The following is a 54349-nucleotide window of genomic DNA, read 5'->3' on the forward strand; positions in this document are numbered from 1 at the left end:
GTGCCGCGCGGCGCCGGCACCGGCCTGTCCGGCGGCGCCATGCCGATCGCCGACGGCGTCGTGCTGTCGACCGCGCGCATGAACCAGATCGTCCGCCTCGACGCCTACTCGCGCACCGCCGTCGTGCAGCCGGGCGTGCGCAACCTGGCCATCTCGGAAGCGGCCGCGCCGCACGCGCTGTACTACGCGCCCGATCCCTCGTCGCAGATCGCCTGCACCATAGGCGGCAACGTGGCCGAAAATTCGGGCGGCGTGCATTGCCTCAAATACGGCCTGACCATCCACAACGTGCTGCGCGTGCGCATGGTGACGATAGAGGGCGAGGTGGTGGAGCTGGGCGGCGAGGCGCTCGACGCGCCGGGACTGGACCTGCTGTCGGTCTTCATCGGCTCCGAGGGCATGCTCGGCATCGTCACCGAAGTGACGGTCAGGCTGATCCCCAAGCCGGCCACGGCGCGCGTCATCATGGCCTCCTTCGACCAGGTCGGCCAGGGCTGCCACGCGGTCGCCAACCTGATCGGCGCCGGCATCATCCCGGCCGGGCTGGAGATGATGGACCGCACCTCCTCGCGCATGGTCGAGCCCTTCGTCAAGGCCGGCTACGACACCGAGGCCGCCGCCATCCTGCTGTGCGAGGCCGACGGCACGGTCGAGGAAGTGGCCGAGGAAATCGAGCGCATGACGGCCGTGTTGCAGGCCGCCGGCGCCAGCGCCATCGCGGTGTCGCAGAACGAGGCCGAGCGCCTCAAGTTCTGGTCCGGCCGCAAGAACGCCTTCCCGGCGGCGGGCCGCATCTCGCCCGATTACTACTGCATGGACGGCACCATCCCGCGCAAAAAACTGGCGCAGGTCCTGGCCGGCATCGAGCAGATGGAAACCAAATACGGCCTGCGCTGCGCCAACGTGTTCCACGCCGGCGACGGCAACCTGCATCCGCTGATCCTGTTCGACGCCAACCGGCGCGACGAGCTGGCGCGCGCCGAAGCCTTCGGCGCCGAGATCCTGGCGCTGTGCGTGGCGGTGGGCGGCACCATCACCGGCGAGCATGGCGTCGGCATCGAGAAGATCGATTCGATGTGCGTGCAGTTCGCGCCGGCCGAACTGGAAGCGTTTTTCGCCGTCAAGCGCGCCTTCGATCCGTTCTGTTTGCTGAACCCGGACAAGGCGATACCGACGCTGAACCGCTGCGCCGAATTCGGCCGGATGCGCGTCAGCGGCGGCCAGCTGCCCTTCGCCCACCTGCCGCGCTTTTGAACGGAGCACCGACCTTGCAAGCCATCATAGAACAGTTCCGCGAGCGCATACGCGCCGCCGTCGCCGACAACAGCGCCCTGCGCATCCGTGGCGGCGGCAGCAAGGACTGGTATGGCCAGCACTTGCGCGGCGAGCCGTTCGACACCCATGCCTACCACGGCATCATCGACTACGAGCCGACCGAGTTGGTCGTCACCGCGCGCTGCGGCACGCCGCTGGCCGAGGTCGAGGCGGCGCTGGCGCAGCGCGGGCAGATGCTGGCGTTCGAGCCGCCGCGCTTCGGCGCGGCCATCGGCGCCGGCTCCACCATCGGCGGCGTGGTGGCGAGCGCGCTGTCCGGGCCGCGCCGCGCCAGCGCCGGCGCGGTGCGCGACTTCGTGCTCGGCGCGGTGCTGATGGACGGCCAGGGCGAGATCAAGCGCTTCGGCGGGCAGGTGATGAAGAACGTCGCCGGCTACGATGTGTCGCGCATGCTGGCCGGTTCGCTCGGCACGCTGGGACTGATCACCGAAGTGTCGCTCAAGGTGTTGCCGCTGCCGCTGCGCGAAGCCAGCCTGCGTTTCGAGATGGATGAAATCGCGGCGCTGAAACAGCTCAACCTGTGGGCCGGCCAGCCGCTGCCGATATCGGCCAGCTGCTGGCGGGGCGGCGTGCTGTCGCTGCGGCTGTCGGGCGCCGACGCGGCGGTGCGGGCCGCGCTGCATAAACTCGGCGGCGCGCAGTTCGACGGCGCCGCCTATTGGAACGGCCTGCGCGACCAGACCGACGATTTCTTCAGCGCCGGCGACCTGTGGCGCTTGTCGCTGCCGCCGGCCGCCAGCGCCGTGATATTGAAGGGCGAGCAGATGATCGAGTGGGGCGGGGCGCAGCGCTGGCTCAAGGTCAAGGCCGGAGGCTGGGCCAACGACGGTGACGGCGCCGCCACGGCCGTCGATATCCGCCGCAGCGTCGGCGCGGCCGGCGGCCACGCGACGCTGTACCGCGGCGGCGATAAGAGCGCCGGCGTGTTCCATCCCTTGCCGCCGGCGCTGATGAAAATCCACGAGCGCATGAAGCTGGCGTTCGACCCGGCCGGCATCTTCAATCCCGGCCGCATGTACTGAAGCTGAACCTCGGGAACACCACGCCATGCAAACCAATCTCGCCGATTTCATCAAGCACACCCGCGACGGCGACGAAGCCGAGGCCATCCTGCGCGCCTGCGTCCACTGCGGTTTTTGCACCGCCACCTGTCCCACCTACCAGCTGCTGGGCGATGAACTCGATGGCCCGCGCGGCCGCATCTATCTGATCAAGCAGGTGCTGGAGGGCGCGCCCGTCACCGCCAAGACGCAGACCCATTTGGACCGCTGCCTGACCTGCCGCAATTGCGAGACCACCTGTCCGTCCGGCGTGCGCTACGGGCGCCTGCTCGATATCGGCCGCAAGGTGGTGGAGGCGCGCGTCGAGCGGCCGCTGGCCGAACGGCTGCAACGACTGATGCTGAAGGAGGCCCTGCCGCGGCGCTGGATCTTCACGTCGGCGCTGCGCGCGGGCCAGCTGCTGCGGCCCTTGCTGTCGAAACCGATGCAGGACAAGATCCCGCGCTTTCAACTGGCCGGCCGGCGTCCGGCGCGCCGGCACGCGCGCAAGATGCTGGTGCTGGAAGGCTGCGCGCAGCCGGCCATGTCGCCCAACATCAACGCGGCGACGGCGCGCGTGCTCGACGCGCTCGGCGTGCAGCTGATCGCCGCGCCCAAGGCCGGCTGCTGCGGCGCGCTGCGCCACCACCTCAACGACCAGGCGGCGGCGCTGGACGACATGCGCCGCAATATCGACGCCTGGTGGCCGCACGTGGGCACCGACAGCGCGCACGCGGTGGAGGCGATCGTGATGACGGCTTCCGGCTGCGGCGTCACCGTCAAGGATTACGGCCACCTGCTGGCCCACGATCCGGCCTACGCCGACAAGGCGCAGCGCATCGCGGCGCTGACGCGCGACCTGAGCGAAGTGATGCCGCAGTTCGAGGAGGAGCTGGCGCGCCGCATCGGCGGCAACATCGGCGGCGCGGCGGCCGGAAAAATCGGCGGCGGACTCGCAGCCGTCGCCTATCACCCGCCCTGCACCTTGCAGCACGGCCAGCAGATACGCGGCAAGGTCGAAAGCCTGCTGCGCGCCGTCGGCGTCGACGTCGCGCTGTGCGCCGACAGCCACCTGTGCTGCGGCTCGGCCGGCACCTATTCGATTTTGCAGCCGGCGCTGTCGCTGCAACTGCGCAACGACAAGCTGGCCAAACTGGAGGCGTGCGGCGCGCAGGCCATCGTGTCGGCCAACATCGGCTGCATCAGCCACCTGCAGTCGGGCACCGAGACGCCGGTCATGCACTGGATCGAATTGATAGACCGCGCGCTGAAAGACGGCGTCCCGAAAAACGCCGCCCGAAAAACGGTGTCGCCTAGCCCTGCATGAACAGGGCCAGCTGCGCGCCGGTGTAGGGCGCCGCGTCGCGCAGGTCGACGATGGGCGGCAGCAGCGCGGCGGCCTGCCACACGTGGGCGCTGTCGAACGATTCGGCCCAGTCCATGACGCCGGCCGCCGGCATCGGCCGCGCGATGCCGTAGCCCTGCGCCAGGTCGCAGCCCAGGCGCATCAGCAGCGCGCCGTGTTCCACCGTCTCGACGCCCTCGGCGATCACGCGCAGGCCGAAGGCCTTGGCCAGGCCGATGACGGCGCTGACCAGGTGCAGGTCTTCGCGCTCGACGAGCATGTTGCGCACGAAGCTCTGGTCTATCTTCAGCACGTCCGCCGGCAGCCGCTTCAAATAGGCCATCGATGAATAGCCGGTGCCGAAATCGTCGAGCGCGAAGCTGATGCCCAGCGCCTGGCAGGCCAGCATGATGGCGCGCACGTGGCCGACGTCGTTGAGCGCCGACGATTCCAAAATTTCCAGCTCCAGCATATGCGGCGGCACGTCGGGGAATTCGGCCAGGATGGCGGTCAGGCGTTCGACGAAATCGTGGCGCTGGAAATGGCGCGCCGCGATGTTCACGCTGACCACCCAGTGCGGCTCGAGCGCGCGCCATTGCAGCAGCTGGCGCAGCGCCTCGCGCAGCACCCATTCGCCGATGTCGACGATGATGTCGCTGTGTTCGACGATCGGCAGGAAGTCCATCGGCCCGACCACGCCGCGCTGCGGGTGCTGCCAGCGCAGCAACGCTTCCATGCCGATGATGCGGCCCTTGCGCATGTCCAGCTTGGGCTGGTAGTAGAGCCGCAGTTCGCCGTCGCGCAGCGCGGCGCGCACTTCGGTGCGGCGGTTGTGGTGGGTGCGCACCTGTTCGTCGAGGTCGGAGTCGAACAGGTGGTATTTATTGCGGCCCGTGATCTTGGCCTGGTACAGCGCCTGGTCGGCGTGGCGCAGCAGCTGGTCGGCGCTGACGTCGGTGCCGTTGAAGACGGCCACGCCGGCGCTGGCCGACATCGACACCGTGTGCGGCCCGCACTGGTAATCGAGCGCCAGCCGCGCCAGCACGGCGGTGACGGCGGCGCCGATGGCGTCGTGGCCGGCCAGCGCCGGCAGCAGCAGCACGAATTCGTCGCCGCCCAGGCGCGCCACGTAATGCTGGCGGCCGGCCAGTTCGTGCAGGCGGATGGCCGCTTGCTTGAGGATGTCGTTGCCCAGTTCCTGGCCCAGGGTCTGGTTGATCTGCTGGAAGTGGTCGAGGTCGAACAGGCACACGGCCAGCGGATAGCCGGCTTCCCGCGCCAGCGCGATTTCGTGCTCGAAGCGGGACGCCAGCGCGCTGCGGTTGGGCAGGCCGGTGAGGATGTCGTGATTGCTCTGCCACGACATCTGCTGCATCAGCTGGCGCGTTTCGCTGACGTCGCGGAACACCAGCACGGAACCGAGCGCCTCGCCGCCGCCGTGCTGGCCGCCGCTGTCGCGGATGGCGGCGGCCGTGTATTCGATCATGACCTTGTCGCCGCCGCGGTGGCGCAGGCTCTGGTTGCGCAGGTTGACGGCCTCGCCGCCGGCATAGATGGCCGACATGGTCTTGAGCAGCGCGTGCTGGCCGAAGTTGTTCGCCAGCGCGAACACCCGGTGCAGATCGGCGCCGCGCGCCTCGGCCTCGCTCCAGCCGGTCAGCGCCTGGGCGGCGGCGTTGATGCTGGCGATCTTGCCGGCCAGGTCGGTGGTGATGACGGCGTCGCCGATCGAGGCCAGCGTCACTTCGATCTTTTCCTTTTCGGCGCGCAGCTGGTCTTTGGCGTGGCGGGTCTGGGCCAGCTGGTCGCCCAGCCGCTGCTCGCTGGCCTGCAGGGACAGCACCAGCGACTGCACCTGCGCGGCCATGGCGTTGAAGGTCGCGGCCAGCGCGCGCTCTTCCAGCGTGCCGCCGACGCGCATGCGGGTCTGGTGTTCGCCGTGCTGGAAGCGGTCGGTGGCCTGCGCCAGCCGCCGCAGCATGCGCTGGTTGACCCGGATGATGGCGCCGAGCAGGGCGTAGATGATCAGGATGTTGAGCGCCGAAATGCGCGCCTGCTGGCGCACGGTGGCCCAGACCCGGTTCAGCGGCAGCGCCGGATCGAAGCTCAGCGTCAGCGTCGCCGCGCCGCCGACCAGCCGCGTCCTGGTCAGCGGCGCCAGCACGCTGCGGCGCTGGAACCACGGCGGACTGGCGCTGGCGGCGCGGCGCGTGCGGTTCGCTTCGAGGTGGCCGCCGGCATAATCGAGCTGGGCGCCGCTCAGGTCGGGGTCGAGCAGCAGGGCGCCGGTCAGGGTGGCGTCGAGGGCGGCGCGGTCGCGGGTCGCCAGCGATGGCGTCAGCGTGCCGGCCAGGTAGTCGGCCAGGTCTTGCGCTTCGAGCTGGTAGCGGGCGTTGGCGCCGGCCGATTCCGTGCCGATCAACAGGCCATAGCGGACCGCGACGACGGTGGCGATGATGAAGAAGACGGGAACGAATAAGCGGGTGTACATCCCCCTACGCATCCACGGCGACAATAGTTTCCCTAACAACGGCATAAACACCCGGCTGCGGGCCGGCGGAATCATTTGATGGACATTATTACCGAAAAGTCAGCGCCAGGCGCGGATTTATGAAACCGTTTTCAATCGACCCCGGCCAGGCCGCGCTCGCGGTGCCGCAGGGACGCCGGCGCGGCCGTCGCGGAGCGGCGGGTCAGTTGTGGCCGGCGGCCACGCTGCCGCCGGCGTTGCGGGCGGCGCCCAGCAAGTTGACCGGGTCGAGCGTGGTCACATTGCCGTGCTGGCGGCAGTCATGATGGCTGATACTGGTGCCGGTCAGCGGCCGTTCGTCGCTGTGGTCGCAGGACGTTTCGGCGACGGCGGCGCCATCGGCCGTCTGGGCGGCGTCGGGCGTGGTGGCGCAGCCGGCCAGCAGCGCGGTGGTGGCGCCGATGAGGGCGAAGGAAGCGCGGATACGGGAAATTTTCATCATGAGTCCATTGATTGAGTGGTGGTCGGTCCGGTGCAGACGATACGATGCCACATGAAAGCAGCTTGCTTTTATGTAATGCGCATAAAGTGTAGCACCAACAATGCGCTCAAAATTGTAACTATTAGTAATGTGTCGCGTAATTCATACTATAGCGCTCCAGCTGACAATGGCGCGCCCGGATCGGCGGCGCGGCATGCCGGCTGGCCGGCATCAACGCGCCATCGCGCCCATGGTCGAGCCGCCGCTCGTGCGCGCGCCGTCCAGCACGTCGGCACCGGTGGTGGTGACGATGTCGCCGTGGCGCTTGCAGTCGTGGTGGGAGATATTGGTGCCGGTCAGGGGCCGGTCTTCCTGCGCGCACGAGGCCGGCGCGCCGGCGGTGGCGTCGTCGTCATGCATGGCGGCGCAGCCGGCCAACAGGGCCAACGCGGCGCCCAGGATGATGGTGGTGACGGTGGTGGTAATGCGGGCAGCGGAGATGTCCATTTTTTTCCAATCGATGCGGGTTGAAGACAGATTGCGTCGCCATAGCGTGAGGCGGGCATAGGCCCGCCGCCGCTGATTTGCGCGCAAAGTGTACACGATCGCTGGTGGTGGAAATCCGGCGGACGGCCGGTTTTTTTGCGGCGAGGGCGAGCGCCGCCGCCGCGTTCGCCGCTTAATTATTCAGCAGGATGTCGGCGATGATGCCGGTGGCGACGGCGACCAGCACATAGTCGCCGCCGACCTGCACCCAGTGTTGTCCGCGGGGCGGCGCGCTCAGGCGGTGGCCGCGCCAGTCGTCGACCACGTACTGGTGGCCGCGATAGTCGGGGCCCAGCCGTTCGCCGCGATGCATGTCGTGGCGCGGGCCGGCGCCGCGCGGGCCTTCATGGTGGCCGTAGTCGGCCTGGTGATAGTCGTAGCGGTCGTTGCGGCGCTCGTCGTGACGGTCGTCGTGATGGTCGTCGCGGTGATCGTCATGACGGTCGTCGTGGTGGTCATCGTGATGCTCGGACTGGCCACGGTTGTCATGGTCGTCGCGGTGGTCGTCGTGGTTTTGCGCGTAGGCGGCGCCGCCGCCGGCCATCAGGCAGGCGGACAGCAGTGCGGAAAAAATGGTCTTGTTATTCATATCAACTCCTGAAGGGTAAAACTGCGTTGGCGGTCCGTGCAGGCAGGATGTCCGCTAACCGACCTGATCCGTTATACGCAGGCGGCGCGGGCAGTTCTGTACGCTAACAGACATAGGCGATTTTATTCGGCCAGCAATTTTTCGATATCCTGGACCAGCGCTTCCGGCTTGGTCAGCGAGGCATAGCGCTGGTAGACGGTGCCATCCTTGCGGATCAGGAACTTGGTGAAGTTCCACTTGATGGCCTCGGTGCCCAGCACGCCGGGCGCGTCGTGCTTGAGCTGCGTGAACAGCGGGTGCGCGTGCTCGCCGTTGACGTCGATCTTGGCGAACAGCGGAAAGGTGACGCCGTAATTCTTTTCGCAGAAGGCGCCGATTTCCTCGGCCTGGCCCGGTTCCTGGCCGCCGAACTGGTTGCACGGGAAGCCGAGCACGACCACGCCCTTATCCTTGAACTGCTGGTACACCGCTTCCAGGCCCTGGTATTGCGGCGTGAAACCGCACTTGCTGGCGGTGTTGACGATCAATAGCACCTGGCCGCGATACTGGCCCAGGTTGACGGGCGCGCCGGCCAGGCTGTCGGCGCTGATATCGTAAATGGAGGTCATCAGATTAATCCTAAATGTTCGGTTCCGGCCGAGAGATCCCGGGTCTTGGCGGCCTTGCCTTCGAGCTTGATGGCCAGCCGCAGGTCGTTGACGGAGTCGGCGTTGCGCAGCGCGTCTTCGTAGCTGATCAGGTCCGCTTCGTGCAGGTCGAACAGCGACTGGTCGAAGGTCTGCATGCCCAGCTCGCGCGACTTCTTCATCAGCTCCTTGATTTCGTGTACTTCGCCCTTGAAGATCATGTCGGCGATCAGCGGCGAGTTAAGCATGATTTCGATGGCGACGGCGCGCCCCTTGCTCTCCTTGAGCGGCACCAGGCGCTGCGACACCATGCCGCGCAGGTTCAGCGACAAGTCCATCAGCAGCTGCTGGCGCCGTTCCTCGGGGAAGAAGTTGATGATGCGGTCGATGGCCTGGTTGGCGCTGTTGGCGTGCAGCGTGGCCAGGCACAGGTGGCCGGTTTCGGAAAAGGCGATGGCGTGGTCCATGGTCTGGCGGTCGCGGATTTCGCCGATCTGGATCACGTCCGGCGCCTGGCGCAGCGTGTTCTTCAGCGCCACTTCCCAGTCCTCGGTGTCGACCCCCACTTCGCGCTGGGTGATGATGCAGTTCTTGTGCGGGTGGACGAATTCGACCGGGTCTTCGATGGTGATGATGTGGCCGTAGCTGTTCTCATTGCGGTAGCCGACCATGGCCGCCAGCGTGGTCGACTTGCCCGAACCGGTGGCGCCGACCAGGATCACCAGGCCGCGCTTGGACATCACGATATCCTTGAGCACCTCGGGCAGTCCCAGGTCGTCGAGCTTGGGGATTTCGCTGGTGATCATGCGCAGCACCATGCCCACCGAGCTCATTTGCACGAAGGCCGACACGCGGAAGCGTCCCAGGTCGCCGGGACTGATGGCGAAGTTGGCTTCCTTGCTCAACTCGAACGTGGCGGTCTGCTTGTCGTTCATGATGGAGCGCGCCAGGTCGGTGGTGTGGGCCGCCGTCAGCGCCTGGCTGGACACGGGCGTGAGCTTGCCGTCGATCTTGATGGCCGGCGGGAAGCCGGCCGTGATGAACAGGTCCGAGCCTTTTTTGCTGACCATCAGGCGCAGCAGGTCGAACATGAATTTGGATGCCTGGTCGCGTTCCATGGTGTGGTCTCTCATGCGCTCGTGAATTAACCGGGGAAGTTGTCCGGCGTTTTGGCGGCCGAGCGTGCGGCGGCCGACGAGATCACATTGCGGCGCACCAGGTCGGTCAGGGTCTGGTCCAGCGTCTGCATGCCCATATTGCTGCCGGTCTGGATCGCCGAATACATCTGCGCGATCTTCGCTTCGCGGATCAGGTTGCGGATGGCCGGCGTGGCCACCATGATTTCGTGCGCGGCGACGCGGCCGGAGCCGTCCTTGGTTTTCAGCAGCGTCTGCGAAATCACCGCTTGCAGCGATTCCGACAGCATGGCCCGTACCATCTCTTTTTCATCGGCCGGGAACACGTCGACGATACGGTCGATGGTCTTGGCGGCGGACGAGGTGTGCAGCGTGCCGAACACGAGGTGGCCCGTTTCGGCGGCCGACAGCGCCAGGCGTATGGTTTCGAGGTCGCGCAATTCGCCGACCAGGATCACGTCCGGATCTTCCCGCAGCGCCGAGCGCAGCGCGTTGTTGAACGACAGCGTGTGCGGTCCCACTTCGCGCTGGTTGATCAGGCATTTCTTGGAGTCGTGGACGAATTCGATCGGGTCTTCGATGGTCAGGATGTGGCCGTACTCGGTCTCGTTGACGTGGTTGACCATGGCCGCCAGCGTGGTCGACTTGCCCGAGCCGGTGGGGCCGGTGACGAGCACCAGGCCGCGCGGCTTCATGGCCAGGTCGGCGAAGATTTTCGGGCAGTTCAGTTCTTCCAGGCTCATGATCTTGGAGGGAATCGTGCGCAGCACGGCGGCCGCGCCGCGTTCCTGGTTGTAGGCGTTGACGCGGAAGCGCGCCAGGCCGGGGATGGCGAACGAGAAATCGACTTCCAGCATTTCTTCGTAAGCCTTGCGCTGGCCGTCGTTCATGATGTCATAAATCATGCCGTGCACGTCCTTGTGCTCCAGCGGCGGCAGGTTGATGCGCCGCACGTCGCCATGCACGCGTATCATCGGCGGCAGGCCGGCCGACAGGTGCAAGTCCGACGCCTTGTTCTTGACCGAGAATGCGAGTAATTCTGAAATGTCCATTTATAATCCCTGTGCCTGAAAAAAGAGGGCGCCGCTTCCGGGACCACTCACCGGCACAGCTTTAACCATTACCCCGCTCGATGATTATGTCCACAATAGACCAGAACTTGCAAGCTATCAACGCCACAATGCGTGACGCCGCCGCCGGGGCGGGCCGCGCGCCGGACGCCGTGCGGCTGCTGGCCGTGTCCAAGACCTTCGGCGCCGACGCCGTGCTGGCGGCCATGGCGGCCGGCCAGCGCGCCTTCGGCGAAAATTATGTGCAGGAGGCGGTCGACAAGATCGCCGCCGTGGCGCTGGCCGAACCGGCGACGGCGCTGGAGTGGCATTTCATCGGCCCGATACAGAGCAACAAGACCCGGCCCATCGCCGAGCATTTCGCCTGGGTCCACACGGTGGAGCGCGAAAAGATCGCGCAGCGCCTGTCGGAGCAGCGCCCGGCCGGCATGGCGCCGCTCAATATCTGCCTGCAAGTGAACATCAGCGGCGAGGCCAGTAAAAGCGGCGTGGCGCCGGCCGAGCTGGCGGCGCTGGCGCACGCGGTGGCGGCGCTGCCGAACCTGACGCTGCGCGGCCTGATGGCGATCCCGGAAGCGGTGACGCAATACGAACAGCAGCGCGCCGCGTTCGCGCAACTGCGCCTGCTGTACGAACAACTGCGCGCCGACGGACTGGCGCTGGACACGCTGTCGATGGGCATGTCGGCCGACCTGCGCGCGGCGGTGGCCGAAGGCGCCACCATCGTGCGCGTCGGCAGCGCCATTTTCGGCTCGCGCAGCTATGACCAGTAAAATGACCAACGAAAGCGCCGCATGAACACGAACGACATGAAGATAGGTTTTATCGGCGGCGGCAACATGGCCGCCGCGCTGATCGCCGGACTGGCCGGCAAGCTGACCGCCGGCGCGCATATCCACGTCGTCGATCCGAACGCGGCGGCGCTGGACCAGCTGCGCGCGCGCTACGGCGTGACCACGGCGGCGCGGGCCGACGGCGCGCTGTCGGCCTGCGGCGCGATCGTGCTGGCCGTGAAGCCGCAAGCGATGCGCGAAGTGGCGGCGCAGTTGCTGCCGCTGCTGCCGCCGTCAGGGAGTACGGCGGCGCCCCTGATCGTGTCGATCGCGGCCGGTATCCGCGCTGTCGATCTGTCGCGCTGGCTCGGCGGCTACCGGGCCATCGTGCGCTGCATGCCGAACACGCCGGCGCTGATCGGCCAGGGTATCACCGGGATGGTGGCGGCCGACGGCGTGAGCGCGGCGCAGCGCGAGGCGGCCGACGCCATCATGCGCGCCGTCGGCGCCACCGTGTGGCTGGACGACGAAGCGAAGATCGATGCGGTGACGGCGGTGTCGGGCAGCGGTCCGGCCTATGTATTTTATTTTATCGAGGCCATGCAGCAGGCCGCGACGGAGCTGGGCCTGAGCGCGGAGCAGGGCAGGCAGCTGGCGCTGGCCACCTTCGCCGGCGCCGCGCAACTGGCGGTGGAGGCGACGGAGCCGGTCGGCGTGCTGCGCGAGCGCGTCACGTCCAAGGGCGGCACCACCCACGCGGCGCTGGCCAGCATGGCGCAGGCGGGCGTGAAGGAAGCGATCGTCGACGCCGTGAAGGCGGCGGCGCGGCGCGGCCAGACGCTGGGCGATGAATTCGGCAGTGTGGACTAACGGGAGATGGCGATGCAGCGCAGGACTTTTATATTGACGACGGTGGCCGGCGCGGCCGCCATGACCATGGGCGCTTACGCGCGCGCCGAGGCATTGACGCCGCTGAAGGAAGACGATCCGCAAGCCGTCGAATTCGGCTACAAGGACGACACCGCGCGCGTCGACAATCAGCGCTTCCCCGAGCACAAGCCGGACCAGAAGTGCGCCAAATGCCAGATCTACGCCGACGGTCCGAACGACACCGGCGGCTGCCCCATCTTCGCCGGCAAGTCGGTGCGCGCCGGCGGCTGGTGTAGCGCCTTCAGCTGATTCAAATAAAACGCATCGCATCCATCGATATCGCGGCGGGCCTTATTCCATATGGCTCGCCTGCTCGTGCGCCTATTTGCGCGCGACCAGCAGGCCGACGATGACGCCCACCGCCGCGCCCAGTCCCACCGCCTGCCACGGGTGGTCCTGGACGTAGACGTTGGCCTGCCGCGCCGCGATTTTTGTCCGCGCCAGCACGCTGTCTTCCAGCTTCAGCAAATCGGTTTTGGCGGTGCGCAGCGTGTCCTCGAACTGCGCCCTGGCGTCGCCGATGCCATCGCCGCCTTCATCCTGGGCGTCGCGCAGCCAATGCTCGACGTCGCCGATCCCGGTCTTCAAATCATTCATCAGCCGTGCGCGCGCTTCTGCGCCGTCGATGCCGCCGGTCTTGCCGTTTTGCTGAATCTGGTCCATGAATCGCCTCGTCTGTCAGGTTGGAACTGCGGGACTTGCCAGTGTAGGCGCGGCCCGCGCTACGGCCTTGTGCCGTCTCAATCGATCACGCCGCTATCGAATCGCCTCAACGGAATGCGTAATCGAGCGCCACGCCCGCGAACACGGCGGCGCCCAGCCAGTTGTTGTGGCGGAAGGCGGTGAAGCAGGGCTCGCGTTCGCGCCCGCGTATCAGTGTGTAATGATACAACGCCATCGCGCCCGCCACGGCCAGCCCGGCGTAGAACCAGGCGCCCAGGCCGAGCCGGCGGCCGCACAGCAGCAGCAGCAACAGGTGCGCCGCGTAGCAGGCCATGATGATGGCGACGTCGTAGCGGCCGAAGGTGATGGCCGAGGTGCGGATGCCGATCTTGAGGTCGTCGTCGCGGTCGACCATCGCGTATTCGGTGTCGTAGGCCAGCGTCCAGAAGATGTTCGCCGCCAGCAGCACCCAGGCCAGCGCCGGCACCCGGCCCTGCACGGCGGCGTAAGCCATGGGGATGCCGAAGCCGAAGGCGATGCCGAGGTAGGCTTGCGGGATCGCGAAGAAGCGCTTGAAGTAGGGGTAGCTGGCGGCCAGGATCACGGCGACGATGGACAATTCCTTGGTCAGCGTATTGAGCGGCAGGATCAGCGCGCCGGCCAGCACCGTGAGCACGGCGGCGATCGCCAGCGCTTCCCTGCCGCTGACGCGGCCGCTGGTGATGGGGCGCTGGGCGGTGCGCTTGACGTGCTTGTCGATATCCTGGTCGGCGTAGTCGTTGACGGCGCAGCCGGCCGAGCGCATCAGCAGCGTGCCGAGCGCGAAGATGGCCAGCAGCCTCCAGTCCGGCGCGCCGTTCGAGGCCAGCCACAGCGCGTTGAGCGTGGGCCACAGCAGCAGCACGGCGCCGATGGGCTTGTCGAGCCTCACCAGGCGGAAATACAGCGTCAGCTTGCTCGGGGAGTGGGTCGTCATCGCGGAGGCAATCGCAGGGAAAGCGCGATTATCGCAAATCCGCGCGATCTGTGCGATGGCTGCGCGCCGGCGCGGCGGCGGCGCTTATTTTTCTTCGACGCAGAGCGGCGCCACGCCGGGCAGCTTGCAGTTGGCGACGACGTCGCAGATGGCGTCGATGGCGGCCTTGCGGGTGAAGCTCTTGCGCCAGACGATGACGACGCGGCGCGACGGCACCGGTTCCTCGAACGGGCGGAAGGCCAGCATGCCGTCCTTGGCGTCCATGTCCGGCACCGAGGCGCGCGGCAGCACGGTCAGGCCGATGCCGCTGGCGACCATGTGGCGTATGGTTTCCAGCGACGAGCCCTCGAAGGTGCGCTGCATGCCGTTGCCGGGCGAGGAAAAGCGCGCCATCTCGGGACACACTTCCAGCACCTGGTCGCGGAAGCAGTGGCCGTTGCCGAGCAAGAGCATGGTTTCCGACTTCAGGTCGGCCGAGGGGATGGCCTTGCGCTCGGTCCAGGCGTGCTGGCGCGGCATGGCGACGACGAAGGGTTCATCGTACAGCGCCTGCAAGGCCATGCCGTGCTCGGGCAGCGGCAGCGCCATGATGGCCGCGTCGAGCTCGCCCTGCCGCAGCATCTCCAGCAGGCGCACGGTGAAGTTTTCCTGCAGGATCAGCGGCATCTGCGGCACTTTGTCTATCATGCCCTTGACCAGCGGCGGCAGCAGATAGGGGCCGATGGTGTAGATCACGCCCAGGCGCAGCGGGCCGGCCAGCGGATCCTTGTTCTGTTTGGCGAGTTCCTTGATGGCGGCCGTCTGTTCCAGCACGCGCTCGGCCTGGGCCACGATCTGGGCGCCCAGCGGGGTGACGGAGATTTCGGCGCCGCCGCGCTCGAACAGCACGACGCCGAGTTCATCCTCCAGCTTCTTGATGGCGACCGACAGCGTTGGCTGGGCGACATAACAGGCTTCGGCGGCGTGGCCAAAGTGTTTTGCTCGCGCAACGGCAACGATATATTTCAATTCTGTCAGTGTCATAAATGTATTTGAACACAGCCAATGCTGAGATGCAATGCCAGAAGGGCAGCGACCGGAAAGCTATCGCCGCAAGAAAAGCCATTGTAGCGCGGGGCAGCCGATATAATTGTTCCATTGGCCGGGTCGGCTTGCAGCGTCTTGCAGGTGTTGTTATCCGGCTGCGGTTTTTTCCTCCAGCGAAAGGTGCGCATGTCTTCCACGTTCGGCCCCGAAGAAGCTCAGGCTTATCTCCATAAACTGCTCAAGGTGATGCATCACACCGGCGGCTCGGATTTGTTCATTTCGGCCGATTTCCCGCCCAGTATCAAGTCGCAAGGCGCGATGAAGCCGCTCAGCCAGCAAAAGCTGTCGGGCGAGATCACGCGCGCGCTGGCCCTGTCCATCATGAACGACAAGCAGCGGCGCGAGTTCGAGGCCGAACTCGAATGCAATTTCGCCATCTCGCTGCCGGACGTGTGCCGCTTCCGCGTCAACGTCTTCGTGCAGCAGCAGAACGTGGCCATGGTGATACGCACCATCGCCTCCGAGATTCCGAATTTCGAAAAGCTCGAACTGCCGGAGGTGCTCAAGGACGTCATCATGACCAAGCGCGGCCTGGTGCTGGTGGTGGGTGGCACCGGCTCGGGCAAGTCGACCACGCTGGCGGCCATGATCGATTACCGCAACGCCAATTCGGCCGGCCACATCATCACCGTCGAAGACCCGGTCGAGTATGTGCACAAGAACAAGGGCTGTTTGATTACCCACCGCGAAGTGGGCGTCGACACGCTGTCGTGGCACAACGCGCTCAAGAACACGCTGCGCCAGGCGCCGGACGTGATCCTGATCGGCGAAATCCGCGACACCGAAACCATGGAGCACGCCATCGCCTTCGCCGAGACCGGCCACCTGTGCCTGGGCACGCTGCACGCGAACAACTCCAACCAGACCATGGACCGCATCATCAACTTCTTCCCGGAAGAGCGGCGCAACCAGCTGCTGATGGATTTGTCGACCAATCTGCGGGCCATCGTGTCGCAGCGGCTGGTGCGGACCGAGGACGGCAAGGGCCGCAAGGCGGCGATAGAAATCCTGCTCAACACGCCGACCATCGCCGAGATGATCTTCAAGGGGAATTTCCAGGCCATCAAGGAAATCATGCACAAGTCGCGCGAACTGGGCATGTGCACCTTCGACCAGGCGCTCTACGAGCTGTACAACAAGGGCCACATCGCCTACGAAGAAGCGATCCGCAACGCCGACTCGGCCAACGGCCTGCGTTTGCAGATCAAGCTGCGCGGCGACCGCAAGGAGCCGGGCGAGGGCGGCCGTTCGGCGGCGGACTCGCTGAGCATGCAGGTCGACGCCGAACCGGAAGAATAATTTTATCCAATATCCTATGCCTGAATTTGAAAACAAGATCTGCACGCGCGCGGAACTGGCCGCGCGCGTGGCCGCGCTGCCCAAGCCGGTGGTGCTGACCAACGGCGTGTTCGACATCCTGCACCGCGGCCATGTCACTTATCTGGCGCAGGCGCGCGCGCTGGGCGCCTCGCTGGTGGTGGCGGCCAACACCGACGCCTCCGTCAAGCGCCTGGGCAAGGGCGACGACCGGCCGCTGAACGCCTGCGCCGACCGCATGGCGGTGCTGGCGGCGCTCGAATCGGTCAGCCTGGTGGTCGACTTCGATGAAGACACGGCGCTGGAAGTGGTGCGCCAGGCGCGCCCGGAAATCTACGCCAAGGGCGGCGACTATCGGATGGACGCCATCCCCGAGGGCCAGGCCGTGCTGGCCTACGGCGGCCAGGCCATCGCCATCGACTTCGAGCACGACCGCTCGACCACCAAGCTGCTCGACAAGGTGCGCGGACCGGCTGCCTGAAACGCCAACGGGGTCAGACCACGGTGCAGGATGGTCAGGCGCCGCCGGCGTAGCCGTTCTGGCGCCAGGCCTCGAACACGACCACGGCGACCGTGTTCGACAGATTCAGGCTGCGGTTGTCGGGCCGCATCGGCAGGCGGATGCGCTGCGCCGGCGGGAACGATGCGCGCAGCGCCGGGTCGAGGCCGCGCGTCTCGGCGCCGAACACGAACACGTCGCCCGGCCGGAAGCCGGCGTCGGCGAACGGCGCCGAGCCGTGCGTGGTCAGCGCGAACATGCGGCTGTGGTCGGGCGCGACGTCGGCCAGGAACGCGTCCCAGTTTTTGTGCACCTTCATCTTCGCGTACTCGTGGTAATCGAGGCCGGCGCGCTTCATCTTGGCGTCGTCGAGCGGGAAGCCGAGCGGCTCGATCAGGTGCAGCTGGGCGCCGGTGTTGGCGCACAGGCGTATCACATTGCCGGTGTTGGGCGGGATTTCAGGTTCTACCAGTACGACGTGGAACAAAGCATTCTCCTTATGTTAACTATGCGGCGGCGTGCGCGCGAAGACCAGGTTGGTCACGCGCGCCGCGCCGTAGCGCTTGAACGTGGCGGCCAGTTCGTTCAGGGTCTGGCCGCTGGTCATGACGTCGTCGACGATGCCGATGTGGCGCCCCTCGACCAGCGCGCCGTCGCTGACGGCAAACGCGCGGGCGATGTTCTGGCGCCGTTGGTCGGGCGTCACGCGGCTCTGGGCCGTGGTGTCGTGCACGCGCTGGGCCAGCCGTGGATGCAGCGTCACGCCCAGCGACCGCGCCAGCGGCCGGGCGATTTCCAGCGCCTGATTGTAGCCGCGCTCGGACAGGCGGCGCGGCCCCAGCGGCACGGGACACAGCAGGTCCGGCAGCACGAAGCCGGGCCGCCGCAGCAGCGCGTCGCGCAGGCAGCGCGCGAACAGCGCCGCCAGCGCGATGCGGCCGCCGAACTTCAGTTGCAGCACCAGCCGGTCCAGCGGCACCGCGTAGTCGGCGGCCACCAGCGTGGCGTCGAACGCGGGCCGCTGCGCCAGGCAGTGGCCGCACAGCGGGCCGTGCTCCGATGCCGGCGCGCCTGCCATGCCGGCCGCGCGTGGCCCGGTCGCGGCGCCGTCCGCCACCGCCGCCGCGTCGCCCGCCGCCGGCAGGGGATTGGCGCACAGCCGGCAGCGCGCCACGTCGGCGCTGAAAAACTGGGCATGGCAGGCCGGGCACAGCGCTTCGTCGCTGCCACCGCCACACAGCGCGCACGACGCCGGCAGCAGCGTATGGAGCAGCGCGCGCCGGCCCGCGCCCAGCAGGGCGCGCAGCGATGCCGGCATCGTGGCGGACTTGCCGCCGCGCGGCGGCGGCGTCCTGGCGGTCGGCATCGCGATTTACTCCAACCATGTACACTGCCGCATTATCGCATTTTCACCCCTCACCGCTACCGAACCATCATGCAAGTGCCTGCCAATCCGCCCAAACTGAGCGCGCCCATCGACCTGGAGCGCGTGCGCGCCAGCTTTTCCCGTCCCGAACGGGTGCAGCCGTCCGACTTCCTGCGCCGCGAAGTCGCTTCGCGCATGCACGACCGGCTGGAACTCATCAAGATCGCGCCGCAGCGCGTGCTCGACGCCGGCTGCGGCTCCGGTGCCGACCTGTCACTGTTGCAGAAAGATTATCCGGCCGCCCACATCCTCGGCCTCGACGCGGCCGAAGCCATGGTGCGCGCCGCGCGTGCGCCGGCGGCCAGGCTGTCCGGCCTGAATCAACTCATCAGCAAGCTGCTGCCGTCCAAGGCCGGCGTCGACCTGCTGTGCGGCGACTTCGCCGACCTGCCGCTGGGCAGCGGTACGGTGGACCTGATCTGGTCCAACCTGGCGCTGCACTGGCACCCGCAGCCGGACCGCGTGTTCGCCGAGTGGCGCCGCGTGCTGCGGGTCGACAGCCTGCTGATGTTTTCCTGCTTCGGCCCGGACACCTTCAAGGAAATCCGCGACGCCTTCGCCGACGTCGACCTGGCGCCGCACGCGCTGCCCTTCGTCGACATGCACGATTTCGGCGACCAACTGGTGGAAGTGGGGTTTTCGACGCCGGTGCTGGACATGGAAAAAATCACCGTCACCTACGCCACCGCCGAGGCGCTGCTGGCCGACGTGCGGGCCTGGGGCGGCAATCCTTTGATGACGCGGCGCCAGGGCCTGATGGGCCGGCGCGACTGGGCCAGGGTCGCCGCGGCGCTGGAAAAAAACCGCCGCGCCGACGGCAAGCTGGGACTGAGCTTCGAGATCATCTACGGCCACGCCTTCCGGCCCGCGCCGCGCGTGACGTCCAAGGGCGAGGCCATCATCCGTTTCGATTTGCCGCGCAAGCCGAACAAGGGCGCTTAAGCGGGCTCGACCGGCTCGATGTCGGCTTGATAATATAGTCCCGCGTATCGCCCAGCATGGCGGCCTGCGGGACGCCGCCGTGTGCCCGCAGGTACACACTGCGGCGATGCCACTTTGTCGGAGTGGATTATTTCTTGATGTATGGCGAATTTGTTATATATAATCGACCACTAATTTTGCCGCCACTATAAGTAGCAGCGCGCGAAAGACCACGCAAGCAACCGCGGTCGCCACCTGGAGCAAGTTCGGGGCGGGCGCGGCGAAGTCAAGGGTCCCGCCGGACCGCGCCGCGCACCGCGCGCGCCGCGCCGGAACGGGGCCTGTAGGTGTTTAAGGAGCGGCGGCGGTTCGGATCCTGTGACCCAGCGGCCGTTTAAAAAATATTTTTTATTGGTGGTTGGGGAAAACATGAAATATGCAAAGCGACTTCAATCGTTGATGCTAGGGCTGTCGCTGACAGTCGCCGGTATCGCGGCGTGGGCGGCCGACGCCGCTCCCGCCGCCGCGACAGCGGCCGGCACCTATGCCGGCACCGGCGGTCCCGTGATCCGCGAATTGAATCTGCAACCACCGGCGACGCAAATTGCGTCCGAAATCTACAATCTGCACACCTGGATGATGGCGATCTGCCTCATCATCTTCGTCGCCGTCTTCGGCGTCATGTTCTATTCCATCCTCAAGCACCGCAAGTCGCTCGGCCACCAGGCGGCGACCTTCCACGAATCGACCACGGTGGAAATCGCGTGGACGGTGGTGCCCTTCCTGATCGTCATCGGCATGGCGCTGCCGGCCACCCGCACCGTCGTCGGCATGAAGGACACGTCGAACGCCGACATCACCATCAAGGCCACCGGCATGCAGTGGAAGTGGGGCTACGACTATCTGCAGGGCCAGGGCCAGGGCGTGTCCTTCCTGTCGAACCTGTCGACCCCGCGGTCGCAGGTGGGCGAGCCGGGCGTCGAGCCGAGCGAAAAGCGCGGCGACAACTACCTGATGGAAGTCGACAACGAAGTGGTGGTGCCGGTCCATAAGAAGATCCGCCTCATCACCACCGCCAACGACGTGATCCACTCGTGGTCGATCCCGGCCTTCGGCGTCAAGCAGGACGCCATCCCCGGCTTCGTGCGCGACACCTGGTTCAAGGCCGACGCCACCGGCACCTACCGCGGCTACTGCTCGGAACTGTGCGGCAAGGAGCACGCCTTCATGCCCATCGTCGTCAAGGTCGTCACCGACGCCGAATACAAGGTCTGGGTGGACGGCAAGCTCAAGGAACTGGCGGCGCTGGCCGACGATCCGAACAAGGTCTGGACCATCGACGAACTGAAAACGCGCGGCGATAAAGTTTACAACACCAACTGCGTGGCCTGCCACCAGGCGACCGGCAAGGGCATTCCCGGCTCGTTCGCGGCGCTCGACGGCTCGCCCGTCGTCAACGGACCGAAGCTGGAACAGATCCAGACTGTACTGAACGGTAAACACAGCGGCAAGTTCGCCGGCGAGATGCCGGCGTGGAAGCAGCTGTCGGATACGGATATCGCGGCCGTGATCACCTTCACCCGCAATAACTGGTCGAACAAGGCCGCCGAAAACATCGTTCAACCAGCCGAAGTTCTGGCTGCACGCAAGTAATCAGGAGCTTCAAGATGAGCACAACGACACTCGATCACGCCCACACCGGTCATGGCGACCACGCGCACGATCACCCGGTCGGCCTGCGGCGCTGGCTGTTCGCCACCAACCACAAGGACATCGGCACCCTGTACCTGTGGTTCGCGTTCACGATGCTGCTGTCCGGCGGCGTGCTGGCGCTGATGATACGCACTGAATTGTTCAAGCCCGGCCTGCAGTTCTTCCAGCCCGAGTTCTTCAACCAGCTCACCACCATGCACGGCATCGTGATGGTGTTCGGCGCCATCATGCCGGCCTTCGTCGGCTACGCCAACTGGATGATCCCGCTGCAGGTGGGCGCCTCCGACATGGCCTTCGCGCGCATGAACAACTTCTCGTTCTGGCTGCTGCCGCCGGCCGCGCTGCTGCTGGCGTCGTCGTTCTTCGTGCCGGGCGGCGCCACCGCCGCCGGCTGGACGCTGTACGCGCCGCTGTCGACCCAGATGGGACCGGGCATGGACATGGCGATCTTCGCGCTGCATTTGATGGGCGCCTCGTCGATCATGGGCTCGATCAACATCATCGTCACCATCCTCAACATGCGCGCGCCCGGCATGACGCTGATGAAAATGCCGATGTTCTGCTGGACCTGGCTCATCACCGCCTACCTGCTGATCGCCGTGATGCCGGTGCTGGCAGGCGCCATCACCATGACCCTGACCGACCGTCATTTCGGCACCTCGTTCTTCAACGCGGCCGGCGGCGGCGACCCGGTCATGTACCAGCACATCTTCTGGTTCTTCGGCCATCCCGAGGTCTACATCATGATCTTGCCGGCCTTCGGCATCGTCTCGCAGATCCTGCCGGCCTTCGCCCGCAAGCCGCTGTTCGGCTACGCCTCGATGGTGTACGCCACCGCGTCGATCGCGATCCTGTCCTTCATCGTCTGGGCCCACCACATGTTCACCACCGGCATGCCGGTGACCTCGCAGCTGTTCTTCATGTACGCCACCATGCTGATCGCGGTGCCGACCGGCGTGAAGGTGTTCAACTGGATCGCCACCATGTGGAAGGGTTCCATGACCTTCGAGACGCCGATGCTGTTCGCGGTCGGCTTCATCTTCGTGTTCACCATGGGCGGCTTCACCGGCCTGATACTGGCCGTGACCCCGATCGACATCCAGTTGCAGGACACCTATTACGTGGTGGCCCACTTCCACTACGTGCTGGTGGCCGGCTCGCTGTTCGCGCTGTTCGCCGGCTTCTATTACTGGTCGCCGAAATGGACCGGCCATATGTACAGCGAAACGCGCGGCAAGATCCACTTCTGGAACTCGCTGGTGTGGTTCAACGTCACCTTCTTCCCGATGCACTTCCTGGGCCTGGCCGGCATGCCGCGGCGCTACGCCGACTACTCGGCGCAGTTCACCGACTTCAACATGCTGGCCACGGTGGGCGCCTTCGGCTTCGGCCTGACGCAAGTGTACTTCCTGCTGTTCGTCGTGTTCCCGACCATCCGTGGCGGCGCCAAGGCGCCGGACAAGCCATGGGATGGCGCCGAAGGCCTGGAGTGGACCGTGCCCAGCCCGGCGCCGTTCCATACCTTCGAAACTCCGCCGACCGTGAAGTAATCATGTCCCAGCCGAAGAAACCGAACAATCTGAAGACCGGCTTGATGCTGGGCGGCGTCGCGCTGTTTTTCTTCCTGTCCGTGTACGTCAAGCGCATCTGGTTCAGCTGACATGGCCGATCAAAAACTGCTGGACCGATTCAACCGGCCACTGTTGCTCAAGCTGGTCGTGATCGCGGTGATGATGTTCGGCTTCGGCTACGCGCTGGTGCCGGTCTACAAGCAGATCTGCGAAGCGCTGGGCGTGAACGTGCTGACGCAAAAAGACGGCAGCGTCGTGATGGACAAGAACACGCAGGTCGACAAGACCCGCACCGTCACCGTGGAATTCGACGGCAACGCGCAGGGTCCGTGGCGCTTCCGTCCCGTGATCGCCAGCATGAAGGTGCATCCGGGCGAGCTGTCGACGGCGATGTTCGAAGTGGTCAACACGCAGAACCGCACCGTCGACGCGCAGGCCATACCGAGCTACGCGCCGCAAAGCGCGACGCCGTTCTTCAAGAAGGTCGAGTGCTTCTGCTTCAAGCAGCAGACCCTGAAGCCGCACGAGGCGCGCCAGATGCCGGTGGTGTTCTTCGTCGACGCCGGCCTGCCGAAGGAGGTGCAGACGATCACGCTGTCGTACTCCTTCTTCGAGGTGCCGGGGCTCGACAAGGCGGCGTCCAACGAAGGCATCAAGGCGGCGAGGTGAGCGCGATGGATGAAGATAAAAAAACGCCGCGAAAAGCGTCGTTCATGTATTCGATGAAGGCGGTGTTCTGGTCGTTCTTCGGCCTGCGCCGCAAAAGTGATTTCGACAGCGACTCGGCGCAACTGAACCCGGTCCACATCGTCATCGCCGCCGTGATCTGCGTCGCGATCTTCATCGCGCTGCTGATGACGGTGGTCAGGTTCGTGGTATCAAAATAAAACACTGGCGAAGCATAGTCGCTAAACTGGATACAGTTATTAAGGGAGATGAAGATGAGTGCACCACACACCACGGCGCCGTATTATTTCGTGCCCGGCCCGTCGCGCTGGCCGCTGCTGGCCGGCCTGTCCCTGCTGCTGACGATGGTCGGCGCCTCGGCGTGGGTCAACGACGCCCAGTGGGGACCGTATTTGAACATCGCCGGCATCGTCGGCATCATCACGGTGCTGTACTTCTGGTTCGGCGACGCCATCGGCGAATCCGAAAAGGGCTTGTACAGCCAGCGCGTCGACCACTCCTTCCGCTGGTCGATGAGCTGGTTCATCTTCTCCGAAGTGATGTTCTTCGGCGCCTTCTTCGGCGCGCTGTTCTACGCGCGCACGATCACGATGCCGTGGCTGGGCGACCTCGATCACAAGGTGCTGTGGCCCGACTTCGCGGCCCACTGGGGCAATGTCGGCCCGGCCGGCACGGTCGAGGAATTCAAGACCATGACGCCGTTCCCCATCCCGACCATCAACACGGCGCTGCTGCTGACCTCCGGCGTCACGCTGACCATCGCCCACCACGCGCTGCGCGCCGGCCACCGCGCCCAAACGGCGATCTGGCTGTTCGCCACCATCCTGCTGGGCGCGACCTTCATGGGCTTCCAGGCGTCTGAATACATCGAGGCCTACAGCCATCTGAACCTGAAGCTGACGTCCGGCATCTACGGTTCGACCTTCTTCATGCTGACCGGCTTCCACGGCTTCCACGTGACGATGGGCGCGATCATGCTGTCGGTGGTGCTGTACCGGGTATTGAAGGGACACTTCACGCCCGAGCACCACTTTGCCTTCGAGGGCGCGGCCTGGTACTGGCACTTTGTCGACGTGGTCTGGCTCGGCCTGTACGTCGTCGTGTACTGGCTATAAAGCGTGGCGCCAGGGGATATAATGTGCGCGGCATAGAGCCGCGCAGGCGCAGTAAAAAAGCCGCAGGCGGGACATCCCGGTGCGGCTTTTTTTGTACGGATCAGGTCAGCGCATGGGGATGCCGGTCGGTTTGATGTAGCCGAGTTTATAGGCCAGTAAAATCAGCAGGAACAGCGCGATCGAAAAGCCCACCCGCATCGCCAGCGCCTGCACGGTGCGGTTGCTCTTGCCCTTGTCGCGCATCAGGAAGAACAGCGCCGATGCCAGGCTGCCGAGGATCAGGATAAACGCGACGGCGACGACGATTTTCATATTCGACCATGTGGCAAATTGATTAAGGCTCCATTGTAATGCGTATCGCCTTCCGTTTTAAGTCGATTCCCTTCCTCGCCACCGTGCTGGTGGTGGCGCTCGGCATCGCGCTCGGCAACTGGCAGGAGCGCCGCGCCGCGCAAAAGATCGCGCTCGAACACAAACTCGCCGCCGGCAACGCGGCCGCGCCGCTCCAGCTGACCGCATCGCCCCTGGCCGCCGATGCCGCCGCCGCCATCGAATGGCGGCGCGTGGCCGTCACCGGCAGCTTCGTGCCCGGCTGGCCGGTGTATCTCGATAACCGCCCATATAAGGGCCAGGCCGGTTTTTATGTGCTGATGCCGTTTAAAATTGCGGGATCGGCGCTGCACGTGCTGGTCGAACGCGGCTGGCTGCCGCGCGATCCGGCCGCGCGCGACCGCCTGCCCGCCTACGGCACGCCGCAAGGCACGGTCACCGTCGAAGGCATCGCGCGGCTGAACGCCGGCCATGTGATGCAACTGGGGAGCGCGCCGCCGCTGCGGCCCCACGCCATCGTGCAAAACGCCGAGGTGGCGCAGGTGGCGGCCGCCAGCGGCTTGCCGATGCAGCCGCTGGTGCTGGAGCAGACCGGGCCCGCCGCCCCGGCCGACGGCGACACCGGCCTGGTGCGCGACTGGCCGGCGCCGGCGCTGGGCGTGGATAAACATCGCGGCTATGCGTTCCAGTGGTATTCGCTGGCGCTGATGGCTGTTTTATTTTTTGTCTTTAATGGATACCGACGTGGAAGCCAACATGCAAGCGAAGCCTGACGCAAAAAAGACGCTCACACGCAGCCGTTTGAAACTGGTCGCGATACTGGCGGTGTGCGCCTCGCCGCTGATTTTTTCATACGTGACCTACTACTGGATCAAGCCGACCGGCCGCACCAATTTCGGCGAGTTGCTCAATCCGAGTTCCTTCCCCATCCCCGCCATGGCCAGCCGCACGCTCGACGGCCAGCCGCAGGGACTGGACGCCTACCACGGCAAGTGGATCATGTTGAAGGTGGGCCTGTCCGACTGCCCGCAGGCGTGCCAGGACCAGTTGTTCGCGATGCGCCAGCTGCGCACCATGCAGGGCAAGGAGATGGAGCGCATCGAGCGCGTGTGGCTCATCACCGACGAGCAGCCGCTCGACACCATGATGGTGCGCGTGAACGACGGCACCCGCATGCTGCGCGCGCCGGCCGACGTCGTCGCCAAATGGCTGCCGGTGGACGGCGGCGCGGATAAGGCCTCCGACCACGTCTACCTGATCGACCCGCTGGGCCATCTGATGATGCGTTACCCCAAAGGCGCCGTCTCCTCCGACGTGGAGGCGGTCAAGAAGGTCAACAAAGACCTGGGCAAGCTGCTCAAGGCTTCTGCGATAGGCTGATCGATATGGACGCCGTCACTCTCGTCAAAATGGCGCTGACCGCGCTGATGGTCGCCACGCTGCCGGCGGCGATGGTGTGGATGTCGTCCGACGCCAACAAGTATCGCAAGTTGGCCTGGACTTGCGTGTTCCTGATTTTCGACCTGATCGTGTTCGGCGGCTACACGCGCCTGACCGATTCCGGCCTCGGTTGCCCGGACTGGCCGGGCTGCTACGGCAGCGCCAATCCCTTGCTCGCGCACGCCGCCATCGAGCACGCGCAGGCGCTGATGCCGAGCGGCCCCGTGACGCTGTCGAAGGCGTGGATAGAAATGATACACCGCTACCTGGCGATGGCCATCGGCGTGTTGATTATCGCGCTGGTGGCGCAGTCGTGGCGCATGTGGCGCAGGGATCGCAAGGAAAGCAAGGAGCGCAAGGAGCGCCGTCTCGACTACGCGCCCGCGCTGCCGACGGCGGTGCTGGGCTTTTATTGTTTGCAGGGCGTGTTCGGCGCGCTGACGGTGACGCAGAAACTGCAACCGGCCATCGTCACCTGCCACCTGCTGCTGGCCATGGGATTGCTGGCGCTGACCACGTGGTTCGCCAGCCGCCAGGACACGCTGCACGCGCCGGCCCGCGTTTCGAGCGGCTCGCCGCCGGCGATGCGCAACATCCGCATTTTGGCCCTGGTTTCCGGCGCGCTGCTGCTGGCGCAGCTGGCGCTGGGCGGCTGGGTCAGCACCAACTACGCGGCGCTGGCGTGCAACGACTTCCCGCTGTGCGGCGGCAAGCTGATACCGGCGATGGACTTCGAGCAGGGCTTCACGCTGTGGCGCGCGCTGGGCCGCAACGCCGACGGCTCGTATCTGCCCTTCCCGGCGCTGACGGCGATCCACTGGGTGCACCGCAATTTCGCCTTCATCGTCGCTCTGGTGACAGGCTACACGGCGTGGCGCGGCTGGGAGCATGCGGCCTTGCATAAAACATCACGCGCCATCGCCATCGTGCTGGCGATCCAGTTCGGCACCGGCATCGCGACCATCTACCTGAACCACCCGCTGGCGCTGGCCGTGCTGCATAACGCCGGGGCGGCGGCGCTGGTACTTTTGCTGACCATGTTAAACTACCGGGCCAAGTACCAATTCGAGATCGCGCAGAAGGCAGCCGCCAGCGCCGTATTTCCGCACGCCGCGCCTGCCAGACACCACTGATGACTACCTCCGCCTCCACTATCGCCGCCCCCAAATCCAGCCACCGCATCGCCCAATACTGGGCTTTGACCAAACCGCGCGTCACCCAGCTGGCCGTGTTCTGCGCCATCATCGGCATGTTCCTCGCGAAGGACGACGGCCTGCCGGGCTGGCGCCTGGTGCTGTCGGCCACCGTCGGCATCTGGCTGCTGACCGGCGCGGCGTTCGCCGTCAACTGCCTGGCCGAGCGCGAGATCGACGCCCGCATGGCGCGCACCGCGCGGCGGCCGATGGCGATGGGCGACATCACCGTCACGCAGACCGCGGTATTCGCCGCCGTCATCGGCGGCGCCGGCATGTGGGTGCTGTACACGCAGGTCAATCCGCTGACGATGTGGCTGACCTTCGTCACCTTCGTCGGCTACGCCATCATCTACACCATGATATTGAAACCGTCGACGCCGCAGAACATCGTCATCGGCGGCCTGTCGGGCGCGATGCCGCCGGCGCTGGGCTGGTGCGCCGTCACCGGCGACGTGCCGATGCAAGCGTGGCTGCTGGTGCTCATCATCTTCATCTGGACCCCGCCGCACTTCTGGGCGCTGGCCATGTACCGGCGCGACGACTACGCCAAATCGGGCCTGCCGATGCTGCCGGTCACGCACGGCATGAAGGTCACGCAGCTGCACATCTGGCTGTATTCGATCGCGCTGGCCGCGACCACCATGCTGCCGTTCGCGGTGCACATGAGCGGCCTGATTTACCTGGTCTCCGCCGTGCTGCTCAACGCCGTGTTCCTGCGCCATTCCTGGAAAATCTACAAGCACTACACGGACCTGATCGCCCGCAAGGCGTTCACCTACTCGATCATCTACCTGTCGCTGCTGTTCGTGGCGCTGCTGGTCGACCATTACATTAAACTTTAAGCTTCACACCCATGAAAAAAATCCTCGCCCTGGCGGCCATGCTGATGCTGCTGGCCGCCTGCGGCCAGCCGGCCGCGCCCAAGCTCGATTTCAAGAATTCGGATTTGACGGGCCTCGATTTCGGCAAGGACTTCGCGCTGACCGACCACACCGGCAAACCGCGCACGCTGGCCGACTTCAAAGGCAAGGCGGTGCTGATGTTCTTCGGTTATACGCAGTGCCCCGACGTCTGCCCGACCACGATGGCGGAGCTGTCGGCCGTGATGAAGCAGCTCGGCCCCCTGGCCGACAAGGTGCAGGTGCTGTTCGTGACCATCGACCCGGAGCGCGACACCCAGCAGCTGCTGGCGCAATACGTGCCGGCCTTCGACCCGCGCTTCCTCGGCATGTACGGCACGGCCGCGCAGACGGCCAAGGTGGCCAAGGACTTCAAGGTGTTCTACGCCAAAGTGCCCGGCAGCACGCCGACCAACTACACGATGGACCACACGGCCGGCAGCTATGTGTTCGACCAGCGCGGCCAGCTGCGCCTGTTCGTGCGCCACGGCCTGGGACCGGCGCCCATCGTGCATGACTTGAAGTTGCTGTTGCGGCCTTGATCTAAGCAGCTCAATCGAGTTCGTCCGGCTCCGCTTCGGCCGGCGGCTTGGGGATCACTTTCACCAGCAGGATGCGCGGGCCGTTCATTTTCTTCGCCACCAGGTCGAAGCAGTTGAAGCTTACGCGCTGGCCCTGTTTCGGTACGTCGCCCAGCTTCAGCATCATCAGGCCGCCGACCGATTCGATGCCCTGCAAGCCCAGTTCCTCGTTCTCGATGTCGATGCCCAGCGTGCGCTCGAGCGAGAAGATGGGCAGGCTGGCCTTGCCGATCAGGGTGCCGTCGGCCTGCTTGAGCCAATCGTTTTCGTTGAGGCGGAATTCATCGTGGATTTCGCCGACCATGGCGCCGAGCAGATTGTCGAGCGTGATGAAGCCCAATGGCCGCTTGCCCTTCTCGCCGATCAGCGCGAAGTGGGGCGCGCCGTCGCGCAGGCGGCGGAACAGCTCCAGTGCCGGCGTGCGCGCCGAAATCGTCTCCACCGGTCGCAGATACGGCGTCAAGGACGTCAGCGCCTTGCCCGATTGCTGGGCGAAGAACAAATCCTTCAGGTGCACCATGCCCAGCACCGTCACGCCGTCCTGGTCGAAATACGGATAGCGGCTGAAGCGGTTGCGCGTCACCGTCTCCAGGTTGACGGCCAGCGAGCGGCTGGCGTGCAGCGCGATCACCTCGTTGATCGGCCGCATCAGGTCCGACACCGACAGCGCGCTGAAGTCCAGCGAGTGGGCCAGGATGTTGCGCTCGTCCTTGTTGAATTTTTCGCCGGGCTGGCTGGTGCGCAGGATCAGCTTCAATTCATCGACCGAGTAGTGCGAGTCGTGGCCGGACTTGCCGCCCTTGCCGGCCAGGCCGGTCACGCGCAGCACCATGTTGGCGCTGGCGTTGAGCAGCCAGATGGCCGGATACATGGACCAGTAAAAACCGTACAGCGGCAGCGCGCTCCACAAGCCTATCGACTCGGGCCGGCGGATCGCCAGCGATTTCGGCGCCAGTTCGCCGACGACGATGTGCAAAAACGAGATCACGCTGAACGCGATCACGAAGGCGATGCCGTGGATGATCTGCTCCGAATGGACGCCGACGGCGCGGAACACCGGTTCGAGCAGGCCGGCGAAGGCCGGCTCGCCGATCCAGCCCAGGCCCAGCGACGCCAGCGTGATGCCGAGCTGGCAGGCCGACAGGTAGGCATCGAGCTTGCCGTGCACCTTGGCCAGCGTGCGTCCGCGCAGCCCCTGCGTTTTGGCGATGGCGCGGATACGGGTGCGGCGCAGCGTGACGATGCCGAATTCGGCGGCCACGAAGAAGCCGTTCAACGCGACCAGGAACAGCGCGAGCAGGACAAGCAGGACATTATGCATGGGTGGGGCGGCGCGGGAGATGATTGATAACACAAGCATCTTAAACGACAGCGGCGCCGGCCCGCGCGAATTTCGCCACAGCGGCGTCGAGAACTCCTGCCGCGCGCCGCGTGATGCCGGCGCAGGTATAATTTTGACCATGGAAAAACTCAAAGACTTTTCGCAGATCGTCGCCCAGGCCGAACGTGGCGAACTTGTCTTCCCCACCAGCGTCAACGCCGCGCTGCGGCTGCAACTGGCGCTGGCCGATCCCGATTGCCACATCGAAGACGTCATCAGAAAAGTGCTGGGCGAGCCGGTGCTGGCCGCGCGCACGGTGGCGCTGTCGAACTCCGCGACCTTCAACCGCAGCGGCGACACCATCACCAGCGTGCGCGCGGCCGTGATGCGGGTCGGCTACCGCAATCTGTACACGATGGCGGCGGCGATGGTGGTGCGCCAGTTCGGCAGCCGTATACGCGACGCCGGCCTGCGCGCCCAGGCCGCGCAGCTGTGGCAGCACACCGCCCATGTGGCGGCGCTGGCCCACGTCATCGCGCGCAAGTTGACGGCGGTCGACCCGGACACCGCGCTGTTCGCCGGCGTGGTGCATGAGGCGGGCGGTTTTTATCTGCTGTCGCGCGCCGACGAGATGCCGGGATTGCTGGACGATCCGGCCGAGTGGATGGGCGCGGCGCAGGAAATCATCACGCGCGAAATGATGCGCAAGCTGTCGATCCCGGAATCGGTCGGCATGGCCATCGTGTCGCTGCGCGACGCCACGCTGACGCCGCCGCCATTGGGCCTGCGCGACACGCTGCTGATCGCCAAACAACTGGCGCCGGTGGCGTCGCCGCTGGCGGTGGCGCAGCCGCCGGCGCGCAGCGCGGCGCTGCTGCGCTTCGTCACCGACAACGCGGAACTCGATCGCATCCTGCTCGAATCGGCCGCCGAAGCCGAGTCGATGAGCGCGGCCCTGCTGGTTTAGTGAAGCGCGGCGCGCGCGGCGCGACTTAAAACGCGCCCGGCAAAAAACGCGTCATCTGTGGATTGACGGGCGTGCCGGCCAGGCTGTTGGCGAAGTTGCAGAGCGTCGCCAGGCTCACGCCGAGCACCACTTCCAGCGCTTGCTGTTCCTGATAACCGTGCGCTAAAAATGCGGCGTAAGCGTCGTCGCCGACGGCGCCGCGGCTGGCGATGACCGCCTGCGTGAAGGCGGCGACGGCATCGAGTCTGGCGTCGCCGGTGGCGCCGCCGGCTTGCAGCGCGCGCACCGCCTCGGCCGGCTGTCCGGCTTTTTTCATCGCCACCGCCGCGTGGCCGGCCAGGCAGAAATCGCAGCCGTGGATGCGCGCCGCCGTCAGCTGCACCACTTCGCGTTCGGCCAGCGTCAGGCTGGTGCGGCTGTTGATTTCACCGACGGTGACATAGCTTTCCAGCGCGGCCGGCGCGTTGGCCAGCACGCCGATCAAATTCGGCAGGAAGCCGTTGTTGGCGATGGACTTCTGCATCAGCGCCAGGCTGGCTGCGGGCGCGTTGTCGACGGTACGGATGGTGAGGCGGGACATGGTGCTTCCTGTGGGTTGTTCTGATGGCTGATTATCGGCCGTCCATGCCCGCCCGGTCCCTACCGGGATGCTCATCGTCTTGCCCGATCGTCTCGACATTTCATTGAATCCGTTCGGCGTTGCCTTCCGTATAATTGAATATAAAATCCAACGACACGGAAAGCCCGATGCGATCGATGAAACACCACTGGGCCATCGTGGCCGGCCTGGGCACCCTGGTCGCCTTGAGCGCGCCGTGCCGGGCGGCCGACGAGGCGCCGGTGCAGGCGCCGATGCAGATGGTGGCGGTCAGCGGCCATTACGACAACGCCGTCGGCACCTCGGACGCCGCCAGTCAGGGCACGATCACGGCGGACCTGATCGCCAACCGTCCGGCCCTGCGCACCGGCGAGATGCTGGAATTCGTGCCCGGCATGATTGTCACGCAGCACAGCGGCGACGGCAAGGCCAACCAGTATTTTCTGCGCGGTTTCAATCTCGATCACGGCACCGACTTCGCCACCTATGTCGACGGCATGCCGGTCAATATGCGCAGCAACGCGCACGGCCAGGGCTACTCCGATTTGAATTTCGTGATCCCGGAACTGGTCGACCGCATCGACTACAAAAAGGGCACTTACTTCGCCGACGAGGGCGACTTCGCGTCGGCCGGCGCGGCCCACTTCCGCATGGCCGACGCGCTGGCCAAGGGCGTCGCCAGCGTCACGCTGGGCAGCTACGGTTATCAGCGCGCGGTGCTGGCCGATTCCTTCGCCGCGCTCGATGGCACGCTGCTGTACGGCCTGGAACTGGGCCGCAACAACGGTCCGTGGGATGTACCGGAACACGTGCGCAAATACAGCGGCACGCTGCGCTACAGCGCCGGCGGCAAGGACGACGGCTACAGCGTCACGGCCATGGCCTATCACAACACCTGGAACGCGACCGACCAGGTGCCGCTGCGCGCCGTGCAGGAAGGCTTGATCGACCGCTACGGCGCCATCGATGCCAGCGACGGCGGCCAGGCCTCGCGCTACAGCCTGGCCTACGCGATGCACCGGCGCAGCCAGGACAGCGTGTTCGAATTCGACGCCTACGTCGTCCATTCCAGCCTGGACCTGTTCAGCGACTTCACCTACTTCCTCGACGATCCGGTCAACGGCGACCAGTTCCACCAGAGCGAACGGCGCACCATGGGCGGCATCAACGGCAGCCAGACCTGGGTGGGAAAACTGTTCGGGCTCGATATGCGCAACAAGGTCGGCGTGCAGACGCGCTACGACGATGTGTCGCCGCTCGGTTTGTACGACACGGTGGCGCGCGTGCGCACCGGCACCGTCCGTGAAGACAAGGTGAAAGAGGGCAGCGCCGCTTTCTACGCCGAGAACACCAGCTACTGGACGCCGACCCTGCGCAGCATCGCCGGCCTGCGTTACGACGCCTATCGCTTCAACGTGGACAGCAGCGTCGCCGGCGACTCCGGCACGGCGCGCGACCACAAGCTCGCGCCCAAGCTGTCGCTGATATTCGGGCCGTGGGAGCGCACCGAATACTTCATCAACTACGGCGCCGGCTTCCACAGCAACGACGCGCGCGGCACCACGCAAACGCGCCTGCCCGACGGCAGCCCATCGGCGCCGGTCACGCCGCTGGTCGGCAGCCGCGGCGCGGAACTGGGCTTGCGCAGCGAGTTGATACCGGGGCTGCAAAGTTCCTTGTCGCTGTGGCGGCTCGACATCGATTCCGAGCTGGTGTTCGGCGGCGACAGCGGCGATACGCAGCCGAGCCGCCCGAGCCGGCGCATCGGCGTCGAATGGAGCAACCACTATATCGCGCGGCCCTGGCTGTTGTTCGATCTCGATCTGGCGACCTCGCATTCGCGTTATACGCAGGCCGACCCGATCGGCAATTACATCCCGGAGGCGCTGCAAAAGACGGCGTCGTTCGGCGTCACCGTCAAGGATGTCGGCCGCTGGTACGGCGGTGTCGAGTTGCGCTATTTCGGCCCGCGCGCGCTGATCGAGGATGACAGCGTGCGCTCGGCGTCGACCGTGCTGGCGTATGGCCGCATCGGCTACCAGATCGATCGCGCCACGCGGCTGACGCTGGACGGCTTCAATTTATTCGACCGCCAGGCCAGCGATATCGACTACGACTATCCATCGCGTTTGCCCGGCGAGCCGGCCGGCGGCGTCGGCGACATCCACTTCCACCCGGTTGAACCGCGTACCGTGCGCCTGACGCTGGCGCATAACTTTTAATTCACTGCGCCTCGTAGAGGCTCATGCCGAAGCGTTCCGCGCGCGGCATCCAGTTGCCCTTGATGTCGGCCGACGCCAGCACCCGCACGGCGCGGCCGATCAGCAGTTCGCGCGGCACCAGGCCGATGTAGCGCGAGTCGCGGCTGTTGTCGCGGTTATCGCCCAACATCAGGTAGCGGTCGGCCGGCACCGTGACCGGGCCATAGTCGCGCGGCACGTCGAGCTGCGGCAGGATCTGGATGCGGTGCGCGCTGGTGTCCCGGGTTTGCTCGCGCACCTGTAGCGACGTCAGATTGCCGACGTGTTCTATCGTTTCGACGCCGTTGCCGAGCGCCGTGTAGCGCGAGGGCTGGCCGTTGATGGTGAGCTCCTCGTTGCGCATTTCGACGCGGTCGCCGGGCAGCGCGATCAGGCGCTTGATGAGGCGCGTGCCGTCCTGCGGCGAATAGAAGGTGACGATGTCGCCGCGCCGTGGATCGCCGGTGCGGGCCAGCACGATGTCGGTCAGCGGCAGCTTGACGTTGTAAGCGAGGCGGTTGACGAAGACGACGTCGCCTTCGAGCAGGTTGGGGCGCATGGAGCCGGACGGAATGGGATTCCAGTCGGCGATGGCGGTGCGGAAAATCCCGAACAGCATCAGGAACAGCAGAAAGCCTTTATTGGCGCGTACCCAGTGGTGCATTTTTATCTCCCGGTTGAAGTGATGGTGCCAGCGATGGTGCCGCGCCATCATGTGGTCGAAATCTTAATCGGGCCTTAGCGATGCCGGCTTCCGGCCGCGCCAGCGTGGTACGCTTGAACATGGTGCGGCCCATCCCGAGCCGCAATGGACATGACGATGAATCCGACCGACGCTCTCGCCGCCGTCACGCACGACGATCCCTATCCCTATTACGAGGAACTGGCCCGCCAGGACGGGCTGGTGTTCGACCCTCAACTGGGCTTGTGGATCGCCGCCAGCGCGCCGTCGGTGGTGGCGGTGCTGACGCATGCGTCGTGCCGCGTGCGGCCGCTGGCCGAGCCGGTGCCGGCGGCGTTGGCCGGCGCGCCGGCCGGGCAAATCTTCGCGCAGCTGGTGCGCATGAACGAGGGGCCGCGCCACACGCAGGCCAGGCAGGTGCTGCAAGGCGCGCTGGCCGGCGTCCACCTCGGCGCGGCGCGCGAGCGGGCGCTCGCCATCGCCAGCCGCCTGTGGCGCGACGATGGCGAGCCTGATCGGCTTCGCCGACCAGCAGTTGCCGGCGCTGGCGGCGTGGACGGCCGATTTCGTCGCCTCTTTTTCGCCGCTCAGTCAGAGCGCGCAAATTGAACGGGCCCATATCGCCGCTGCCGCGCTGCTCGATACCTTCAAGGTTTTGATGCGCGACGCGCCGGTGCAGCGCCGTCCCACCAGCGTGCTGGCGCTGGTGCGGGCCGAGGCGCAGCTGGCCGGCTGGGACAACGCCGACGCGCTGCTGGCCAACCTGATCGGTTTGCTGTCGCAGACTTACGAGGCGACGGCAGGGATGATCGGCAATGGCATGATCGCGCTGCTGCGCCAGCCGGAGGAGGAACGCGCGCGGGCGCCCGACGCGGCGCTGCTGGTGCAGGCGGTCAGCCGCTACGATCCGGCCGTGCACAACACGCGCCGTTACGCGGCGCAGCCGGCGCGCTTCGGCACCGCGCACGTGCGGGAAGGGCAGGCGATACTGGTGGTGCTGGCGGCGGCCAACCGCGATCCGCGCGCGGCGGGCCGCGTGTTCGGCTTCGGCTACGGGCCGCACGCCTGTCCCGGCCACACGCTGGCCTGCACCATCGCCGCCGCCGCGCTGGAGGAGTTGATGATGCTGGCGCCGGTCTGGCAGCAGGGATTGACGTGGACTTACCGGCCGTCGCTGAACGCGCGCGTGCCGCTGTTCACGCAGACGTGAAACAAAGGCGATGACATGGGCAAAGGTGCGTAGAATGTCTGCTTTGAATCAATCAGGATGAACATTATGAAAAAAACCGGCATGGCGAAAAGTGACGCCAAAAAACTGATGGGCCAGATGGCCGCTCCAGGCGCGCCCGGTTTCGGCAAAGTGGCCGAGGTGGTTGACAAGCGCGAGCAGCGCAAGCGCGATCAGGCCCTGGGTCTGGTGCCGTTCGCGGTCAAGCTCAACGAAGCCCTGGTGGCGCAGTTGCACGCGCTGGCCAAGGACAAGGGCGAGGAAATGAACGTGGTCGTCGCCGAATTGCTGGCCAAGGGTTTGGCGGGCTGATAGTCGGCTGCGGAAAATCGGGTCAGATACCGCTGGCCACAAATAGAAATGCCGCGCGGTTCGCACCGCGCGGCATTTTTTTATGGGACTGCCCAGCTACGCTTATACGTAGGCCGCCAGCGCGCCCTTCATTTTCTTCAGGGCCGCCGATTCGATCTGGCGGATGCGCTCGGCCGACACGCCGAACTCGTCGGCCAACGTGTGCAGCGTGGCGCCGGAGCCGTCGTCGTTGGCCAGCCAGCGCGCTTCGACGATGCGGCGCGAACGCGGGTCGAGCTTGCCGAGCGCCGTTTCCAGCCCTTCCGATTGCAAACGCGTCACCTGTTCCGCTTCCAGCACGCGGGTCGGCTCGCTCTGCTCCGACGACAGGTAGGCGATCGGCGAGAACTTGTCGTCCTCGTCGTCCGACGACGATTCGAGGGCGATGTCGCGGCCGCTGAGCCGGGTTTCCATTTCGATCACTTCTTCGCGCTTGACGTCGAGCAGCTTGGCCAGCGCGTCGATCTGCGGCGGCGTCATCGCATCCAGGCCGGTCTTGTGGCTGCGCAGGTTGAAGAACAGCTTGCGCTGCGCCTTCGTCGTTGCCACTTTGACCAGGCGCCAGTTTTTCAGGATGTATTCATGCATCTCGGCCTTGATCCAGTGCATGGCGTAGGACACCAGGCGCACGCCCTGGTCCGGATCGAAGCGCTTGACGGCTTTCATCAGGCCGATATTGCCTTCCTGGATCAGGTCGGCGTGCGGCAGGCCGTAGCCCAGATAGCCACGCGCGATCGATACCACCAGTCGCAGGTGCGACAACACCAGTTCCTGCGCGGCGGCCAGGTCGTTGCTGTCGCGCAGACGGCGCGCCAGCGACTGTTCTTCATCGTGCGTCAGCATGGGCAGGCGATTGACGGCGGAAATATAGGCGTCCAGGTTGCCCAGGTTGCCGGTGAAGCCGAGTCCCAAGGCACGAGTGCTGGCCGGGGCCAAGGCGGACGGTGCGGACATCATAGTCATTTTTTTCTTCCTCGCTCAGTATGCTGGTGCTCAATGTGCCACGCAGAAAGTTGGTGGACAGTGCTTATTACTTGTGACGCGTGCGACTGCAAAATCGGTGCAAGGATGGTTCTGGAGGGCGTCATTCAGTCGATGAATGTTGCTTTGAAGAATATTTCCTTTTGCGGTGCTTGTATATTAGCACTCTCCGGTGAAGAGTGCCAATCGGCTCCCCCAATCGCTGCGATAGTGAAAATACTATGAGCGTATTGTAATCAATGGTATTTGCCTGGAGGCGGTACGACGGGACGATTTACGGTTCGCTTGCGCCGCGTCAAACAAGCGGTAGCTTGCTCGTCTCAGCTTAGCATGGACTTAAGCATAGACTACAGCAGCTTGAATTTCCGTGCGCGCGCGCACGCTGATGTGGACACGCAGCGCGGGCTGCGTATTAAAAAAACAACGATCAGTTCAAGCGGGCCAGATGGCGCTGCACCGACAGCACGGCGCCGACCAGTCCCAGCGCGGCCGACAGGGCCAGCAGACCGGCCATCGGCAGCGGCGCCAGCGGCGCCAGCTGGAATTCGGATGCGTACAGCCGGGCGAAATCGGCGATCGCCGCGTTCAGCGGGCGCAGCGCCAGCGTCACGGCGCCCAGCGCGACGCCACCGGCGCACAGGCCCAGCAGGGCGCCCGTGTAATAAAACGGCCGGTGGATAAAGGTGTCGGTGGCGCCGATCAGCTTGGAGACGGTGATTTCATCGCGCTGCGTCATCACTTGCAAGCGTATCGTGTTGAAGACGACGGCGATGACGACCGTTCCCAGGGTGCCGGCCAGCAACAGCAGCGCCAGGCGCAGCACGCCCAGCAGCGCGGCCAGGCGCTTGACCCAGGCCGAATCGACTTGCACCGCGGCCACGCCGGGCAGGGCGCGCATTTCCTCGGCCAGCGCGTCGATGTAGGCGCTGCTGTCGGCGCCGCCCTGGCTGAAGGCGTCGAGCTTGACGACATAGCTGTCCGGCAGCGGGTTCTCGCCCAGCGTGCCGAGCACGTCGGACAGGCCGCTCTTGGTTTTCAAGGCGTCGAGCGCCTGTTCGCGGGTGTTGAAGATGATCTTGGCCTGGCGGTCCTTGACCAGCCCGCGCAGCGTGGCGGCCAGCGCCTGGCTTTGCTCGCGGCTCGCGTCTTGCTGCATGAACAGGCTGATTTCCGGATCGACCGACAATTGCTCCGACACGGGACGCACATTGTCGAGCAGGGTGACGCCGGTGAACGGCAGCGCCAGCGCGATCGCCACCACCAGGATATTGAACAGGAAACTGCCCGGCGCCTTGCGCAGGTGCACCAGCGCCGCCGCCAGCGCGAAACCGTGTTGTCGGAGCCAGCTGGTCATGCGCCCGCTCCCGCGTCGAGCTGGCCGTGTTTCAGGTAAATGACGCGGGCGGCGCCGTCCAGCATCTGTTCGTCGTGGGTGGAAATCAAGCATGTCACGCCGACCGCGTGGAAGGCCTTGAGCGCGTCGAGCACCTTGTTGGCGCTGGCGCGGTCCAGATTGGCGGTCGGTTCGTCGGCCAGGATGATTTGCGGCCGGTTGACGATGGCGCGCGCGATCGACACGCGCTGCTGCTCGCCGCCCGACAGCGCCTGCGGCAGCGCCAGCGCGCGTTCGAGCAGGCCGACCTTGTCGAGCGCGGCGCGCGCGCGCTGCTCGGCGGCGGCGCGCGGCGCGCCCGTCACCAGCAGCGGCATCATTACGTTCGACAGCACGGAGCGGTCGGTCAGCAAGCGCTGCTGCTGGAAGATCAGGCCCAGGTTGCGCCGCAAAAAGGGCACGCCGGCCGGCTTGAGCTTGCCGATATCCTGGCCGTTGACGATGACGCTGCCGGCGCTGGGGCGCTCGATGGCGGCGATCATCTTTAACAGTGTCGACTTGCCGGCGCCGGACGGCCCCGCCAGAAATACCAGTTCGCCTTTGTTGACCGTCAATGAAATGTCGCGCAGCGCCATCGCATCGGGGGAATATTGTTTGCTGACGTACTGGAATTCGATCATGGGCGCTTATCCGAGCAAAGCTTCGACAAATTCAGCCGCGACGAAGGGCTGCAAATCCTCAATTTTTTCACCGATGCCGATGAAATACACGGGCACCGGCCGCGCGCGGGCGATGGCGGCCAGCACGCCGCCCTTGGCCGTGCCGTCCAGCTTGGTGATCACGAGGCCGGTCAATCCCAGCGCGTCGTCGAAAGCCTTCACCTGCGCCAGCGCATTCTGCCCGGTATTGCCGTCGATCACCAGCAGCTTTTCGTGCGGCGCGCCCTCCAGGCCCTTGCCGATCACGCGCTGGACTTTTTTCAGTTCTTCCATCAGGTGCAGCTGGGTCGGCAGGCGGCCGGCGGTGTCGACCATGACCACGTCGATGCCGCGCGCCTTGGCCGACTGCACGGCGTCGAAGGAGACGGCGGCCGGGTCGCCGGACGCTTGCGAAATCACGGTGACGTTGTTGCGCTGGCCCCAGACCATCAGCTGTTCGCGGGCGGCGGCGCGGAAAGTGTCGCCGGCGGCCAGCAGCACCGACTGGCCGTTGGCCTGCAAGTGCTTGGCCAGCTTGCCGATGGTGGTGGTCTTGCCGGCGCCGTTGACGCCGGAAATCATCATCACCATGGGCGCGTGACGGCCCAGCTCGAACGGGCGTTGCAGCGGCGTCAGCAGGTCTATCATCAACACCTTCAGCGCGGCCTTGACGGCGGCGGCGTCGAGCAGCTTGTCTTCCTTGACCTTCAGTTTGAGGGCGTCGAGCAGGAACAGGGTGGCGTCCATGCCGGCGTCAGCCATCAGCAGCGCCGCCTCCAGCTCGTCATACAGGTCGTCGTCGATCTTGGCGCCGACGAACAGCACCGACAGATTGGCCGAGGTCTTGGACAGGCCGGCCTTCAGGCGCGTCATCCACGATAGTTTTTGGGCCGGTTCTTGCAGCGCCGCCGGATCGATGCCGGTGGTGTCGCTCAGGTTGGCCGTGGTCGGCGTGGACGGAAGCGCGGTGGCGGCGCCGGAGGGGGCCGGCGCAGGCGGGAGGTCGGGAGCGGGTTTTTTCTTGAAGAAACTGAACATGGGTGTGTGGTTGAGGACGCTTCAAGCTGAGGTCCGACAGCGCCGGACACGGGGAATTGCCGGTATTTTACCAGAGCGCGACTGCGTCGCCGCCTCAGCCGGGGTCAGCTGGGTGCGCTCAAGTCGGACCGGGCCGGCCGCGTCAGGGCTGGGCGTCGGCGGCCAGCGCCGCGCGGGCGCGCCAGGCGGCGATGGCGCCGCTGATGTCGGTCAGTTCCAGCACCTGCACGCTGGGCGGCGTGCGCCGTTTCAGCGCCGCGCAGTCGCCGCCGGCCCACAGTTGCACCGAGGGCGGCAGGCGCGAGCGCAGCGCGGCCAGGCCGTCGAGCGCGTGGCGCGGATTCATGGCCGCCGAGAACGACAGGGCGACGACGTCGATGCGCTGGGCCCGCGCCGCGTCGACGATGTCGAGCAGCGGCGTTTGCACGCCCAGCGAAATGCAGTGGGTGCCGTCGACCACGCACAGCGCTTCGGCCATCAGCAGGCCCAGGCCGTGGCGCTCCTGGGGCAGGGTGGTCAGCAGCACGCGCGGCGCGCCGTGGTTGGCGTTGGCCTGCGGCACGGAGAATATCGCGCTACGCAACACCATCGTCAGCGACTCTGTATACAAGTGTTCTTCGAAGACGGCCAGCTGGCCGCTGGCCCAGGCTTCGCCGACCAGCTCGGTCAGCGGCGCGGCCAGGTCGGTGACGAAGCTTTTCAAGCCCATCACCAGCAGCGCCTGCGACAGCTTGCGGCGCAGCGCTTCCATCTCGTGCGCCTTGCACATCTGTAAATACGGTTGCAGCGAAGCCGGCGGCGAGGTGCGCTGGCTGCGGGCGCCGGCGGCGTGCTCGGCCATCTTTTGCAGCTGTTCGGCGCTGAACTGGATCACCTTGCCGGGCCGGAAGCCGAGGTCGAGCAGGCGCTTGACCAAGCGAAGCTTGCGCACCTGTTCGACCGGATAAATCCGTTCGCCGTGCGGGTCGCGCAGCGGCTGCGGGAAGTCGTAGCGCCGTTCCCACACGCGCAGGGTTTCCTTGGCCACGCCGATATCGCGCTCAACGTCGCTAATCGTGCTGCTTATCGTACTGTCAACAGACAAGGAAAAAGGTTCAGTTTTCATCAGCCTAGGGCGTCTACGGGTCTGGGGTAGGCGCAAATGCGACACGGTTGCGTGCTGGTCGCGCATCCGGGATCAGTCTCCCATGATGCGACCTGCATTCTACATTCGTTTCGCACGAGAAAGTTATGCATCCAAATGGCGTCGCGCTGCGTATAAGTCCCCATAAGGAAGCTTGTCCACGACACTGGCTTGACATCCTTGAGTAATGACTTGATTCTCTGTCTTGCATCGATTGTGTCCAGGACAAAATAAGCCGGAAAAAGGTGAAAAATAATGAAAATAGCTGTTGTAGGCGCCGGAATTTCCGGCCTCGCTTGCGCGCACCGGCTGGTCCGGGCCGGCCATGACGTGGTTTTATATGAGGCCGACGACTATTTTGGCGGCCACAGCCACACCGTCGATGTCACCTTCGACGGCATCACGCACGGCTTCGACACCGGTTTTTTAGTCTTTAATCACCACACCTATCCCGAGTTGACGGCGCTGTTCCAGGAACTGGGCGTACAGAGCACCGCCAGCGAAATGACGTTCTCGGTCAAGCTGCCCGTCGGCGGCCGCATGCTGGAATGGGCCGGCGGCAATCTCGATCAAGTCTTCACACAGCGCCGCAATCTGGTCAGCCTGCCGTTTTTGCGCATGTTGCGTGATATTTTGCGCTTTAATCGCGCCGCCAGCGCGCTCGCGCTGACCGGCCCGGCATCGGCAGCGGAGCCCGGCCCCACGCTGGGCGACTATCTCGACCGGCACGGCTACGGCGCCCAGTTCCGCCACTGGTATCTGCTGCCGATGGCGGCTTGCATCTGGTCCTGCCCGGCCGAGCAGATGCTGGCCTTTCCGCTGTCGACTTTCGTGCGTTTCTGCCACAACCATGGCCTGTTGCAGGTGAGCGGCCGGCCGCAATGGCGCAGCGTCGCCGGCGGCTCGCGCAACTATGTCGAGCAACTGCTGCTGGGCATACCGGAGCGGCGCCTGGCCAGCCCGGTGCTGGCCGTGATCCGCCACGGCCGGGGCGGCGCGCGCGCGGTCGGCGTGGTGACGGCCGACGGCGAGGCACAGTACGATGAAGTGGTGCTGGCCTGTCACAGCGACCAGTCGCTGGCGCTGCTGGCCGATGCCGGCGACGAGGAGCGCGCGCTGCTGGCGAGCGTGCGCTACCAGCCCAACCGCGCCGTGCTGCACACCGATACCAGCTGCCTGCCCGCCAGGCGCAAGGCCTGGTCGGCCTGGAATTACCAGGGCAGCGGCGGCGACGATCCGCGCGTCTGCGTGCATTACCTCATCAACCAGCTGCAGGTACTGCCGTTCACGCAGCCGGTGATCGTCTCGCTCAATCCCATCACCGCGCCCGATCCGGCCACGGTGCTGGGCCGGTTCGACTATGCCCATCCGGTGTTCGACGCGGCCGCCGTGGCCGCGCAGCGCCGCCTGCCGGCATTACAGGGCCGCGGCCACACCTGGTTCGCCGGCGCGTGGACCGGTTACGGCTTCCACGAAGACGGTTTGAAATCGGGCTTGCGCGTGGCCGACGCCTTGATCGCCAGGGGCGAGGTGCGCCATGCCGCTTGATCCGCTTGAGTCACCTGCGCCGCAGCCGCGCCACGTGGCGGCCGTGCCGCAGCTGTGCTTCGGCCAGGTGCGCCACAAGCGCCTGCGGCCCGTGGTCCACGCCTTCCAGTACGGCGTCTATTTTTTGCGGCTGCCCTTGCGCAGCATGGGCGAGCGCGATTTCGACGCGCGCCTGATGTCGCGCAACGGCCGCAATCTGCTGTCCTTCCGCGACAGCGATCATGGCGACGGCCGCCAGCCCCTGCTGCAATGGATAGACGGCCTGCTGGCGGCCGAAGGCGTGCGCGACGCCGACGGCGAAATCTGGTTGCAGACCATGCCGCGCGTGCTGGGCTATGTGTTCAATCCCGTTTCGTTCTGGTTTTGCCACCGCCGCGACGGCGCCCTGCGCGCGGTGCTGTGCGACGTCCGCAACACCTTCGGCGAGCGCCATTTCTATCTGCTCGACAGCGGCGCGGCGATCGCCTCCGGCGCCGAGCTGCGGGCCAAAAAAATCTTCCACGTCTCGCCGTTCTGCGCGGTACTGGGCGAGTACCGCTTCCGCTTCGTGCGCGCGCAGCGCCGGCACGAGCGCACGCTGGCCAGCATCGCCTACGCCGACGCCGACGGCGCGCTGCTGCAAACGAGTTGGTCCGGCGACGGCGCCGCCATCGGCGACCGCGCCGTCGCGCGCGCCTTCTTCACTTATCCGCTGATGACGGTCGGCGTCATGGTCCGCATCCATCTTCAGGCGCTGCGGCTTTGGCTGCGGCGCGTCCCCTTCTTTTCCAAACCCACGCCACCACAACAAAAGGTTAGCCGATGACGTCCGATTCCCTGCAAGCGCTCACGCGCACATCCCACGCATCCCACGCCGCCCACGCGGACCATGACAGCCTGCCCGGCGCCGCCCGGATCATCTTGAGGATGCTGGCTTGCCTGAAGCACGGCGCGCTGCGGCTGACGATGCCGGACGGCGCTTGCCGAACTTTCGGCGACGGCTCCGCGCCGGTCGCGCTGGAACTGAAAAACTGGAACCTGTGCGGCGCCGCGCTGCGTTCGGGCGACATCGGCTTCGCCTCCTCCTTCATCGCCGGCGACTGGAGCACCGACAATCTGCCGGCGCTGATCGAGCTGTTGGTACGCAACCGCGAGCAGATCGAGTCGCTGGTCTACGGCAGCTGGTGGGGCAGCCTGCTGTATCGCCTCAAGCATCTGCTGAACCGCAATTCGCGCGCCGGCAGCCGCAAAAACATCCACGCCCACTACGACATCGGCAACGCCTTTTATCAATTGTGGCTGGACCCGACTATGACGTATTCGGCCGGTATTTTCCGTCCCGAAGATGGCGGCGATTTGCAACTGGCGCAGATGGCCAAGTACCGCCGCATCATCGCGCAGCTGCGCTTGCAGCCCGATGCGCTGGTGCTGGAAATCGGCTGCGGCTGGGGCGGATTCGCCGAGACGGCCGTGCGCGAGGCCCAAGCCCACGTCACCGGCCTGACCCTGTCGCAAGAGCAGCTCGACTACGCGCAGCGGCGCGTCGCCGACGCCGGCTTCGCCAACGAGGCGCACCTGCAATTGCGCGACTACCGCGACTGCAACGGCCAGTACGACGCCATCGCCTCGATTGAAATGTTCGAGGCCGTCGGCGAGCGTTATTGGGACAGCTACTTCGACTGCCTGGCGCGCAACCTGAAACGCGGCGGGCGCGCCTGCGTCCAGACCATCGTCATCGACGACGCGCTGTTCGGCCGCTATCGCAAGGGCAGCGATTTCATCCAGCAGTATATTTTCCCGGGCGGGATGCTGCCGTCGCCGTCGGCCTTCCGCCTGCGCGCCGCGCTGCACGGCCTGTGCGTGGAAGACGAATTCAGTTTCGGCATGGACTACGCGGAGACGCTGCGCCAGTGGCGCGCGGCCTTCCACGCGCGCCGCGCCGAGGTCGAGGCGCAAGGCTTCGACCGCGCCTTCATGCTGACGTGGGAATTCTATCTGGCCTATTGCGAAGCGGCTTTCCGCGCCGGCAATACCGACGTCATGCAGTTCACGCTGGTGAAAAGCTGACCATGCGGCGCCGCGCGCAGGCATGGGGAGGGGCGGCGCTGCTGGCGCTGGCGGCCGCCGTAGCGCAGGCCGCGCCGGCATCGGCCACGGCGTCGGCATCAGCGTCGGCGTCGTCCACCGCGTCCGCGCCGGCGCTGATCGCGCAGCAGCTGCCGGACGCGCGGCTGGCCGGGCAGGGCGTGTACACCTGGTTCGGCCTGACGATATATCAGGCCCAGTTGTGGGTGGGGCCGCAGGGCTATCGGGGCGCCGCGCCGGACGCGGCGCCGTTCGTGCTCGACCTGCGTTATGCGCGTACGCTCAACGGCCGCAAGATCGCCGACGCCAGCGCCGACCAGATGCGCAAAATCGGCGCTGGCAGCGAGGCCCAGCGCGCCGCGTGGCTGCAAGCGATGCGCGCCATCTTCCCCGATGTGACGGAAGGGATGCATATCAGCGGCGTCTATAGTCCCGGCGCCGGCACCCGGTTTTATCTCGACGGCCGGCCGCTGGGCGAGGTGCCGGACCCCGCGTTCGCGCGCGCCTTCTTCGGCATCTGGCTGGACCCGGCCAGCACCGACGGCGACCTGCGGACCGCCTTGCTGCGCGACGCTGCGCCGTCGCCATGAAGGCGCCAGCGAGGTCGCCGATGAAATTGCCGATGAAATTGCCGATGAAATTGCTAATGAAGTCGCCCGCGAGGTCGCCAATAAAGTCGCCGGCCATCGCGCCGCCGGCAGCGCCGGCGCTGTCGCGCGGCGGCCTGCTGTGGTACGGCCAGTTCGGTTTGCCGCTGGCGATGGTGGCGCTGCCGATCTATGTCTATGTGCCGCAGTTTTACGCCCTGCGCAGCGGCCTGACGCTGGCCGCGATCGGTGCCGTGCTGCTGGCGGCGCGGCTGGTGTCGGCCCTGATCGATCCGGCGCTGGGCTGGTGGATGGAACGCCGCCTGGCGCGCGGCGGCCGCGGTTACGGCGCCTGCGTGGCGTGGTCGCTGGCGCCGCTGCTGCTCGGCTTCGGCGCGCTGTTCCACCCGCCGGCGCTGGCCGGCGCGGCGGCGCTGGGATGGTTTTCGCTGTCGCTGCTGCTGGTGTATTTCGGCTTCGGCCTGGCGACGATCGCGCACCAGAGCTGGGGCGCGGCGCTGACCCAGCAAGCAGGCCCGCGCGCGCGCGTGACGGCCGCGCGCGAAGGCTGCGGCCTGCTCGGCGTGATGCTGGCGGCCGCCCTGGCCAGCGCCTACGGCTATGACGCGTTGTCGCTGGCCTTCGCCATCGCGTTGCTGGTCGGCGCGGCCGGCCTGCTGGCGCGCGCGCCCAAGCCGGCCCGCAGCCCGTCGCCGCCAGCCGCACGGCCGCGCGTCGCGCCGGCGTCGTCCTTGCTGGCGCCCTGGCGCGTGGCGCGCTTCCGCTCCCTGTACGCGGTGCTGATGTTGAACGGCGTGGCGGCGGCGATTCCGGCCACGCTGTTCCTGTTTTTCGTGCAGGACCGTTTGCGGCTGGGTGCCTATGCCGGCGCCTTCCTGGTGCTGTACTTCGCCTGCGCGGCGGCGTCGATGGCGGCGTGGGCGGCGCTGGCGCAGCGCATCGGTGAAGCGCGCGCCTGGCTGGCGGCGATGCTGCTGGCGGCCGGCGCGTTCGTGTGGGCCGCCGCGCTGGGCGCCGGCGACGCGGCCGGGTATGGCCTCATCTGCGCGCTGTCCGGCGCGGCGCTGGGCGCCGACCTGGCGCTGCCGCCGGCCCTGCTGGCCGGCGTGATCGCGCAGGCCGGCGACAGCGGCAAACGCGAAGCGGCGTATTTCGGCTGGTGGAACTGGGGCGTGCAAATGAACCTGGCGTTGGCGGCGGGCATCGCGCTGCCGCTGCTGCAATGGTACGGCTACGCGCCCGGCACCCAGCACGGCGTGGCGGCGCTGTCGGCCGCGTATGCGCTGCTGCCGTGCGCCTTGAAACTGCTGGCGGCGCTGCTGTTGTGGCGCGCGCCGCTGCGCGACTGCTGATATGCATCCGATGATATGTATCCGAATAATCGACCGATCCAGGAACCGCCATGATTACTTTTAAAACCCACGCCGCACTGGCCGCCGCCGCGCTGCTGCTGGGCGCCTGTTCGTCGCCGGTGGCGCCGGAATTCTATGCGCAGCAAACGCCGGCGCTCGACATCGAACATTATTTCAACGGCACGCTGGACGCGCACGGCATGTTCCAGGACCGCGGCGGCAAGGTCGCCAAGCGCTTCACGGTGCTGATGCACGGTCACTGGCAGGGCGGCACCGGCACGCTGGATGAGGACTTCCGCTACGCCGACGGCAGCCGGCAGCACAGGGTCTGGACGTTGCGCAAAACCGCGCCCGGCCACTACACCGGCACGGCGCCGGACGTGGTGGGCGAGGCCAGCGTGGTCGTCGCCGGCAATGCGATGCGGCTCAGCTACGTGCTGATGGTGCCGTCCGACGGCAAAACCTATAATCTCGATTTCGACGACTGGCTGTACCTGATCGACGACCGCGTGATGCTGAACCGCGCCGCGATGAGCAAGTTCGGCTTTAGCCTGGGCAGCCTGACGGTGGCGTTCAACCGCCGCGGCGACGAGGACGGCGCGCCGTGATGAATCCCAAGGTGGACGACTGGCGCGGCCGCCACGTGTGGATCATCGGCGCCTCCACCGGCATCGGCGCGGCCGTCGCCCGGCTGCTGATGGAGCGGGGCGCGCACGTGGCGGTGTCGGCGCGGCGCCAGCGGCTGCTCGACGCGATGATCGTGGGCCAGCCGCAGGCGCAGGCGGTGGCGCTCGACGTCACCGACCACGCCACCATCGTGCGCGCGCGCGACCGGATCATGGCGCGCTGGCCGCGCCTCGACCTGGTGCTGATCGTCGCCGGCGGCTACAACGAAATGCGCGCCGACAGCTTCGACCTGGTCGCGGCCAACCGCATGATCGACCTGAATCTGCGCGGCGTCTGCAACTGCCTCGACCTGCTGCTGCCGCTGCTGTTGCGGCAGGGCGCGGGCGGCATCGGCATCGTGTCGTCGGTGGCCGGTTACGGCGGCTTGCCGAAGGCGCTGGCCTACGGTCCGACCAAGGCGGCCCTGATCAATTTGTGCGAGTCGCTGTACTGCGATTTGCATGGGCGCGGGATCGCGGTCTATCAAATCAATCCGGGCTTCGTCGACACGCCGCTGACGGCGGCCAACGACTTCGCCATGCCGGCCCTGATGTCGCCGCAGGCCGCCGCGCGGCAGCTGGTGCGCGGCATCGAGCGCGGCGCCTTCCACATCCATTTTCCCAAGCGATTTACCAATGTGATGCGGGTGATGCGGCTGCTGCCGTATCGTTGTTATTTCTGGCTGGTGCGAAAGGTGACCAAACTATGAATCGGATGACGGACATGACGATGAACCGGGACGACGACGCGGCCTTGCTGCGGCTGGTGCGCTTCTACGAGACGCTGACGCCGCAGTCGCTGGCCCGGCTCGACCACATCTACGCCTTCGACGCGCGCTTCAAGGACCCGTTCAACGATGTGCGCGGACTGGCCGCGATCCGGCGCGTGTTCGAGCACATGTTCGCGCAGCTGCTGGAACCGCGCTTCATCGTCACCACGCGCATGGCCCAGGGCGCGGACGCTTTTTTGGCGTGGGAGATGCAGTTCCGTTTCCGGCGCTGGGCCGGCACGCCGCAGGTGATACGCGGCGCCACCCACGTGCGCTTCGACGCCGACGGCCTGGTGCTGCTGCACCGCGATTACTGGGACGCGGCCGAGGAGCTGTATGAAAAGCTGCCGCTGCTGGGCCGCTTCATGCGGGTGCTGAAACGGGCCGTGAACCGCTAGCGCTGCGGCGCGTCAATCGGCGGCGATGCCCGACGGTCCGACGCGGCGCGCGTTCGGCGTGTTCGACATGCGGATCCGGATCAGGTGGCGCGCCGCGTCGGTGTAGGGCGAGCGGCCGTGCAGCGTGCGGTGGTTGTCGGCCCACAGCAGCGTGTCGTCGGGCAGCCGGTGCGAGAAACGCGGCGCGCTGTACTCGACCAGTTCATTGACCAGTTCCAGCGCGGCCCGCAGCGGCGCGCTGCCCAGGTCCGGCCGCGCCGCCAGGCCCTTGCAGATCGAGTCGTAGCGCCAGCGCATGGCCCAGCCGCCGTCTTCGCCGTCGGGCCGGTGGAACACCGGCGCCAGATGGTATTCCAGCTGCTCGTCGCTGGCCGCGTACACCGACGGCACGCGGAACGGCACCGAGGCGGCGCACAGCAGCGTGAACGCGGCGCGCCCGGCGGCGCTGCGGGCCAGCGCGCGGACGATGTCGTCGACGTCGATCAGCAGCGAGGCGCCGCCCTGGCAGCGCGCCGCCTTCACCACGTACAGCATGAATTGTTCCTCCGGCATGGGATAGAAGGAGGAGTCGGTGTGCATGTCGGCGCCGCCGACGCGCTCGGAAAACGTGGTGAAGCGCGACTGCGCTTCGTGGGCCGGGCGGGCCCGCACGTCCCACGCGACGCGGCCGGTGCGCTGGTCGGTCGACGTCGGGAAGCCGCGCGTGAGCGCGATCGCATACAGCACGGCGTTGCGGTCGGCCTCGGCTAGCGCGCCCAGTCCGAGGCCGGTGATGGCCAGGCCGCGCGCGCCGCTGGCGCCGATGGCGCGCGCCAGTCCGGCCAGCGCCGGCACGGCCAGCAACTCGCGTTGCAGACTCTCCTCGCGGGGGTGGGGATAGAAGCCGTTGCCGTTGAAATCGTCGAAATGATGACGCACGATGGCGATCACGCGGGCCAGGTCGTCGCCCCATTTCAGGTTGGCGGGCAGGATGAAAATCGGGGAGGAAGTGGCGGTGGTCGGGTGCATGCAAAGCTCCAATAAATTTCCGTATGGCAATACTAGTGCGCAATGTTACACCGTTTTAAGGCGGCCGGCCGGCGTCGATGCTGCGTTGCAGCAGGCGCGCCGCGGCCGCCGTCGACGCCCCGCCCATAGTGAAAACAAGTTTGCTCAGGCATCGATTTTTCGTCAATACTATGCAAAACTATCTTTTGATAGGAATGCTTATTACTTTTATGTCGAAGTAAAAAGTTAATTGTTTCTGCATAAAATGATGTGAAGGGCATGAAAAGCTGTGTTTTATTCTGTTTAGGACAGAATTGGAAAAACACCGGTTTACACTCTACAAACGGTAATTTAGTGAAGATGTATTTGCTAACTTTTGGTCATTATTTCTTATTTAAAAGTCTATAAGCTTTCCTTTCTGCAAAAAATATTGCGTTGCGATAGAATCTTGCCTCATGGAAAAACTAACGGAGTAATTTAGATGGCACTGACTTTGACAGCAGCGCACGCGACGGCCGATGCGCACGTCGGCGCGTCGGAATTCCTGGCTTTTCAGCTGGGACAGGAAGAATATGGGATCGACATTCAAAAGGTGCAGGAAATCCGCGCCTACGAAGCCGTGACGCGCATGGCCAACGCCGTGCCGTACGTCAAGGGCGTCGTCAATTTGCGCGGCATCATCGTGCCTATCATCGACATGCGCATCAAGTTCGAGCTCGGCGAGCCGACCTACGACCATCTGACCGTGGTGATTATCTTGAATATCGGCGGCCGCACCATCGGCATGGTGGTCGACCGCGTGTCCGACGTGATTACGCTGACGGCGGACCAGATCAAGCCGGCGCCCGACATGGGCGGCGCCATGAGCACCGATTACCTGGTCGGCCTGGGCACCATCGAAGACCGTATGCTGGTCCTGGTCGACATCGACCGCCTGATGTCGTCCGACGACATGGGCCTGATGGCCAAGCTGGCCGCCTGAGCGCTCCGCTTTCCGCGCTTGCCGCGCTTTGCCGCCCGCCGCCCCGTCGGCGCGGGCCGGCGCTCTCTCACTATGCAACAAGGATAAACTATGAAATGGCTACATGACCTGCGGCTGGCTACCAAGCTCGGCCTGGCGTTCGCCTCGGTACTGATACTCACCACCGCCGTCGGCGTGTTTTCGATCGTGCAGCTGGCCGGCGTCAACCGCACGGCCACCGAGCTGTCGGCGCGCTGGATGCCGAGCATGCGCGCGGTGCAGGATATCAAATCGCAGATCGCCCGCGTGCGCACCCGCGAACTGCAATACATCATCTCCGACGACCAGGTCGAGATGGACAAGTATGACAAGGTCATCGCCAACGACCTGGCCGACCTGGCCAAGATGCAGGCCGAGATCCAAAAGCTGATCTCGACGCCCGAGGAAAAGGCGCTGTACGGCGACTTCCAGTCGATGTGGGAACGTTATATGGTGGAGGACGGCAAAATCCGCGCCGCCGCCCGCGTCAATGACGACGCCACCGCCAAGACGCTGATCCGCGCCGAGTCGAACAAGCTGATCGTGTCGCTGCGCGGCCAGGTCGACAAGCTCGTCAAGCTGTATGGCGACGGCGGCATCGAAGCGGCCCGCAGCGGCGACGAGCGCTATGCCTCGTCGCGGCTGTGGATCATCGCGCTGCTGGCGGCCAGCGTCGCGCTCGGCGCGCTGGCCGCCACGGTCATCACGGCCTGGCTGGTCAAGCGCCTGGGCGGCGAGCCCGACTACGCGGTCGAAATCGCCGGCCGCATCGCCGCCGGCGAGCTGTCGGTCGAGGTGCGCACGGCGCCGAACGACCGCGCCAGCCTGCTGTTCGCCATGAAAACCATGCGCGACAGCCTTGCCGACATCGTCGGCCAGGTGCGCGGCGCCACCGACACCATCGCCAGCGCGTCGGACCAGATCGTCGCCGGCAACCTCGACCTGTCGGCCCGCACCGAGCAGCAAGCCAGTTCGCTGGAAGAGACGGCGGCGTCGATGGAGCAGCTGACCTCGGCCGTCAAGCAAAACGCCGACAGCGCGCGCCAGGCCAACCAGCTGGCCCTGTCCGCCTCCGAGATCGCCCAGAAGGGCGGCCTGGTGGTGTCGCAGGTGGTCGACACCATGGGCTCGATCAACGCCTCGGCGCGCAAGATCGTCGACATCATCGGCGTCATCGACGGCATCGCCTTCCAGACCAATATCCTGGCGCTGAACGCGGCCGTCGAGGCGGCCCGGGCCGGTGAGCAGGGCCGCGGCTTCGCCGTCGTCGCCTCCGAGGTGCGCAACCTGGCCCAGCGCTCGGCCGCCGCCGCCAAGGAAATCAAGACCCTGATCGGCAATTCGGTCGAGCAGGTCGGCAATGGCAGCAAGCTCGTCGAGCAGGCCGGCGCGACCATGGAAGACGTCGTCGTCTCGGTGCGCCGCGTGACCGACATCATGGGCGAGATCACGGCCGCCGGCCGCGAGCAGAGCGCCGGCATCGAGCAAGTCAACGTCGCCATCGCCCAGATGGACGCCGTGACCCAGCAGAACGCCGCCCTGGTCGAGGAAGCGACGGCGGCCTCGCAAAGCATGCAGGACCAGGCCAGCGCGCTGGCCCAGCTCGTTACCGTGTTCCAGCTGGCCGAACCGGCCCACGGCGTGGCGCGCGGCCGCGCGGCCGACGCCCCGCTGCGCCTGGCGCTCGCGTCCAGCCACACGGCGCGCGGCATCGCGGCCGACGACGGCGCCCGCCGCGTGGACCGGCAGTCGGCCGGCTGAGCCGGTCCCGCTTTTCCGCGCCGTTCGCGCGCATTTCCCCACGTCCGGCGGCCGCTCAGCGGCCCGCCGGCGGCGCCCGACAGCGCACCGTTGCCGCGACTTTGTCGCATTCACGCAACGGTGCCCTGTCTTTTTTTTGTCACAATGTTGCGCTGCGATATGGTGCAAAACGGTGGCATAAGCCGCATGAAAATTTTTCAACATTGCGGATTCTCCCTATGAAAGATCCGCGATTCCGTATTTTCCTTACTGTCAAGAAATTAAATGGGGCAATTTCATGCCGCGCACGAATAAGTTTTAGATCGGTGAAATAGCGGTATAACCCTGTATAACGTGATGTTGAAAATAGCAATATGGCTATTTCCACCGAGTTCTGCATTGATGTGCTGGTAAACGTCGATGTGCATCAAACCCCGTCACGGGAATGTTTGCGGTAGATCATCATGCAGATGTGTAATAACGAGCTGGTGACTGGCTTTGCAGGAAATATTGCAATGCAGTAAAATGCTGTTTTTTTGCAAGTCCAATGTGGTGCAAGGGTGTCCAAAACGGTGCTTCCCTGCTGTTTCCGGATGGCAAATAACCTTGATGGATATGCAAACGGTCAGTATAGTGCCGCCTTCGGCGCGCGGGCATGTGCCAGGCAACACCCGCACATGCGAGTACGCGCCCGTATCAAGCCGGCACTGACCGGATCGGCCGCGCCTGCGGTGAGCGCGTTCCCCCGGCGGGAACGCGTGGTGGCAAACGGGGAGAGTTTGCCCTCACGGCGGGAGGCGATGTCCGAGAGGCATCGACGGGCGCCGAAGTGGTCGCCGTCGCACTGGCTTTACTTTTTTATGCAACACAACTGAAGGAAAAACATAATGAAAAAATCTCTGATCACCATCGCAGCTCTGGGCGCCCTGAGCAACGTCGCCATGGCTCAATCGAACGTCACCATCTATGGCCTGCTCGACGCCGCTGTTGTCAGCGAGCGCGGCGGTGCGGCTGGTTCCGTCACCAAACTGACCGGCGGCGTGTCGTCGGCTTCCCGTCTGGGCTTCAAGGGTACGGAAGATCTGGGCGGCGGTCTGTCGGCCGTCTTCGTGCTGGAAGAAGGCGTACTGATCGACACCGGCTCGCAGGATTCGGCCGGCCAGGCGTTCAACCGCCAATCGTATGTGGGCCTGAGCAGCAAAGACGCCGGCACCATCACGCTGGGTCGTCAGTACACCATGCTGTACAACGCCATCCAGCAAGTGGGTGACCCGTTCGGCGCCGGCTACGCTGGCACCGCGAAAAACCTGTTCCCAGTTGCCGGCGCTGAAATCCGCGCGAACAACGCCGTCGTCTACTCGTCGCCGAAAATCAACGGCTTCTCGGGCGACGCCATGTACTCGCTGGGCGAGCAGGCTGGCAACAACAGCGCCGGCCGTCAATTCGGCCTGGGCCTGGCCTACGCCAACGGTCCGCTGAACGCGCGCCTGGTCTACAACAACAAGAACAGCGACACCAGCAACAACACCGTCGTCGCGCCAGCCATCGTCGCGTCCAGCCACGATATCGGCCGCAACGTGCTGTTCGCCGCCAACTACGACTTCAGCGTCGCCAAGGCTTACTTCATGTTCGGTTCGGACAAGGGCTTCAACAGCGCCCCTCTGTACAACACCACCGCCAAGCCATATGGCAGCGCCTTCGCCGCCAGCGTGGACAGCAACGACCTGCTGATCGGTACCACCGTGCCAGTCGGCCAGTCGGGCACCGTGATGGCGTCCTACCTGCGCAAGAACGACAAGACCTCGTTCAACCAGGATGCCGACCAGTACGGTATCGGCTACTCGTATGCCCTGTCGAAGCGCACCAGCACCTACGTCGCTTACGCCAAGATCAAGA

58 protein-coding genes (1 of these 58 cut by a window edge) are annotated in these 54349 nt (G+C 65.7%); 35 read left to right on the top strand and 23 right to left on the bottom strand.

The annotated features are described in order from the left end of the window. The 3 genes from Q0S71_RS19335 to glcF all read left to right on the top strand — a co-directional run. Positions 1-1254: FAD-linked oxidase C-terminal domain-containing protein (locus tag Q0S71_RS19335; protein ID WP_295999518.1), on the top strand; the 1254-nt coding region annotated here is incomplete at its 5' end. Positions 1255-1268: 14 nt separating this feature from the next. Then, positions 1269-2357: a glycolate oxidase subunit GlcE gene (gene glcE, locus Q0S71_RS19340; protein WP_295999521.1), complete on the top strand. Its 1089-nt coding sequence runs from the start codon at positions 1269-1271 to the stop codon at positions 2355-2357. A 25-nt stretch (positions 2358-2382) separates the two neighbouring features. Further along, positions 2383-3702, top strand: a complete 1320-nt coding sequence (gene glcF, locus Q0S71_RS19345; protein ID WP_295999522.1) for a glycolate oxidase subunit GlcF — start codon at positions 2383-2385, stop codon at positions 3700-3702. On the opposite strand, the gene Q0S71_RS19350 is transcribed toward glcF, so the two are convergent. The 7 genes from Q0S71_RS19350 to Q0S71_RS19380 form a co-directional block, all read right to left on the bottom strand. Then, positions 3689-6211, bottom strand: a complete 2523-nt coding sequence (locus tag Q0S71_RS19350) for an EAL domain-containing protein (RefSeq protein WP_295999524.1) — start codon at positions 6209-6211, stop codon at positions 3689-3691. The two genes, glcF and Q0S71_RS19350, sit on opposite strands and share 14 nt — an antisense overlap. Positions 6212-6413: 202 nt before the next feature. After that, on the bottom strand, positions 6414-6689 hold the full coding sequence (locus Q0S71_RS19355; RefSeq protein ID WP_295999526.1) for a hypothetical protein: 276 nt from the start codon (positions 6687-6689) through the stop codon (positions 6414-6416). A gap of 213 nt (positions 6690-6902) precedes the next feature. Then, positions 6903-7178, bottom strand: coding sequence for a hypothetical protein (locus tag Q0S71_RS19360; RefSeq protein ID WP_295999529.1), 276 nt, complete (start codon positions 7176-7178; stop codon positions 6903-6905). Positions 7179-7350: 172 nt separating this feature from the next. Then, positions 7351-7806 carry an RcnB family protein gene (locus Q0S71_RS19365; protein WP_295999531.1) on the bottom strand — a complete coding sequence of 152 codons (456 nt, stop codon included), beginning with the start codon at positions 7804-7806 and terminating at the stop codon, positions 7351-7353. A gap of 122 nt (positions 7807-7928) precedes the next feature. Beyond that, positions 7929-8414 carry a glutathione peroxidase gene (locus Q0S71_RS19370; protein ID WP_295999534.1) on the bottom strand — a complete coding sequence of 162 codons (486 nt, stop codon included), beginning with the start codon at positions 8412-8414 and terminating at the stop codon, positions 7929-7931. Further along, complete coding sequence (locus tag Q0S71_RS19375; RefSeq protein WP_295999651.1) at positions 8414-9550, bottom strand: PilT/PilU family type 4a pilus ATPase; 1137 nt, start codon at positions 9548-9550, stop codon at positions 8414-8416. The genes Q0S71_RS19370 and Q0S71_RS19375 overlap by 1 nt, the downstream gene beginning before the upstream one ends. Positions 9551-9576: 26 nt before the next feature. Next, positions 9577-10620 carry a type IV pilus twitching motility protein PilT gene (locus Q0S71_RS19380; protein ID WP_295999536.1) on the bottom strand — a complete coding sequence of 348 codons (1044 nt, stop codon included), beginning with the start codon at positions 10618-10620 and terminating at the stop codon, positions 9577-9579. Positions 10621-10706: 86 nt separating this feature from the next. On the opposite strand from Q0S71_RS19380, the gene Q0S71_RS19385 reads away from it, so the two are divergent. Genes Q0S71_RS19385 through Q0S71_RS19395 form a run of 3 tightly spaced genes read left to right on the top strand, consistent with a single transcriptional unit; the run spans position 10707 to position 12590 of the window. After that, complete coding sequence (locus tag Q0S71_RS19385; protein ID WP_295999539.1) at positions 10707-11411, top strand: YggS family pyridoxal phosphate-dependent enzyme; 705 nt, start codon at positions 10707-10709, stop codon at positions 11409-11411. A 36-nt stretch (positions 11412-11447) separates the two neighbouring features. Next, positions 11448-12281, top strand: coding sequence for a pyrroline-5-carboxylate reductase (proC, locus tag Q0S71_RS19390; protein WP_295999653.1), 834 nt, complete (start codon positions 11448-11450; stop codon positions 12279-12281). A gap of 12 nt (positions 12282-12293) precedes the next feature. After that, positions 12294-12590 carry a high-potential iron-sulfur protein gene (locus tag Q0S71_RS19395; RefSeq protein ID WP_295999541.1) on the top strand — a complete coding sequence of 99 codons (297 nt, stop codon included), beginning with the start codon at positions 12294-12296 and terminating at the stop codon, positions 12588-12590. 72 nt (positions 12591-12662) lie between these two features. Here Q0S71_RS19395 and Q0S71_RS19400 read toward each other — a convergent pair whose 3' ends face one another. The 4 genes from Q0S71_RS19400 to Q0S71_RS19415 all read right to left on the bottom strand — a co-directional run bounded on the left by Q0S71_RS19400 (position 12663) and on the right by Q0S71_RS19415 (position 15194). Then, positions 12663-13004 carry a DUF883 domain-containing protein gene (locus Q0S71_RS19400; RefSeq protein WP_295999543.1) on the bottom strand — a complete coding sequence of 114 codons (342 nt, stop codon included), beginning with the start codon at positions 13002-13004 and terminating at the stop codon, positions 12663-12665. A gap of 106 nt (positions 13005-13110) precedes the next feature. Beyond that, positions 13111-13980: a 4-hydroxybenzoate octaprenyltransferase gene (gene ubiA / locus Q0S71_RS19405; protein WP_295999545.1), complete on the bottom strand. Its 870-nt coding sequence runs from the start codon at positions 13978-13980 to the stop codon at positions 13111-13113. An 84-nt stretch (positions 13981-14064) separates the two neighbouring features. Then, positions 14065-15003: a hydrogen peroxide-inducible genes activator gene (locus Q0S71_RS19410; protein WP_295999548.1), complete on the bottom strand. Its 939-nt coding sequence runs from the start codon at positions 15001-15003 to the stop codon at positions 14065-14067. Then, complete coding sequence (locus tag Q0S71_RS19415; RefSeq protein WP_295999550.1) at positions 15000-15194, bottom strand: hypothetical protein; 195 nt, start codon at positions 15192-15194, stop codon at positions 15000-15002. Before Q0S71_RS19415 ends, Q0S71_RS19410 begins: the two co-directional genes overlap by 4 nt. On the opposite strand from Q0S71_RS19415, the gene Q0S71_RS19420 reads away from it, so the two are divergent. Further along, positions 15193-16365 (top strand): PilT/PilU family type 4a pilus ATPase, encoded by a 1173-nt coding sequence (locus Q0S71_RS19420; RefSeq protein WP_295999552.1) that lies wholly within the window; start codon positions 15193-15195, stop codon positions 16363-16365. The genes Q0S71_RS19415 and Q0S71_RS19420 overlap by 2 nt on opposite strands. A gap of 16 nt (positions 16366-16381) precedes the next feature. Next, the gene (rfaE2, locus tag Q0S71_RS19425) at positions 16382-16864 is read left to right on the top strand and encodes a D-glycero-beta-D-manno-heptose 1-phosphate adenylyltransferase (RefSeq protein ID WP_295999554.1); all 483 of its coding nucleotides are present in this window, start codon (positions 16382-16384) and stop codon (positions 16862-16864) included. A gap of 34 nt (positions 16865-16898) precedes the next feature. Here rfaE2 and trmL read toward each other — a convergent pair whose 3' ends face one another. After that, the gene (gene trmL, locus Q0S71_RS19430) at positions 16899-17369 is read right to left on the bottom strand and encodes a tRNA (uridine(34)/cytosine(34)/5-carboxymethylaminomethyluridine(34)-2'-O)-methyltransferase TrmL (protein ID WP_295999556.1); all 471 of its coding nucleotides are present in this window, start codon (positions 17367-17369) and stop codon (positions 16899-16901) included. A 15-nt stretch (positions 17370-17384) separates the two neighbouring features. Continuing rightward, positions 17385-18200, bottom strand: coding sequence for a ComF family protein (locus Q0S71_RS19435; RefSeq protein WP_295999655.1), 816 nt, complete (start codon positions 18198-18200; stop codon positions 17385-17387). A 117-nt stretch (positions 18201-18317) separates the two neighbouring features. Between Q0S71_RS19435 and Q0S71_RS19440 the strand changes: the two genes are divergently transcribed. The 6 genes from Q0S71_RS19440 (at position 18318) to Q0S71_RS19465 (ending at position 24315) form a co-directional block, all read left to right on the top strand. Then, the gene (locus Q0S71_RS19440) at positions 18318-19250 is read left to right on the top strand and encodes a methyltransferase domain-containing protein (RefSeq protein WP_295999558.1); all 933 of its coding nucleotides are present in this window, start codon (positions 18318-18320) and stop codon (positions 19248-19250) included. 408 nt (positions 19251-19658) lie between these two features. Then, a complete protein-coding gene (gene coxB, locus Q0S71_RS19445) occupies positions 19659-20882 on the top strand; it encodes a cytochrome c oxidase subunit II (protein WP_295999559.1) in 1224 nt (407 codons plus the stop codon). 14 nt (positions 20883-20896) lie between these two features. Then, on the top strand, positions 20897-22492 hold the full coding sequence (ctaD, locus tag Q0S71_RS19450) for a cytochrome c oxidase subunit I (RefSeq protein ID WP_295999560.1): 1596 nt from the start codon (positions 20897-20899) through the stop codon (positions 22490-22492). A 111-nt stretch (positions 22493-22603) separates the two neighbouring features. Further along, on the top strand, positions 22604-23182 hold the full coding sequence (locus Q0S71_RS19455) for a cytochrome c oxidase assembly protein (protein ID WP_295999562.1): 579 nt from the start codon (positions 22604-22606) through the stop codon (positions 23180-23182). A gap of 5 nt (positions 23183-23187) precedes the next feature. Continuing rightward, complete coding sequence (locus Q0S71_RS19460; protein ID WP_295999657.1) at positions 23188-23400, top strand: DUF2970 domain-containing protein; 213 nt, start codon at positions 23188-23190, stop codon at positions 23398-23400. A gap of 54 nt (positions 23401-23454) precedes the next feature. Continuing rightward, positions 23455-24315: a cytochrome c oxidase subunit 3 gene (locus Q0S71_RS19465; RefSeq protein ID WP_295999564.1), complete on the top strand. Its 861-nt coding sequence runs from the start codon at positions 23455-23457 to the stop codon at positions 24313-24315. Positions 24316-24420: 105 nt separating this feature from the next. Here Q0S71_RS19465 and Q0S71_RS19470 read toward each other — a convergent pair whose 3' ends face one another. Then, entirely contained in the window at positions 24421-24627 is a 207-nt protein-coding gene (locus Q0S71_RS19470) for a twin transmembrane helix small protein (RefSeq protein ID WP_295999566.1), read from the bottom strand. 38 nt (positions 24628-24665) lie between these two features. Here Q0S71_RS19470 and Q0S71_RS19475 point away from each other — a divergent pair, with 38 nt between their 5' ends. Genes Q0S71_RS19475 through Q0S71_RS19495 form a run of 5 tightly spaced genes read left to right on the top strand, consistent with a single transcriptional unit; the run spans position 24666 to position 28722 of the window. Beyond that, positions 24666-25418: an SURF1 family protein gene (locus Q0S71_RS19475; RefSeq protein ID WP_295999568.1), complete on the top strand. Its 753-nt coding sequence runs from the start codon at positions 24666-24668 to the stop codon at positions 25416-25418. Beyond that, a complete protein-coding gene (locus Q0S71_RS19480; RefSeq protein WP_295999570.1) occupies positions 25402-26025 on the top strand; it encodes a cytochrome C oxidase subunit I in 624 nt (207 codons plus the stop codon). Before Q0S71_RS19475 ends, Q0S71_RS19480 begins: the two co-directional genes overlap by 17 nt. A 5-nt stretch (positions 26026-26030) precedes the next feature. Next, a complete protein-coding gene (locus Q0S71_RS19485; protein ID WP_295999572.1) occupies positions 26031-27218 on the top strand; it encodes a heme A synthase in 1188 nt (395 codons plus the stop codon). Then, positions 27218-28123 (top strand): heme o synthase, encoded by a 906-nt coding sequence (gene cyoE, locus Q0S71_RS19490; protein WP_295999573.1) that lies wholly within the window; start codon positions 27218-27220, stop codon positions 28121-28123. The genes Q0S71_RS19485 and cyoE overlap by 1 nt, the downstream gene beginning before the upstream one ends. A gap of 11 nt (positions 28124-28134) precedes the next feature. After that, entirely contained in the window at positions 28135-28722 is a 588-nt protein-coding gene (locus Q0S71_RS19495) for an SCO family protein (protein ID WP_295999575.1), read from the top strand. 10 nt (positions 28723-28732) lie between these two features. Here Q0S71_RS19495 and Q0S71_RS19500 read toward each other — a convergent pair whose 3' ends face one another. After that, positions 28733-30082: a hemolysin family protein gene (locus Q0S71_RS19500; RefSeq protein WP_295999577.1), complete on the bottom strand. Its 1350-nt coding sequence runs from the start codon at positions 30080-30082 to the stop codon at positions 28733-28735. Positions 30083-30221: 139 nt separating this feature from the next. Here Q0S71_RS19500 and Q0S71_RS19505 point away from each other — a divergent pair, with 139 nt between their 5' ends. Continuing rightward, a complete protein-coding gene (locus tag Q0S71_RS19505) occupies positions 30222-31049 on the top strand; it encodes an HDOD domain-containing protein (protein ID WP_295999579.1) in 828 nt (275 codons plus the stop codon). A 25-nt stretch (positions 31050-31074) separates the two neighbouring features. On the opposite strand, the gene Q0S71_RS19510 is transcribed toward Q0S71_RS19505, so the two are convergent. After that, on the bottom strand, positions 31075-31629 hold the full coding sequence (locus Q0S71_RS19510) for a carboxymuconolactone decarboxylase family protein (RefSeq protein WP_295999581.1): 555 nt from the start codon (positions 31627-31629) through the stop codon (positions 31075-31077). 167 nt (positions 31630-31796) lie between these two features. Between Q0S71_RS19510 and Q0S71_RS19515 the strand changes: the two genes are divergently transcribed. Next, positions 31797-33869: a TonB-dependent receptor gene (locus Q0S71_RS19515; protein ID WP_295999583.1), complete on the top strand. Its 2073-nt coding sequence runs from the start codon at positions 31797-31799 to the stop codon at positions 33867-33869. Between the two features lies 1 nt (position 33870). Here Q0S71_RS19515 and lepB read toward each other — a convergent pair whose 3' ends face one another. Further along, positions 33871-34551 (bottom strand): signal peptidase I, encoded by a 681-nt coding sequence (gene lepB / locus Q0S71_RS19520; protein WP_295999584.1) that lies wholly within the window; start codon positions 34549-34551, stop codon positions 33871-33873. 156 nt (positions 34552-34707) lie between these two features. Here lepB and Q0S71_RS19525 point away from each other — a divergent pair, with 156 nt between their 5' ends. The 3 genes from Q0S71_RS19525 (at position 34708) to Q0S71_RS19535 (ending at position 36109) form a co-directional block, all read left to right on the top strand. Continuing rightward, positions 34708-35178, top strand: a complete 471-nt coding sequence (locus Q0S71_RS19525; protein WP_295999586.1) for a hypothetical protein — start codon at positions 34708-34710, stop codon at positions 35176-35178. After that, entirely contained in the window at positions 35072-35779 is a 708-nt protein-coding gene (locus tag Q0S71_RS19530) for a hypothetical protein (protein WP_295999588.1), read from the top strand. Before Q0S71_RS19525 ends, Q0S71_RS19530 begins: the two co-directional genes overlap by 107 nt. A 66-nt stretch (positions 35780-35845) precedes the next feature. Further along, positions 35846-36109 carry a hypothetical protein gene (locus tag Q0S71_RS19535; RefSeq protein WP_295999590.1) on the top strand — a complete coding sequence of 88 codons (264 nt, stop codon included), beginning with the start codon at positions 35846-35848 and terminating at the stop codon, positions 36107-36109. A 102-nt stretch (positions 36110-36211) separates the two neighbouring features. Here Q0S71_RS19535 and rpoH read toward each other — a convergent pair whose 3' ends face one another. The 5 genes from rpoH to Q0S71_RS19560 all read right to left on the bottom strand — a co-directional run bounded on the left by rpoH (position 36212) and on the right by Q0S71_RS19560 (position 41282). Further along, positions 36212-37111, bottom strand: a complete 900-nt coding sequence (gene rpoH, locus Q0S71_RS19540; RefSeq protein ID WP_295999592.1) for an RNA polymerase sigma factor RpoH — start codon at positions 37109-37111, stop codon at positions 36212-36214. Between the two features lie 445 nt (positions 37112-37556). After that, positions 37557-38483, bottom strand: a complete 927-nt coding sequence (gene ftsX / locus Q0S71_RS19545) for a permease-like cell division protein FtsX (protein WP_295999594.1) — start codon at positions 38481-38483, stop codon at positions 37557-37559. Continuing rightward, positions 38480-39142 carry a cell division ATP-binding protein FtsE gene (locus Q0S71_RS19550; protein ID WP_295999596.1) on the bottom strand — a complete coding sequence of 221 codons (663 nt, stop codon included), beginning with the start codon at positions 39140-39142 and terminating at the stop codon, positions 38480-38482. The genes ftsX and Q0S71_RS19550 overlap by 4 nt, the downstream gene beginning before the upstream one ends. Positions 39143-39148: 6 nt before the next feature. Further along, positions 39149-40198, bottom strand: coding sequence for a signal recognition particle-docking protein FtsY (ftsY, locus tag Q0S71_RS19555; protein ID WP_295999598.1), 1050 nt, complete (start codon positions 40196-40198; stop codon positions 39149-39151). A 142-nt stretch (positions 40199-40340) separates the two neighbouring features. Continuing rightward, positions 40341-41282, bottom strand: coding sequence for a MerR family transcriptional regulator (locus tag Q0S71_RS19560; RefSeq protein ID WP_295999600.1), 942 nt, complete (start codon positions 41280-41282; stop codon positions 40341-40343). A 294-nt stretch (positions 41283-41576) separates the two neighbouring features. Between Q0S71_RS19560 and Q0S71_RS19565 the strand changes: the two genes are divergently transcribed. From Q0S71_RS19565 to Q0S71_RS19600, 8 genes are read left to right on the top strand one after another with little or no spacing between them, the layout of a single operon-like run. After that, positions 41577-42869 (top strand): NAD(P)/FAD-dependent oxidoreductase, encoded by a 1293-nt coding sequence (locus tag Q0S71_RS19565; RefSeq protein WP_295999605.1) that lies wholly within the window; start codon positions 41577-41579, stop codon positions 42867-42869. Continuing rightward, on the top strand, positions 42859-43674 hold the full coding sequence (locus tag Q0S71_RS19570) for a DUF1365 domain-containing protein (RefSeq protein WP_295999607.1): 816 nt from the start codon (positions 42859-42861) through the stop codon (positions 43672-43674). Before Q0S71_RS19565 ends, Q0S71_RS19570 begins: the two co-directional genes overlap by 11 nt. Continuing rightward, positions 43671-44915, top strand: coding sequence for a cyclopropane-fatty-acyl-phospholipid synthase family protein (locus Q0S71_RS19575; RefSeq protein WP_295999608.1), 1245 nt, complete (start codon positions 43671-43673; stop codon positions 44913-44915). Before Q0S71_RS19570 ends, Q0S71_RS19575 begins: the two co-directional genes overlap by 4 nt. Positions 44916-44917: 2 nt before the next feature. Beyond that, complete coding sequence (locus tag Q0S71_RS19580) at positions 44918-45523, top strand: chalcone isomerase family protein (protein ID WP_295999610.1); 606 nt, start codon at positions 44918-44920, stop codon at positions 45521-45523. Positions 45524-45567: 44 nt separating this feature from the next. Continuing rightward, a complete protein-coding gene (locus tag Q0S71_RS19585; RefSeq protein WP_295999613.1) occupies positions 45568-46893 on the top strand; it encodes an MFS transporter in 1326 nt (441 codons plus the stop codon). Positions 46894-46943: 50 nt separating this feature from the next. Continuing rightward, positions 46944-47501 (top strand): DUF3833 domain-containing protein, encoded by a 558-nt coding sequence (locus tag Q0S71_RS19590; protein WP_295999614.1) that lies wholly within the window; start codon positions 46944-46946, stop codon positions 47499-47501. Beyond that, the gene (locus Q0S71_RS19595; RefSeq protein WP_295999615.1) at positions 47501-48268 is read left to right on the top strand and encodes an SDR family NAD(P)-dependent oxidoreductase; all 768 of its coding nucleotides are present in this window, start codon (positions 47501-47503) and stop codon (positions 48266-48268) included. The genes Q0S71_RS19590 and Q0S71_RS19595 overlap by 1 nt, the downstream gene beginning before the upstream one ends. Continuing rightward, positions 48265-48726 carry a nuclear transport factor 2 family protein gene (locus Q0S71_RS19600; protein WP_295999616.1) on the top strand — a complete coding sequence of 154 codons (462 nt, stop codon included), beginning with the start codon at positions 48265-48267 and terminating at the stop codon, positions 48724-48726. The genes Q0S71_RS19595 and Q0S71_RS19600 overlap by 4 nt, the downstream gene beginning before the upstream one ends. Positions 48727-48738: 12 nt before the next feature. On the opposite strand, the gene Q0S71_RS19605 is transcribed toward Q0S71_RS19600, so the two are convergent. Then, entirely contained in the window at positions 48739-49734 is a 996-nt protein-coding gene (locus Q0S71_RS19605) for a TauD/TfdA family dioxygenase (protein ID WP_295999618.1), read from the bottom strand. A 460-nt stretch (positions 49735-50194) separates the two neighbouring features. Here Q0S71_RS19605 and Q0S71_RS19610 point away from each other — a divergent pair, with 460 nt between their 5' ends. The 3 genes from Q0S71_RS19610 to Q0S71_RS19620 form a co-directional block, all read left to right on the top strand. Then, a complete protein-coding gene (locus tag Q0S71_RS19610; RefSeq protein WP_295999620.1) occupies positions 50195-50695 on the top strand; it encodes a chemotaxis protein CheW in 501 nt (166 codons plus the stop codon). Positions 50696-50785: 90 nt separating this feature from the next. Beyond that, positions 50786-52474, top strand: coding sequence for a methyl-accepting chemotaxis protein (locus Q0S71_RS19615; RefSeq protein ID WP_295999622.1), 1689 nt, complete (start codon positions 50786-50788; stop codon positions 52472-52474). Positions 52475-53340: 866 nt separating this feature from the next. Further along, positions 53341-54349 carry the 5' portion of a porin gene (locus Q0S71_RS19620; protein ID WP_295999624.1) on the top strand. Its footprint extends 92 nt past the window's final position, so 1009 of the gene's 1101 nt are visible here — the first part of the coding sequence; its start codon is at positions 53341-53343; the stop codon falls past the right edge of the window.

This window comes from Rugamonas sp. (assembly GCF_025354735.1).
Taxonomy (GTDB): Bacteria; Pseudomonadota; Gammaproteobacteria; order Burkholderiales; family Burkholderiaceae_D; genus Rugamonas.

Excerpts from the sequence above, each read along its gene's own strand:
- Q0S71_RS19365 (WP_295999531.1), bottom strand. The coding sequence starts at position 7,806 with ATGAATAACAAGACCATTTTTTCCGCACTGCTGTCCGCCTGCCTGATG.
- Q0S71_RS19465 (WP_295999564.1), top strand. The coding sequence starts at position 23,455 with ATGAGTGCACCACACACCACGGCGCCGTATTATTTCGTGCCCGGCCCG.
- Q0S71_RS19470 (WP_295999566.1), bottom strand. The coding sequence starts at position 24,627 with ATGAAAATCGTCGTCGCCGTCGCGTTTATCCTGATCCTCGGCAGCCTG.
- Q0S71_RS19485 (WP_295999572.1), top strand. The coding sequence starts at position 26,031 with ATGGACGCCGTCACTCTCGTCAAAATGGCGCTGACCGCGCTGATGGTC.
- ctaD (WP_295999560.1), top strand. The coding sequence starts at position 20,897 with ATGAGCACAACGACACTCGATCACGCCCACACCGGTCATGGCGACCAC.
- Q0S71_RS19530 (WP_295999588.1), top strand. The coding sequence starts at position 35,072 with ATGGCGAGCCTGATCGGCTTCGCCGACCAGCAGTTGCCGGCGCTGGCG.
- Q0S71_RS19575 (WP_295999608.1), top strand. The coding sequence starts at position 43,671 with ATGACGTCCGATTCCCTGCAAGCGCTCACGCGCACATCCCACGCATCC.
- ftsY (WP_295999598.1), bottom strand. The coding sequence starts at position 40,198 with ATGTTCAGTTTCTTCAAGAAAAAACCCGCTCCCGACCTCCCGCCTGCG.
- Q0S71_RS19580 (WP_295999610.1), top strand. The coding sequence starts at position 44,918 with ATGCGGCGCCGCGCGCAGGCATGGGGAGGGGCGGCGCTGCTGGCGCTG.
- proC (WP_295999653.1), top strand. The coding sequence starts at position 11,448 with ATGAAGATAGGTTTTATCGGCGGCGGCAACATGGCCGCCGCGCTGATC.
- Q0S71_RS19565 (WP_295999605.1), top strand. The coding sequence starts at position 41,577 with ATGAAAATAGCTGTTGTAGGCGCCGGAATTTCCGGCCTCGCTTGCGCG.
- Q0S71_RS19395 (WP_295999541.1), top strand. The coding sequence starts at position 12,294 with ATGCAGCGCAGGACTTTTATATTGACGACGGTGGCCGGCGCGGCCGCC.
- rfaE2 (WP_295999554.1), top strand. The coding sequence starts at position 16,382 with ATGCCTGAATTTGAAAACAAGATCTGCACGCGCGCGGAACTGGCCGCG.
- Q0S71_RS19370 (WP_295999534.1), bottom strand. The coding sequence starts at position 8,414 with ATGACCTCCATTTACGATATCAGCGCCGACAGCCTGGCCGGCGCGCCC.
- Q0S71_RS19615 (WP_295999622.1), top strand. The coding sequence starts at position 50,786 with ATGAAATGGCTACATGACCTGCGGCTGGCTACCAAGCTCGGCCTGGCG.
- Q0S71_RS19385 (WP_295999539.1), top strand. The coding sequence starts at position 10,707 with ATGTCCACAATAGACCAGAACTTGCAAGCTATCAACGCCACAATGCGT.
- Q0S71_RS19475 (WP_295999568.1), top strand. The coding sequence starts at position 24,666 with ATGCGTATCGCCTTCCGTTTTAAGTCGATTCCCTTCCTCGCCACCGTG.
- Q0S71_RS19570 (WP_295999607.1), top strand. The coding sequence starts at position 42,859 with ATGCCGCTTGATCCGCTTGAGTCACCTGCGCCGCAGCCGCGCCACGTG.
- Q0S71_RS19525 (WP_295999586.1), top strand. The coding sequence starts at position 34,708 with ATGAATCCGACCGACGCTCTCGCCGCCGTCACGCACGACGATCCCTAT.
- Q0S71_RS19350 (WP_295999524.1), bottom strand. The coding sequence starts at position 6,211 with ATGTACACCCGCTTATTCGTTCCCGTCTTCTTCATCATCGCCACCGTC.
- Q0S71_RS19515 (WP_295999583.1), top strand. The coding sequence starts at position 31,797 with ATGCGATCGATGAAACACCACTGGGCCATCGTGGCCGGCCTGGGCACC.
- coxB (WP_295999559.1), top strand. The coding sequence starts at position 19,659 with ATGAAATATGCAAAGCGACTTCAATCGTTGATGCTAGGGCTGTCGCTG.
- Q0S71_RS19380 (WP_295999536.1), bottom strand. The coding sequence starts at position 10,620 with ATGGACATTTCAGAATTACTCGCATTCTCGGTCAAGAACAAGGCGTCG.
- Q0S71_RS19600 (WP_295999616.1), top strand. The coding sequence starts at position 48,265 with ATGAATCGGATGACGGACATGACGATGAACCGGGACGACGACGCGGCC.
- Q0S71_RS19355 (WP_295999526.1), bottom strand. The coding sequence starts at position 6,689 with ATGAAAATTTCCCGTATCCGCGCTTCCTTCGCCCTCATCGGCGCCACC.
- Q0S71_RS19500 (WP_295999577.1), bottom strand. The coding sequence starts at position 30,082 with ATGCATAATGTCCTGCTTGTCCTGCTCGCGCTGTTCCTGGTCGCGTTG.
- Q0S71_RS19550 (WP_295999596.1), bottom strand. The coding sequence starts at position 39,142 with ATGATCGAATTCCAGTACGTCAGCAAACAATATTCCCCCGATGCGATG.
- Q0S71_RS19605 (WP_295999618.1), bottom strand. The coding sequence starts at position 49,734 with ATGCACCCGACCACCGCCACTTCCTCCCCGATTTTCATCCTGCCCGCC.
- Q0S71_RS19505 (WP_295999579.1), top strand. The coding sequence starts at position 30,222 with ATGGAAAAACTCAAAGACTTTTCGCAGATCGTCGCCCAGGCCGAACGT.
- Q0S71_RS19460 (WP_295999657.1), top strand. The coding sequence starts at position 23,188 with ATGGATGAAGATAAAAAAACGCCGCGAAAAGCGTCGTTCATGTATTCG.
- Q0S71_RS19455 (WP_295999562.1), top strand. The coding sequence starts at position 22,604 with ATGGCCGATCAAAAACTGCTGGACCGATTCAACCGGCCACTGTTGCTC.
- Q0S71_RS19375 (WP_295999651.1), bottom strand. The coding sequence starts at position 9,550 with ATGGAACGCGACCAGGCATCCAAATTCATGTTCGACCTGCTGCGCCTG.
- cyoE (WP_295999573.1), top strand. The coding sequence starts at position 27,218 with ATGACTACCTCCGCCTCCACTATCGCCGCCCCCAAATCCAGCCACCGC.
- Q0S71_RS19440 (WP_295999558.1), top strand. The coding sequence starts at position 18,318 with ATGCAAGTGCCTGCCAATCCGCCCAAACTGAGCGCGCCCATCGACCTG.
- Q0S71_RS19420 (WP_295999552.1), top strand. The coding sequence starts at position 15,193 with ATGTCTTCCACGTTCGGCCCCGAAGAAGCTCAGGCTTATCTCCATAAA.
- lepB (WP_295999584.1), bottom strand. The coding sequence starts at position 34,551 with ATGCACCACTGGGTACGCGCCAATAAAGGCTTTCTGCTGTTCCTGATG.
- Q0S71_RS19535 (WP_295999590.1), top strand. The coding sequence starts at position 35,846 with ATGAAAAAAACCGGCATGGCGAAAAGTGACGCCAAAAAACTGATGGGC.
- Q0S71_RS19480 (WP_295999570.1), top strand. The coding sequence starts at position 25,402 with ATGCAAGCGAAGCCTGACGCAAAAAAGACGCTCACACGCAGCCGTTTG.
- rpoH (WP_295999592.1), bottom strand. The coding sequence starts at position 37,111 with ATGACTATGATGTCCGCACCGTCCGCCTTGGCCCCGGCCAGCACTCGT.
- Q0S71_RS19415 (WP_295999550.1), bottom strand. The coding sequence starts at position 15,194 with ATGCGCACCTTTCGCTGGAGGAAAAAACCGCAGCCGGATAACAACACC.
- Q0S71_RS19410 (WP_295999548.1), bottom strand. The coding sequence starts at position 15,003 with ATGACACTGACAGAATTGAAATATATCGTTGCCGTTGCGCGAGCAAAA.
- Q0S71_RS19435 (WP_295999655.1), bottom strand. The coding sequence starts at position 18,200 with ATGCCGGCATCGCTGCGCGCCCTGCTGGGCGCGGGCCGGCGCGCGCTG.
- Q0S71_RS19510 (WP_295999581.1), bottom strand. The coding sequence starts at position 31,629 with ATGTCCCGCCTCACCATCCGTACCGTCGACAACGCGCCCGCAGCCAGC.
- Q0S71_RS19595 (WP_295999615.1), top strand. The coding sequence starts at position 47,501 with ATGAATCCCAAGGTGGACGACTGGCGCGGCCGCCACGTGTGGATCATC.
- Q0S71_RS19400 (WP_295999543.1), bottom strand. The coding sequence starts at position 13,004 with ATGGACCAGATTCAGCAAAACGGCAAGACCGGCGGCATCGACGGCGCA.
- Q0S71_RS19360 (WP_295999529.1), bottom strand. The coding sequence starts at position 7,178 with ATGGACATCTCCGCTGCCCGCATTACCACCACCGTCACCACCATCATC.
- glcF (WP_295999522.1), top strand. The coding sequence starts at position 2,383 with ATGCAAACCAATCTCGCCGATTTCATCAAGCACACCCGCGACGGCGAC.
- Q0S71_RS19585 (WP_295999613.1), top strand. The coding sequence starts at position 45,568 with ATGAAATTGCTAATGAAGTCGCCCGCGAGGTCGCCAATAAAGTCGCCG.
- ftsX (WP_295999594.1), bottom strand. The coding sequence starts at position 38,483 with ATGACCAGCTGGCTCCGACAACACGGTTTCGCGCTGGCGGCGGCGCTG.
- Q0S71_RS19590 (WP_295999614.1), top strand. The coding sequence starts at position 46,944 with ATGATTACTTTTAAAACCCACGCCGCACTGGCCGCCGCCGCGCTGCTG.
- ubiA (WP_295999545.1), bottom strand. The coding sequence starts at position 13,980 with ATGACGACCCACTCCCCGAGCAAGCTGACGCTGTATTTCCGCCTGGTG.
- Q0S71_RS19495 (WP_295999575.1), top strand. The coding sequence starts at position 28,135 with ATGAAAAAAATCCTCGCCCTGGCGGCCATGCTGATGCTGCTGGCCGCC.
- Q0S71_RS19610 (WP_295999620.1), top strand. The coding sequence starts at position 50,195 with ATGGCACTGACTTTGACAGCAGCGCACGCGACGGCCGATGCGCACGTC.